The organism is Synechococcus sp. ROS8604 (assembly GCF_014279655.1).
Taxonomy (GTDB): domain Bacteria; phylum Cyanobacteriota; class Cyanobacteriia; order PCC-6307; family Cyanobiaceae; genus Synechococcus_C.
Map to the genome: position 1 here is coordinate 1,106,856 of NZ_CP047946.1, position 56,727 is coordinate 1,163,582.

At 52.9% G+C, this 56,727-nt stretch carries 56 protein-coding genes and 1 pseudogene (1 of these 57 cut by a window edge); 22 read left to right on the forward strand and 35 right to left on the reverse strand.

Annotated features, from left to right (window positions below; translation table 11 throughout):
- The first annotated feature begins 143 nt into the window (after positions 1-143).
- Both SynROS8604_RS05845 and SynROS8604_RS05850 read left to right on the forward strand, forming a co-directional pair.
- On the forward strand, positions 144-1,568 hold the full coding sequence (locus tag SynROS8604_RS05845; protein ID WP_186545841.1) for an aminotransferase class I/II-fold pyridoxal phosphate-dependent enzyme: 1,425 nt from the start codon (positions 144-146) through the stop codon (positions 1,566-1,568).
- Positions 1,565-2,485, forward strand: a complete 921-nt coding sequence (locus tag SynROS8604_RS05850) for a phosphatidate cytidylyltransferase (RefSeq protein ID WP_186545484.1) — start codon at positions 1,565-1,567, stop codon at positions 2,483-2,485. The genes SynROS8604_RS05845 and SynROS8604_RS05850 overlap by 4 nt, the downstream gene beginning before the upstream one ends.
- A gap of 38 nt (positions 2,486-2,523) precedes the next feature.
- On the opposite strand, the gene SynROS8604_RS05855 is transcribed toward SynROS8604_RS05850, so the two are convergent.
- The 5 genes from SynROS8604_RS05855 to SynROS8604_RS05875 all read right to left on the reverse strand — a co-directional run bounded on the left by SynROS8604_RS05855 (position 2,524) and on the right by SynROS8604_RS05875 (position 8,358).
- Complete coding sequence (locus SynROS8604_RS05855) at positions 2,524-3,162, reverse strand: DUF2993 domain-containing protein (RefSeq protein ID WP_186545485.1); 639 nt, start codon at positions 3,160-3,162, stop codon at positions 2,524-2,526.
- Positions 3,159-4,025, reverse strand: a complete 867-nt coding sequence (locus SynROS8604_RS05860; RefSeq protein WP_186545486.1) for an alpha/beta fold hydrolase — start codon at positions 4,023-4,025, stop codon at positions 3,159-3,161. Before SynROS8604_RS05860 ends, SynROS8604_RS05855 begins: the two co-directional genes overlap by 4 nt.
- Positions 4,022-5,155 (reverse strand): iron-containing alcohol dehydrogenase family protein, encoded by a 1,134-nt coding sequence (locus SynROS8604_RS05865; protein WP_186545487.1) that lies wholly within the window; start codon positions 5,153-5,155, stop codon positions 4,022-4,024. The genes SynROS8604_RS05860 and SynROS8604_RS05865 overlap by 4 nt, the downstream gene beginning before the upstream one ends.
- Before the next feature lie 7 nt (positions 5,156-5,162).
- Positions 5,163-7,745 (reverse strand): ATP-dependent Clp protease ATP-binding subunit, encoded by a 2,583-nt coding sequence (locus SynROS8604_RS05870; protein WP_186545842.1) that lies wholly within the window; start codon positions 7,743-7,745, stop codon positions 5,163-5,165.
- Positions 7,746-7,956: 211 nt separating this feature from the next.
- The gene (locus tag SynROS8604_RS05875) at positions 7,957-8,358 is read right to left on the reverse strand and encodes a GNAT family N-acetyltransferase (protein ID WP_186545488.1); all 402 of its coding nucleotides are present in this window, start codon (positions 8,356-8,358) and stop codon (positions 7,957-7,959) included.
- A 93-nt stretch (positions 8,359-8,451) separates the two neighbouring features.
- On the opposite strand from SynROS8604_RS05875, the gene lysA reads away from it, so the two are divergent.
- The 7 genes from lysA to SynROS8604_RS05910 are packed head-to-tail and all read left to right on the forward strand — an operon-like array spanning position 8,452 to position 14,935.
- A complete protein-coding gene (gene lysA, locus SynROS8604_RS05880; RefSeq protein WP_186545489.1) occupies positions 8,452-9,813 on the forward strand; it encodes a diaminopimelate decarboxylase in 1,362 nt (453 codons plus the stop codon).
- A gap of 29 nt (positions 9,814-9,842) precedes the next feature.
- Positions 9,843-10,676, forward strand: a complete 834-nt coding sequence (cdaA, locus tag SynROS8604_RS05885) for a diadenylate cyclase CdaA (RefSeq protein ID WP_186545490.1) — start codon at positions 9,843-9,845, stop codon at positions 10,674-10,676.
- Positions 10,673-11,446 carry an isoprenyl transferase gene (locus SynROS8604_RS05890; RefSeq protein WP_186545491.1) on the forward strand — a complete coding sequence of 258 codons (774 nt, stop codon included), beginning with the start codon at positions 10,673-10,675 and terminating at the stop codon, positions 11,444-11,446. The genes cdaA and SynROS8604_RS05890 overlap by 4 nt, the downstream gene beginning before the upstream one ends.
- Positions 11,447-11,494: 48 nt before the next feature.
- Positions 11,495-12,472 carry a biotin synthase BioB gene (bioB, locus tag SynROS8604_RS05895; RefSeq protein WP_186545492.1) on the forward strand — a complete coding sequence of 326 codons (978 nt, stop codon included), beginning with the start codon at positions 11,495-11,497 and terminating at the stop codon, positions 12,470-12,472.
- Positions 12,472-13,419: a rhodanese-related sulfurtransferase gene (locus tag SynROS8604_RS05900; protein ID WP_186545493.1), complete on the forward strand. Its 948-nt coding sequence runs from the start codon at positions 12,472-12,474 to the stop codon at positions 13,417-13,419. The genes bioB and SynROS8604_RS05900 overlap by 1 nt, the downstream gene beginning before the upstream one ends.
- A gap of 35 nt (positions 13,420-13,454) precedes the next feature.
- Positions 13,455-14,432: a DUF952 domain-containing protein gene (locus tag SynROS8604_RS05905; RefSeq protein WP_186545843.1), complete on the forward strand. Its 978-nt coding sequence runs from the start codon at positions 13,455-13,457 to the stop codon at positions 14,430-14,432.
- A complete protein-coding gene (locus tag SynROS8604_RS05910) occupies positions 14,432-14,935 on the forward strand; it encodes a hypothetical protein (protein ID WP_186545845.1) in 504 nt (167 codons plus the stop codon). The genes SynROS8604_RS05905 and SynROS8604_RS05910 overlap by 1 nt, the downstream gene beginning before the upstream one ends.
- Here SynROS8604_RS05910 and lipA read toward each other — a convergent pair.
- Together lipA and recR are read right to left on the reverse strand one after the other, a co-directional pair.
- Positions 14,917-15,819, reverse strand: a complete 903-nt coding sequence (gene lipA / locus SynROS8604_RS05915) for a lipoyl synthase (protein ID WP_186545844.1) — start codon at positions 15,817-15,819, stop codon at positions 14,917-14,919. The two genes, SynROS8604_RS05910 and lipA, sit on opposite strands and share 19 nt — an antisense overlap.
- 31 nt (positions 15,820-15,850) lie before the next feature.
- On the reverse strand, positions 15,851-16,420 hold the full coding sequence (recR, locus tag SynROS8604_RS05920; protein ID WP_370586562.1) for a recombination mediator RecR: 570 nt from the start codon (positions 16,418-16,420) through the stop codon (positions 15,851-15,853).
- A gap of 104 nt (positions 16,421-16,524) precedes the next feature.
- Here recR and psbP point away from each other — a divergent pair, with 104 nt between their 5' ends.
- From psbP to SynROS8604_RS05930, 3 genes are all read left to right on the forward strand, one after another.
- On the forward strand, positions 16,525-17,079 hold the full coding sequence (gene psbP, locus SynROS8604_RS05925) for a photosystem II reaction center PsbP (RefSeq protein ID WP_186525482.1): 555 nt from the start codon (positions 16,525-16,527) through the stop codon (positions 17,077-17,079).
- A 193-nt stretch (positions 17,080-17,272) separates the two neighbouring features.
- Positions 17,273-17,446: a hypothetical protein gene (locus SynROS8604_RS16210; protein ID WP_370586563.1), complete on the forward strand. Its 174-nt coding sequence runs from the start codon at positions 17,273-17,275 to the stop codon at positions 17,444-17,446.
- Between the two features lie 9 nt (positions 17,447-17,455).
- Positions 17,456-18,469 carry an HlyD family efflux transporter periplasmic adaptor subunit gene (locus SynROS8604_RS05930; protein WP_370586564.1) on the forward strand — a complete coding sequence of 338 codons (1,014 nt, stop codon included), beginning with the start codon at positions 17,456-17,458 and terminating at the stop codon, positions 18,467-18,469.
- Between the two features lie 245 nt (positions 18,470-18,714).
- On the opposite strand, the gene SynROS8604_RS15715 is transcribed toward SynROS8604_RS05930, so the two are convergent.
- The 5 genes from SynROS8604_RS15715 to SynROS8604_RS15735 all read right to left on the reverse strand — a co-directional run bounded on the left by SynROS8604_RS15715 (position 18,715) and on the right by SynROS8604_RS15735 (position 21,717).
- Complete coding sequence (locus SynROS8604_RS15715) at positions 18,715-19,023, reverse strand: TolC family protein (RefSeq protein WP_255445285.1); 309 nt, start codon at positions 19,021-19,023, stop codon at positions 18,715-18,717.
- Positions 18,989-19,630 carry a TolC family protein gene (locus SynROS8604_RS15720; RefSeq protein WP_255445231.1) on the reverse strand — a complete coding sequence of 214 codons (642 nt, stop codon included), beginning with the start codon at positions 19,628-19,630 and terminating at the stop codon, positions 18,989-18,991. Before SynROS8604_RS15720 ends, SynROS8604_RS15715 begins: the two co-directional genes overlap by 35 nt.
- Entirely contained in the window at positions 19,572-20,312 is a 741-nt protein-coding gene (locus SynROS8604_RS15725; RefSeq protein ID WP_255445232.1) for a TolC family protein, read from the reverse strand. Before SynROS8604_RS15725 ends, SynROS8604_RS15720 begins: the two co-directional genes overlap by 59 nt.
- Positions 20,313-20,631: 319 nt before the next feature.
- Complete coding sequence (locus SynROS8604_RS15730) at positions 20,632-21,105, reverse strand: hypothetical protein (RefSeq protein WP_255445233.1); 474 nt, start codon at positions 21,103-21,105, stop codon at positions 20,632-20,634.
- 204 nt (positions 21,106-21,309) lie between these two features.
- A complete protein-coding gene (locus SynROS8604_RS15735) occupies positions 21,310-21,717 on the reverse strand; it encodes an FUSC family protein (RefSeq protein ID WP_255445234.1) in 408 nt (135 codons plus the stop codon).
- 6 nt (positions 21,718-21,723) lie between these two features.
- Between SynROS8604_RS15735 and SynROS8604_RS15740 the strand changes: the two genes are divergently transcribed.
- Positions 21,724-21,912 (forward strand): hypothetical protein, encoded by a 189-nt coding sequence (locus tag SynROS8604_RS15740; RefSeq protein WP_255445235.1) that lies wholly within the window; start codon positions 21,724-21,726, stop codon positions 21,910-21,912.
- 85 nt (positions 21,913-21,997) lie between these two features.
- Here the strand turns inward: SynROS8604_RS15740 and SynROS8604_RS15745 are convergent, their stop codons facing one another.
- The 4 genes from SynROS8604_RS15745 to SynROS8604_RS05960 all read right to left on the reverse strand — a co-directional run bounded on the left by SynROS8604_RS15745 (position 21,998) and on the right by SynROS8604_RS05960 (position 27,661).
- Positions 21,998-22,633 carry an aromatic acid exporter family protein gene (locus SynROS8604_RS15745; protein ID WP_370586565.1) on the reverse strand — a complete coding sequence of 212 codons (636 nt, stop codon included), beginning with the start codon at positions 22,631-22,633 and terminating at the stop codon, positions 21,998-22,000.
- Between the two features lie 122 nt (positions 22,634-22,755).
- Positions 22,756-23,664: an LCP family protein gene (locus SynROS8604_RS05950; RefSeq protein ID WP_186545494.1), complete on the reverse strand. Its 909-nt coding sequence runs from the start codon at positions 23,662-23,664 to the stop codon at positions 22,756-22,758.
- Between the two features lie 67 nt (positions 23,665-23,731).
- Positions 23,732-25,822 carry a cation:proton antiporter gene (locus tag SynROS8604_RS05955; RefSeq protein ID WP_186545495.1) on the reverse strand — a complete coding sequence of 697 codons (2,091 nt, stop codon included), beginning with the start codon at positions 25,820-25,822 and terminating at the stop codon, positions 23,732-23,734.
- Positions 25,823-25,852: 30 nt separating this feature from the next.
- Positions 25,853-27,661, reverse strand: a complete 1,809-nt coding sequence (locus SynROS8604_RS05960) for an ABC transporter ATP-binding protein (protein WP_186545496.1) — start codon at positions 27,659-27,661, stop codon at positions 25,853-25,855.
- Positions 27,662-27,758: 97 nt separating this feature from the next.
- On the opposite strand from SynROS8604_RS05960, the gene SynROS8604_RS05965 reads away from it, so the two are divergent.
- Positions 27,759-27,944, forward strand: coding sequence for a hypothetical protein (locus SynROS8604_RS05965; protein WP_186545497.1), 186 nt, complete (start codon positions 27,759-27,761; stop codon positions 27,942-27,944).
- Positions 27,945-27,963: 19 nt separating this feature from the next.
- Here the strand turns inward: SynROS8604_RS05965 and SynROS8604_RS05970 are convergent, their stop codons facing one another.
- From SynROS8604_RS05970 to SynROS8604_RS06005, 8 genes are all read right to left on the reverse strand, one after another.
- Entirely contained in the window at positions 27,964-28,308 is a 345-nt protein-coding gene (locus SynROS8604_RS05970) for an RNA-binding protein (protein WP_186545498.1), read from the reverse strand.
- A 261-nt stretch (positions 28,309-28,569) separates the two neighbouring features.
- Positions 28,570-28,818, reverse strand: coding sequence for a hypothetical protein (locus SynROS8604_RS05975; RefSeq protein WP_186545499.1), 249 nt, complete (start codon positions 28,816-28,818; stop codon positions 28,570-28,572).
- 48 nt (positions 28,819-28,866) lie between these two features.
- Complete coding sequence (locus SynROS8604_RS05980) at positions 28,867-30,675, reverse strand: DEAD/DEAH box helicase (protein ID WP_186545500.1); 1,809 nt, start codon at positions 30,673-30,675, stop codon at positions 28,867-28,869.
- Positions 30,676-30,778: 103 nt separating this feature from the next.
- Positions 30,779-31,132, reverse strand: a complete 354-nt coding sequence (locus SynROS8604_RS05985) for a phosphomannose isomerase type II C-terminal cupin domain (protein WP_186545501.1) — start codon at positions 31,130-31,132, stop codon at positions 30,779-30,781.
- Positions 31,133-32,824, reverse strand: a complete 1,692-nt coding sequence (locus tag SynROS8604_RS05990; protein WP_186545502.1) for an ATP-dependent RecD-like DNA helicase — start codon at positions 32,822-32,824, stop codon at positions 31,133-31,135.
- Positions 32,821-36,474 (reverse strand): UvrD-helicase domain-containing protein, encoded by a 3,654-nt coding sequence (locus tag SynROS8604_RS05995; RefSeq protein WP_186545503.1) that lies wholly within the window; start codon positions 36,472-36,474, stop codon positions 32,821-32,823. Before SynROS8604_RS05995 ends, SynROS8604_RS05990 begins: the two co-directional genes overlap by 4 nt.
- Positions 36,471-39,767: an exodeoxyribonuclease V subunit gamma gene (locus tag SynROS8604_RS06000; protein ID WP_186545504.1), complete on the reverse strand. Its 3,297-nt coding sequence runs from the start codon at positions 39,765-39,767 to the stop codon at positions 36,471-36,473. The genes SynROS8604_RS05995 and SynROS8604_RS06000 overlap by 4 nt, the downstream gene beginning before the upstream one ends.
- On the reverse strand, positions 39,761-40,369 hold the full coding sequence (locus SynROS8604_RS06005; RefSeq protein ID WP_186545505.1) for a metallophosphoesterase: 609 nt from the start codon (positions 40,367-40,369) through the stop codon (positions 39,761-39,763). Before SynROS8604_RS06005 ends, SynROS8604_RS06000 begins: the two co-directional genes overlap by 7 nt.
- Between SynROS8604_RS06005 and SynROS8604_RS06010 the strand changes: the two genes are divergently transcribed.
- Positions 40,363-40,710, forward strand: a complete 348-nt coding sequence (locus SynROS8604_RS06010) for a hypothetical protein (protein ID WP_255445237.1) — start codon at positions 40,363-40,365, stop codon at positions 40,708-40,710. The genes SynROS8604_RS06005 and SynROS8604_RS06010 overlap by 7 nt on opposite strands.
- Before the next feature lie 554 nt (positions 40,711-41,264).
- Here SynROS8604_RS06010 and SynROS8604_RS06015 read toward each other — a convergent pair.
- Complete coding sequence (locus SynROS8604_RS06015) at positions 41,265-41,465, reverse strand: hypothetical protein (RefSeq protein WP_186545506.1); 201 nt, start codon at positions 41,463-41,465, stop codon at positions 41,265-41,267.
- A gap of 1,284 nt (positions 41,466-42,749) precedes the next feature.
- Here SynROS8604_RS06015 and SynROS8604_RS06020 point away from each other — a divergent pair.
- Positions 42,750-43,280: a hypothetical protein gene (locus SynROS8604_RS06020; protein WP_186545507.1), complete on the forward strand. Its 531-nt coding sequence runs from the start codon at positions 42,750-42,752 to the stop codon at positions 43,278-43,280.
- Positions 43,281-43,640: 360 nt separating this feature from the next.
- Here the strand turns inward: SynROS8604_RS06020 and SynROS8604_RS06025 are convergent, their stop codons facing one another.
- The 4 genes from SynROS8604_RS06025 to SynROS8604_RS06040 all read right to left on the reverse strand — a co-directional run bounded on the left by SynROS8604_RS06025 (position 43,641) and on the right by SynROS8604_RS06040 (position 46,467).
- A complete protein-coding gene (locus tag SynROS8604_RS06025; RefSeq protein ID WP_186545508.1) occupies positions 43,641-43,736 on the reverse strand; it encodes a sigma factor-like helix-turn-helix DNA-binding protein in 96 nt (31 codons plus the stop codon).
- A 167-nt stretch (positions 43,737-43,903) separates the two neighbouring features.
- Positions 43,904-44,272, reverse strand: a complete 369-nt coding sequence (locus tag SynROS8604_RS16155) for a sigma-70 family RNA polymerase sigma factor (RefSeq protein WP_186545509.1) — start codon at positions 44,270-44,272, stop codon at positions 43,904-43,906.
- Positions 44,269-44,439: a sigma-70 factor domain-containing protein gene (locus SynROS8604_RS16215; RefSeq protein ID WP_186545510.1), complete on the reverse strand. Its 171-nt coding sequence runs from the start codon at positions 44,437-44,439 to the stop codon at positions 44,269-44,271. Before SynROS8604_RS16215 ends, SynROS8604_RS16155 begins: the two co-directional genes overlap by 4 nt.
- Before the next feature lie 1,635 nt (positions 44,440-46,074).
- On the reverse strand, positions 46,075-46,467 hold the full coding sequence (locus SynROS8604_RS06040) for a hypothetical protein (protein ID WP_186545511.1): 393 nt from the start codon (positions 46,465-46,467) through the stop codon (positions 46,075-46,077).
- 111 nt (positions 46,468-46,578) lie between these two features.
- On the opposite strand from SynROS8604_RS06040, the gene SynROS8604_RS06045 reads away from it, so the two are divergent.
- The 5 genes and pseudogenes from SynROS8604_RS06045 to SynROS8604_RS06065 form a co-directional block, all read left to right on the forward strand.
- A complete protein-coding gene (locus tag SynROS8604_RS06045; RefSeq protein ID WP_186545512.1) occupies positions 46,579-46,803 on the forward strand; it encodes a hypothetical protein in 225 nt (74 codons plus the stop codon).
- A 413-nt stretch (positions 46,804-47,216) separates the two neighbouring features.
- Positions 47,217-48,263 (forward strand): site-specific integrase, encoded by a 1,047-nt coding sequence (locus SynROS8604_RS06050; RefSeq protein ID WP_255445238.1) that lies wholly within the window; start codon positions 47,217-47,219, stop codon positions 48,261-48,263.
- A 110-nt stretch (positions 48,264-48,373) separates the two neighbouring features.
- On the forward strand, positions 48,374-48,850 hold the full coding sequence (locus SynROS8604_RS15755) for a DUF1651 domain-containing protein (protein WP_255445239.1): 477 nt from the start codon (positions 48,374-48,376) through the stop codon (positions 48,848-48,850).
- A 124-nt stretch (positions 48,851-48,974) separates the two neighbouring features.
- Positions 48,975-49,868 carry an EamA family transporter gene (locus SynROS8604_RS06060; RefSeq protein ID WP_186545514.1) on the forward strand — a complete coding sequence of 298 codons (894 nt, stop codon included), beginning with the start codon at positions 48,975-48,977 and terminating at the stop codon, positions 49,866-49,868.
- 193 nt (positions 49,869-50,061) lie between these two features.
- Positions 50,062-50,364, forward strand: a pseudogene (locus SynROS8604_RS06065) (carbamoyl-phosphate synthase); the annotation flags it as partial.
- Between the two features lie 277 nt (positions 50,365-50,641).
- On the opposite strand, the gene SynROS8604_RS06070 reads toward SynROS8604_RS06065, so the two are convergent.
- Positions 50,642-51,424, reverse strand: coding sequence for a transposase (locus SynROS8604_RS06070; RefSeq protein WP_186545515.1), 783 nt, complete (start codon positions 51,422-51,424; stop codon positions 50,642-50,644).
- A gap of 61 nt (positions 51,425-51,485) precedes the next feature.
- Between SynROS8604_RS06070 and SynROS8604_RS06075 the strand changes: the two genes are divergently transcribed.
- A complete protein-coding gene (locus tag SynROS8604_RS06075) occupies positions 51,486-51,767 on the forward strand; it encodes a PqqD family protein (RefSeq protein WP_255445240.1) in 282 nt (93 codons plus the stop codon).
- Here SynROS8604_RS06075 and SynROS8604_RS06080 read toward each other — a convergent pair.
- From SynROS8604_RS06080 to SynROS8604_RS06100, 5 genes are all read right to left on the reverse strand, one after another.
- Positions 51,764-52,309 (reverse strand): hypothetical protein, encoded by a 546-nt coding sequence (locus SynROS8604_RS06080; RefSeq protein ID WP_255445241.1) that lies wholly within the window; start codon positions 52,307-52,309, stop codon positions 51,764-51,766. The genes SynROS8604_RS06075 and SynROS8604_RS06080 overlap by 4 nt on opposite strands.
- Complete coding sequence (locus SynROS8604_RS06085; RefSeq protein WP_255445242.1) at positions 52,302-53,099, reverse strand: sulfotransferase domain-containing protein; 798 nt, start codon at positions 53,097-53,099, stop codon at positions 52,302-52,304. The genes SynROS8604_RS06080 and SynROS8604_RS06085 overlap by 8 nt, the downstream gene beginning before the upstream one ends.
- 76 nt (positions 53,100-53,175) lie before the next feature.
- Entirely contained in the window at positions 53,176-54,186 is a 1,011-nt protein-coding gene (locus SynROS8604_RS06090) for a hypothetical protein (RefSeq protein ID WP_186545517.1), read from the reverse strand.
- Positions 54,187-55,213: 1,027 nt separating this feature from the next.
- Entirely contained in the window at positions 55,214-55,549 is a 336-nt protein-coding gene (locus SynROS8604_RS06095; RefSeq protein ID WP_186545518.1) for a hypothetical protein, read from the reverse strand.
- 56 nt (positions 55,550-55,605) lie between these two features.
- A protein-coding gene (locus SynROS8604_RS06100) for a DUF3854 domain-containing protein (protein WP_186545519.1) crosses the window boundary here: on the reverse strand, positions 55,606-56,727 show its end. 1,155 nt of this gene lie beyond the right edge of the window; 1,122 of the gene's 2,277 nt are visible here — the last part of the coding sequence; its start codon lies off the right edge, out of view; its stop codon occupies positions 55,606-55,608.

A 56,727-nucleotide genomic window follows, 5' to 3' on the forward strand; every position in this document is an offset into this window, starting at 1 on the left:
AGCGTGAATCTTAGGCAGATCGTTCCTTCAACTCGTTTCATGGGCGATTGAATGGCCGTCGTTGTCGTGTTGTTGTCTTTTCGTTCCATCGCTTTCTGGGCGACCCTGCCCCTTTTTGCTGGACTGAAGAAGCGCAGGCCCTTATGCACTCCTTAATTCCCTTATTGCGGCCTGATCGTCGGCAGCCTCTGCACTTGCCAGTGCATGGTCGGGGCAGAGCCTTGCCACCCGCTTTGAAGCGTTTGCTGCGGCAGGCACCCGGTAGTTGGGACCTCCCAGAACTTCCAGAGATTGGTGGCCCCCTTGAGAGCGAAGGGGCTGTGGCTGAATCGCAAGCACAACTGGCTTCCCTATTGGGTGTTGAGGGTTGTTGGTTTGGTGTGCACGGAGCCACCGGTTTACTTCAAGCAGCGCTTTCGGCTCTGGTTGGACCTGGGCAGGCGGTGTTGTTGCCGCGCAATGCGCATCGCAGCTTGATTGCTGCCTGTGTGATGGGAGGGATCCGGCCTGTGTTTTTACCCGTTCCTTTTCTGTCTGATCGTGGACATCCCGGTGCGATGTCTGAGCCATGCCTGGAGCAAGCGCTCATGGCTCTGCCTTCTATCCCCGAGGCGATCGTGGCTGCCGTGTTGGTGCATCCCACATATCACGGGTATGCGTCCGACCCCACGCCGTTGATCGCAGCCCTGCATCGGCGCGGCTTGCCGGTTCTGGTGGATGAGGCGCATGGCACCCACTTCGCTTTCTCTGGCAGGGAGGACCTCCCGAGCTCCTCCCTGCATGCGGGCGCTGACCTCGTCGTGCATTCCCTGCATAAATCAGCGCCTGGTCTCGGGCAGACAGCCGTGCTTTGGCTGCAAGGGATGCGAGTCAGCTCTGAAGCGGTGCAAGCGTCGTTGCTCAGGTTTCAGACCAGCAGCCCCAGTGCCTTGTTGTTGGCTTCCTGTGAGGCAACGTTGCATTGGATGCTGACCTCATCATGGGAGCGTTTGCTGCAGCGAAGGTTGCAGGAAGCGCATCAAATCGCCGCTCGCCTTCGTGCTGCAGGACTGCCCTTGGGCAGCAGTGATGACCCCTTGCGTTTGATTTTGGTGACGGCAGAGCAGGGAATCAGCGGTTTGGATGCCGATGCCTGGTTCATGCAGCGGGGATTGATCGCCGAGCTCCCAGAACCTTTGTGTTTGACCTTTTGCCTTGGCTTGGCGTCTCAGCGTGGGTTGGCTCAACGCATGCAACAGCTTTGGCGGAGGCTCCAGCTGTCCCAACCCCGGTCTGGGCCCTTGGAGCCGTTGCTTGTGCCGCCTCTGGAGACCAGTTCAACGCCTGAACTGCTTCCAGCGCTTGCCGTTCGGGCCCAAGCCTGTGAGCTGTCTCTTCAGGACAGTGGTGGGCGCATTGCCGCCGACATGATTTGTCCCTATCCGCCAGGGATTCCATTGCTGATCCCTGGAGAAAGAATTGAATCGGATCGGTTGGAGTGGTTATTGAGTCAGCACCGGAGATGGCCGGAACTGGTGCCCGGTAAGGTGAAAGTTCTGGCTGAAGAGCCGCAGGTGCAACTGGGGTGATTTCAGAAGGAGCAAGCAGCAGCAAAGGCAAAACCAAGACGGGTTTTGATCGCAAGCGCTTGCTCAGTGGACTGCTGGCTGGCGCTTTTGGGTTGCTGGTGGTGGGACTCGGCGGCTGGTGGTTCACGCTCGCGTTGGGGGTGATCGTGCATCTGGGCTTGTTGGAATTTTTCCGAATGGCCCAGTTCAAAGGTATGAGGCCTGCCACGAAAACCACGCTTGTGGCGTGTCAGCTCTTGCTTTTGAGCACGCAGTGGGCCAATTCAGGAGGTCTTCCGGCTCTTTTGCCTGATGCCGTGCTGCCCTTATCCGGTGCAGCCATTTGTGGTTGGTTGCTCTTGCAGCCGGTCACAGGATCGATTGCGGACATCGCCGCTTCCATTTTTGGTTTGTTTTATCTCGGCTTTCTTCCAAGCCATTGGTTGAGACTTCGCAACCTGACTGATTTTGAAGTTGCCCCCATTTTGCAACGGCTAAGCATTGATAATTCCTGGCTTTCATCGGGCTTATTAATCACTTTGGCTGCCTGTTTGATGGTGGTTGCGAGTGATATTGGCTCCTACATGATTGGTCGTCGACTCGGTCGCCATCCCCTGTCTCCAATCTCTCCGTCAAAGACGATTGAGGGGGCGATCGGAGGAGCCTTGTGCTCTGTTGTGGTGGGGGCTTTGATGGCAAGCCTGATGGGCTGGCGCCTGGGGTGGCTGAGTGGTGGTTTGCTTGGAGCGTTGGTGGCGTTATTTGCTCTTGTCGGTGATCTGACCGAGTCGATGATGAAACGCGATGCAGGAGTGAAAGACTCTGGAGATGCTCTTCCAGGCCATGGGGGGATTCTGGATCGGATTGATAGTTATTTGTTCACCCCAGCGGTGGTGTACTACGCCTTGATTTTGATCATGCCTTTGCTCGCCAACTAGCGTTTCGAGTTGCAGGTCACGGAATGATCAAGGACTGATTAGGGGCTGACAGTGGCCTTCCCTTGAAGGATTAATTGACCTGCTTTGAGGTTTGCCTTGTCAATGTGAATGCCGGAATCCATGGGCAATAAAAACGATTTTCCTGACTCGAGCTGAGTGATTTGAATGGTGCCCTCCGCGGCCTGAAGACCAAACCGAGCGCGAACAGGATCTTGGGTTGCAATCACGGCTGCCTGCAATTCCAGTAAGTCGTCGTCAATGCTCAAGGTTTGCAGAGGTGTGAGCCCCATCAATTGCTCACTGATGAGATCTCCTAACCACCTCCAACGATCACTGGCGAGGGCTCGGTTGAGATCGGCTCCGCTGAGGACCACTTCTCCATCAATGGTGAAGGGGTGGGAAAGCTGAATCGGCTGGCCAGGATTGGAGGGATTGATGTGGGCTTGAAGGGCACCGGATTTGAGCTCAGCCCGCAGAAGGGGGAGTTTCTGAAAACTCACTTTGCGGGCGGTTAAGGACACACCTTCCAGCTTGCCGCGCAGAAGTTGCAAAGCTGATCCTTGGAGTTTCAGCTTCAACTCACCGACGTCATCGCATTGACCTCGGATCCAAATTTGCAGACCATTGGACAGCAGCTGTAGCAGCGGGCCAGAGCTATTTGCGTTCATGGGAGTCATTCTGATGCTTGCCAGCGTTTCGCCACCAACTCCGGTTGATCGAGATGGGGAAGATGCCCGCAATTGGCAACCGATTCAAGCTTGTCTCCCAATAATTCCTGCGCGGAACGTTTTTGAGGGGCGCGCAGGATTCGATCCTGTTCACCCCAGAGCACATGCAGGGGTTGAGGGGGAAGGGGGTCACCACACCCGGCAAATCCTCCGCTGCGGGCGAAAGCCGCTAACGAACGGGCCCACCCAGGCACCTTGAGATGCAGGGATGCAATCTCAATTTCTGGTTCTCCAACGTTGCTGTCGGGATCGGCGAAGGCTTGTCTGCATAAACCCCGTCTCACGCCAGGTCTGCCTAGAAACCAAACCCCTAGTTGGTCCAGCACCGGAGGCAGGGGCATCGGTTTGCCATCCAGTCCTGCTGGAGCAAGAAGCAGCAAGCGATCGATGCGTTCGGGGTGGCGCCGCGCCAGTTCCATCGCGACAGAGCCACCCATTGATGCTCCGATCACACCGATGGTTTCGTCTGTTGGCAGGGTGTCGAGCAGGGCATCGAGATGGTTGAGCACCAGCTCAGGTCCGTAGCTGATTTGTTCTGGCCTTGGACAGAACCCGAAACCGAACAGATCGGGAATGATCAGCGTGTTGTTGGTTTTGAGCAGGGGCACCAGACGTCGGAATTCCAGATTGGAACTATCAAATCCGTGCAGTAGCAATACCGGTGGCCCACTGCCCATAGTCACCACTGGGTAGTGGTCTGCCCCGCTATCGGTGCAGGCAAGTTCCAACCACTCCAAGCCCTGGAGCTGTTCACGGGCCAGAGGATCGAGAAGGGTGGATGCAGCGTTCTCGAGAATGCGCTTGTTGGTCAAGCTTCGGTCTCCAGCGAGGTGCTGACGGAGCGATTGTCTGCGTCGGTGCTCAAGAGAGCTTCCAGCAGATCGGTCTCAGTGACGTCGAAGGGGAGATGGTGCAGGTCGGAGCCTGGCCGGCAGGCGAAGCTGCAAATGGCGCGCAATTCATGCAACCCAGCTTCTCCCAGTCCAAGATCTTGCAGCGTGACCGGGACACCCAGCTCTTGAAGCAGAGGCAAAAGTTGACGACGGGATTGGGCTGCTAGTTGATTGCCGCCAAGGCGCTCTTCTAGCCGGAGCTGGACAAGAATGCCGAAGCCCACTTTTTCTCCGTGCAACTTGCTGTGACAGGCATGCAATTGCGTTAAGCCGTTATGGACCGCATGGGCCGCAACCGTTCTGCATTGCGCACCTCCAAGGCCACCAATCACCCCGGCGGTGAGACCACAGGCCTCAGCCACCCGAACCCAGGCTTCACTCTCCGGTTGAGCCATCGACTCGCGGGCATCGATCAGAAGTTGATCGCGAAGCACACGGGCCATCTGTACGGCCTGTTGGATGATTCCGTCCGTGCTGGATCCGCTCCCCACAGATGCCTCGTACCACTTGGCGAGGGCGTCGGCGATGCCACTGGCCAACGTTTGATTCGGGGCTTGGCGAACCAGGCCATGATCAAAAATTAAAAGATCTGGGCAAGAAGCGAGTGCCTCGTCGGCAATAAAGGCTCCATCGGGGGAATAAATGTTGGCAAGCGCTGTCCACCCGGCGCAGGTCGCGGCACTGAGCGGCACCGTGACGCATGGAAGTTTGAGTCGATAGGCCAGGAGTTTTCCTGCATCTAAAACCTTTCCTCCACCGGCTGCAATCACGGCATCACAGCCTGTTGCCTGCAGTTGGGCCTGCAGGCGTGTGAGGTCGTCTTCGCAGCAGTCGAAATGGAGTTGGCTCTCCACAACAGCCAAATCACAGCCGATGAGATCGGCCTTTAAACGCGCACGAATGGATTGGGTTGCGGGACTGCGTCCGAGTAGGGCAGGTCGCTGACAGAGATCAGCAATAGCAGGAAGACCTTGTTGCCAGGCTTGCTCTCCCCGGATCACCCGGGAAGGAGCAATGGCATGGGTATGGCAAACCAACGACGTGGTCATGCTTGCTTCAAACCCCAGCGTTGGCCAGTTGAGGTGTCACTGGGGCGGTGGTGTTGAGGTGTCGAACAACCACTTTTTTGTCGTGGTCGATGTCCACTTCAGCGGAATCCCCCTCCTTGATGCGCCCGGTGAGGACTTCCTCCGCCAGGCTGTCTTCGAGAAGACGCATCACGGCACGACGCAAAGGTCTTGCGCCGTAAGCAGGGTTGTAACCCTCCTCCACAAGGCGCTCTTTGAAAGCATTGGACACCGTCAAAGTGATTCCCTTGTCGCCGATACGAGCGAAGACTTCTTTAAGCATGATTTCTGCAATGTCTTTCACCTCCTCACGGTTGAGTTGACGGAAGACAATGATTTCGTCAAGACGGTTAAGGAATTCAGGGCGGAAATACTGCTTCAGTTCCTCATTTACAAGAGATTTGATTCTGTTGTATTGATTCTCTTCGGCATTTTCACCAGAGAATTCGAAACCTAAACCACCACCACCTTTTTCAATCACTTTCGAACCGATGTTCGAAGTCATGATGATCAAGGTGTTTTTGAAATCAACGGTTCTTCCTTTGGAATCGGTCAGGCGACCATCTTCGAGAAGTTGCAGAAGCAAGTTGAAGACATCGGGATGGGCCTTCTCAATCTCGTCAAAAAGAACAACGGTGTAGGGACGACGGCGAACCGCTTCAGTGAGCTGACCTCCTTCGTTGAATCCCACATATCCGGGAGGTGAACCGATCAATTTGCTGACCGTGTGCCTCTCCATGAATTCCGACATGTCGAGACGGATCATCGCTTCTTCGCTACCGAAGAAATAGGCGGCGAGAGCCTTGGTGAGCTCGGTTTTACCGACGCCGGTGGGGCCAGAGAAAATGAAGCTGGCAATCGGACGATTGGGGTTTTTAAGGCCAACGCGTGCCCGCCGAATCGCCTTGGAAACCGCTTTCACCGCCTCATCTTGTCCAATCAAACGTTTATGGAGGGTTTCCTCCATGTTCAACAATTTCACGGACTCGCTCTCGGTGAGCTTCTGAACGGGGACTCCAGTCCAGGAGGCCACGATGTGAGCGATATCTTCCTCGTCAACAATCGGAGTGGTGAGGAGTTGAGGTTGGGCTGTGGATCCCTCCGCTGAATCGGAGGGCACAGCCTCTCTCACCGCACCTTCGCTGGTTTGGCCGGCATCCCCGCTGTTAACAGGGGACTCTTCTCGGCTGCTTTGCAGCAACGTGCGGATCTTTTCACGCAACTCAACTTCTTTGTCGCGGAGTTCTCCTGCGCGACCGAAGTCTTGATCGCGAACAGCATCCTCTTTTTCCTTCTGGACAGCGCGGAGTTCTTTGTCCACTTCCTTGGCGGCAGGGGGAAGCTTGGAATTCAGCAAACGAACTCTGCTGCCAGCTTCATCAATGAGATCGATGGCCTTATCTGGAAGGAAGCGATCGGAGATATAACGATCCCCCAAGGTTGCTGCTGCATCTAGAGCTGCGTCGGTGATTTTGAGGCGATGGTGCTGCTCGTAGCGCTCGCGCAGTCCCCTCAGAATTTCAATGGTGTCTGGAATGGAAGGTTCGCCCACGGTGACGGGCTGGAAGCGACGCTCCAGGGCCGCATCGCGCTCAATGTGTTTGCGGTATTCGTCAAGGGTAGTTGCTCCGATGCATTGGAGTTCGCCACGAGCCAGTGCTGGTTTGAGGATGTTGGCGGCATCGATAGCACCTTCAGCCGCTCCAGCACCGATCAAGGTGTGAACTTCGTCGATCACCAAGATCACATTGCCGGCTGATTTGATCTCTTCCATGATCTTCTTGAGCCGCTCCTCAAATTCCCCTCGATATTTCGTGCCTGCAACGAGCAAGCCGATATCGAGTGTGAGAACACGCTTCTCTTCCAAAATGTCTGGGATATCCCCCTGCTGAATTCTCTGAGCAAGACCCTCAGCGATGGCCGTCTTGCCAACACCTGGTTCCCCTATCAGAACAGGGTTGTTTTTTGTGCGTCGGCCGAGGATCTGGATCACCCGATCGATTTCTTTGTGACGTCCAACGACCGGATCTAGTTTGGATTCAGTTGCCAGTTGGGTGAGGTTGGTGCCGAATTCATCCAACGTTGGAGTTTTGGTGGACCCTTTGGCTCCGCCACCACCTCCGGCTCCCACTTCAGCTGTTTCGCCAAGCATGCGAATCACCTGAGTGCGTACCTTCGCCAGGTCGACTCCGAGGTTTTCGAGCACGCGTGCCGCAACCCCTTCGCCTTCGCGGATCAGGCCTAAGAGGAGGTGCTCGGTTCCGATGTAGTTGTGACCCAACTGCCTCGCCTCTTCCAAGGAGAGTTCAAGCACGCGCTTGGCACGGGGAGTGAAAGGAATCTCAACGGCAACGAAGCCTGATCCCCTTCCAATGATTTTTTCAACTTCAACCCGAGCGTCCTTGAGATTGACGCCCATCGACTTGAGCACTTTGGCGGCGACGCCAGTGCCCTCACCGATCAAACCCAACAAAATCTGCTCTGTTCCAACAAAGTTGTGGCCGAGGCGACGGGCCTCTTCCTGGGCCAGCATGATCACCTTGATGGCCTTCTCGGTAAACCGCTCGAACATCTTGAGGGCCGTTAATGGTGAAACCAAGCTATCAGGGATGAAGAGTTGTTGTGATCACTCTCGATACCAGCTCAGATCCCAGTAGTGATTTGGGGTGAGCATCTCAAAAAGTGTTAATCAATGCAGAAATGTAGTGCGGGTTTCTGTTTGATCAGTGCGGTTATCCCTACCCATTGCGTGCTGAATTGATTCAATTCAGTTTGATGTCTGTTTACAGCTCAAGGGATTGAATCAAGGCGTCCTTGCCGTTGCGGTAATAGCCGGACCTGCGACCAATGGTGTGAAAGCCCAAAGCCCCGTAAAGAGCGAGGGCTCCATGGTTGTCTTCGGCCACATCAAGAAAGGCCTGCCTTGCTCCGGCGCTGCTGGCGTCCACGAGCAGCTGTTTCAAAACAGTTCGGCCCAGTCCCAAGCGCCGTTGCTCAGGATCAACGGCAACCACGGTGATTTGGAGCTCATCGAGGACAACCCAGCCGCAGGCCACTGCAGACAAATTGTCTGAGCCCTCTGCAATTCCGACACAAATGCGCTTGGGATCGGAGAGTTCACGCTCCCAATGGTCGGCATTCCAAAGGCCATTGAGCGCTCGGGCATCGAGTTTCAGGCAGGCCAAACCATGCGTTGGATTGAGCCTGATTGTTTTTGCAGTCAGGGTTGAGAAGCGTCGCTTCTTACATTGCCCTGATTGCCTGCCCCTGACGAAGCCATGGCCACCCCTTACGAATCCGGCTGTGATCCTGTCAGCCCCAATCGAAATCTCGCTCCCGTCTCGGCTGAGCTTGATGATCAGGGCCGTCTGATGGTGGGCGGCTGCCGTCTGAGTGAACTCGCAGAGCGATACGGAACCCCGCTTTACGTCCTTGATGAGCTGAGCATTCGCGCTTCGGCTCAGGAGTACCGCGAAGCTCTAAAGCGTCATTACCCCGGCGATTCCCTTGCCGTGTATGCATCAAAAGCCCATAGCTCCTTGGCCTTAACCGGACTCGTGGCCTCAGAAGGGCTGGGTCTTGACGCCGTTTCAGCTGGAGAGTTGCTAACAGCACTCGATGGAGGGATGCCGCCAGAACGCATGGTGCTGCATGGCAATAACAAGTCGGTGGAGGAGCTCGCCCTTGCCTACAGCCATGGCGTGATGGTGGTGGCTGATAACCAGCACGATCTGGATTGCCTCGCTGAGCTCGTTCCTAAGGGTGGAGCACCGGTTCGCTTGATGTTGCGTTTCACGCCGGGCATCGAGTGCCACACCCATGAGTACATCCGTACGGGACATTTGGACAGCAAATTTGGGTTTGATCCCGATCAGTTGCAGCCCGTGCTGACAGCGTTGGCCGGGTGTGCTTGGGCCCGTGTTGAAGGCCTACACGCGCACATCGGCTCGCAGATTTTTGAACTGGATCCGCATCGGGATTTGGCGGCTGTGATGGCAGATGCCCTCAAGTTGGCCCGTGAGCTCGGACATCCAGTGCGTGATCTCAATGTCGGTGGGGGGCTGGGAATTCGCTACGTCGAATCCGACGATCCACCATCGATTGATGCTTGGGTCAAGGTGGTGGCAGAAGCCGTGACCTTGGCCTGCAGGGAGCGTGGTCTTGAGCTACCGCGCTTGATGTGCGAGCCGGGTCGTTCTCTGGTGGCATCCAGTGGGGTGACGGTTTACACCGTGGGCGCACGCAAGGTGGTTCCTGGCATTCGCACCTATGTCTCTGTTGACGGTGGGATGAGCGACAACCCGCGTCCGATCACCTACCAGTCGCTCTATACGGCCTGTCTTGCTGACCGTCCCCTGGCAACGGCAGACGAAACGATCACCTTGGCCGGAAAGCACTGTGAATCCGGTGACGTGTTGCTCAAGGATCTGCCGTTTCCGACTTGCCGCAGTGGGGAGGTGCTCGTGGTTCTGGCGACGGGTGCCTACAACCTCTCGATGAGCTCGAACTACAACCGGATTCCAAGACCCGCTGCCGTGCTGGTGCATCAAGGCGAGGCGGAGCTGATTCAGCGGCGAGAACAGCCAGAGGATCTGCTTCGTTATGACCTGATGCCAGATCGCCTGCGCTCGTTAAAGTGAGCTGAACGTATGAGGGGTGCATAAACGGAATGGCGGTGTTGCAACTTCGCCTGCTGATCGACGTTTTCTGCGCCTCTGCTCTTGGTTTTCTTCTCTTTACGAGGGTCAACGAGCAGCGAACCCTTTGGCTGTTAAGGGGTTACCTGTTTCTTGTTGCTCTCGCTTGGTTCGTTAAACGGTTTTTCAATCTTCCACTCACATCGACGTTGGTCGATGCCTTGGTTCTTGCCTGTTCGCTTTCTTTGGCCATCCTTTGGCAAGGGGAATTGCGCCGGCTGATGGAGCTTCTCGGCACCGGAAGGCTTGCCGTTTTGTTTGGGAATCCTCAAAGCAAGCTCAGAGCGACCGCCAGCACCGTTGCGCAACTCACGGATGCGGCTGGTCGGCTGTCCAAATCGCGCCGTGGTGCCTTGATCGTGGTGGATTTGGGTAGTGATTTGCGCCCCGAGGATTTCCTGAATCCAGGGGTGAGCGTCGATGCTCAATTGAGCAGTGAACTCCTTCTCAACCTGTTTGCTTCTGACACCCCTCTTCATGACGGTGCTGTGGTGCTGAAGGGAAATCGCATTATTTCCGCTGGCGTGATTTTGCCGCTGTCGCGGCAAGGGATTAGTCGCTACGGCACCCGACACCTCGCGGCCTTGGGCATCACGGAACGCTTTGACCGCTGCATCTGTGTTGTGGTTTCGGAAGAAACAGGCACGCTGTCGCTCGCGAATCAGGGCAAGCTCGAACGTCCGATCACCAGTTCGCGTCTTCAGGATCTCTTGACCGAATTGATGGCGGCTCCCGTGACTTCAACGCCAGCGAAAACCGGGTCTTCACGTAGCGTGAAAAGTGCTTCCCAGGACTCATCGCCTTGAGTCAACGCTTGGTCACTAGTTCAGATGACGCTCGGATTGAGGTTTGTCCTGCCGAGATCAATCCTCAGCGTTTGCCGGCCCACGTAGCAGTGATCATGGATGGCAATGGACGCTGGGCCCAATCAAGGGGTTTACCGCGGGTGATGGGGCATCGGGCAGGTGTTGAGGCTCTGAAAGCGACTTTGCGTCGCTGTAGCGATTGGGGTGTGAAGGCTCTCACCGCCTACGCCTTCTCCACGGAGAACTGGTCTCGCCCTGGCGACGAGGTGAATTTTTTAATGACGCTGTTTGAGCGGGTGCTCGAACGGGAGCTTCAGGCCTTAGAGGCGGAGAGGGTGCGGATCCGTTTTCTTGGTGATCTTGAGCCCCTGCCGTCCCGTCTTCAGTCCTTGATTGAGGAGGCGACAAAGCGCACGGCGTCCAACGATGGAATTCATTTCAACGTTTGCACCAATTACGGCGGACGGCATGAGCTGGTGATTGCTGCCAGACGGCTGGCTCAACGGGCAGCCAGTGGGGAGCTTGACCCCGCTGAGATCGACGAGCAGACCCTCTCAGGCGAATTGTTCACCGCCGGTGAAATCGATCCTGATCTCTTGATTCGCACCAGTGGGGAACATCGAATCAGCAATTTTTTGTTGTGGCAGCTTGCCTATGCCGAAATCCACGTCACCGATGTTCTTTGGCCCGATTTCGATCGTGATGCCTTAATCGGTGCTTTCGTGGATTACCAAAGCCGAACCCGTCGCTTTGGGGGGTTAGTGGTCTAATCGCCGATGCTCTGGGATCCTGAGGGTTCGAGGTTTTCTCTCAGGGTGATGACGGAAGCGGTTGAAGTGCGCCACGACTGGACGCGAAGCGAAATCGAAGCGCTTCTGGATCTTCCACTGATGGATTTGCTTTGGCGTGCTCAGGGGGTGCATCGTGCGTCTAACCCTGGATATCACGTTCAGTTGGCCTCGCTTTTGAGCGTCAAAACCGGAGGCTGTGAAGAAGACTGCGCCTACTGCCCTCAATCGATGCATCACAGCAGTGATGTCACGGGGCAGCCCGAATTGCAGGTTGCTTCTGTTTTAGAGCGTGCCAAAGCAGCCAAGCAGGCAGGTGCGGATCGATTTTGCATGGGCTGGGCTTGGCGTGAAATCCGCGATGGTGCCCCCTTCGACTCCATGTTGAAAATGGTGAGCGGCGTGCGTGCCCTGGGGATGGAAGCCTGCGTGACCGCCGGAATGCTCACCGATGACCAGGCCCAACGCCTCGCTGAAGCGGGTTTAACGGCGTACAACCACAACCTTGATACCAGTCCTGAGCACTACGACAAAATCATCACCACCCGCACCTTTCAAGAACGTCTGGAGACGCTTGAGCGGGTGCGTAAAGCGGGTGTGACCCTTTGCTGCGGCGGCATTATTGGCATGGGGGAAACCGTGAAGGATCGAGCTTCCATGCTGGAGGTGCTGGCGTCGATCAACCCCCATCCAGAAAGCGTTCCGATCAACGCCTTGGTCGCCGTGGAGGGCACTCCGCTCGAGGAACTCCCCCCCATCGATCCCATCGAGCTCGTGCGCATGATTGCTGTCACGAGGATCCTGATGCCAAGCAGTCGGGTTCGTCTGAGCGCGGGTCGGGAACAGCTCAGCCAGGAGGCTCAGATTTTGTGTTTGCAGGCTGGTGCGGATTCGATTTTTTATGGTGAAATGCTGCTCACGACGGGAAATCCCGCTGTGGAGGCTGACCGTGCCCTGCTCCGCACGGCCGGAGTGCAGCCCAACTGGCACTCCCCTGCGGCTGCCTGATGGAACCGGCAATGGGAGCTGATGGAGTCCAGAGCGATCTGTTGGTGGCGGCGTTTTATGCCTTTACCCCGTTGGCTGAGGCGGATCAACAGGAGCTCCTCAGCACCCTTCCCCCCCTGGCTCAGGCCGAAGCCGTTCTCGGGTCAGTGCTGATTGCTGCTGAAGGCGTGAACGGCACGGTGTGCGGTCCTTCGCTGGGAGTGGAGCGATTGCTCGCTCTTCTACGCAGCCAACTTCGGCTGGGTGATGCCCATTACGAGTGTTTGGAGGTGAAGCGCAGCTGGAATCCTGATCAAGTGTTTCGACGCTTTAAGGCCAGGAGCAAGCGAGAGATCGTGACGCTTGGACAACCGCAAGTGGATCCTCGTGACAGTGTTGGCACCTATGTGGATCCTCAGGATTGGAATGCCTTGATTGATGATCCCGACACGCTGGTGATCGATGCGCGCAACACCTACGAGGTGGCGATCGGCAGTTTTGCAGGGGCCTTGAATCCGCAAACGGAAAGCTTCCGGGACTTTCCCGACTGGGTGGATCAGACGCTTCGTCCTCGCGTTGCGCAAGAGGGCCCGAAGCGCATTGCCATGTTTTGCACCGGTGGCATTCGCTGTGAAAAGGCCAGCAGTTTTTTGCAACAGCAGGGCTTTGGTGAAGTCCATCATTTGCGTGGAGGCATTCTTCGCTATCTCGAAGAGGTTCCAGAGCAGAACAGCCGATGGCGAGGGGAGTGTTTCGTGTTTGATCAGCGCGTTGCGCTGAATCATCAGTTGGAACGAGGTGACTACTGCCTATGTCATGCCTGCGGTTTGCCGGTTTCCTCTGAGCAGCAAACCCTGCCGAGCTACATCAAGGGCGTGCAGTGTTTGCATTGCATCGATCAATTCACAGAGGCCGATCGCCGCAGATTTGCCATGCGCCAACAACAGATCGACCAGCTTCAGGCCTAGTGCTTCAGTGGCCATGTCTTGCTTTCAGACTTCGCTTGCTGCCCATCCTCTACAGCTTTCGCCGTTGTCCCTATGCGATGCGTGCTCGCTGGGCCCTGCTCCAGGCCGGTCTCATGGTGCAGTGGAGAGAAATTGAACTCAAAGCCAAGCCTGCAGCGATGTTGGAGGCCTCTCCTAAAGGCACGGTTCCGGTTCTGGTCTTAGCTGACGGCAGCGTGATCGATGAGAGTTTGGCGATCATGCGCTGGGCTTTGCAGAAGGCTGATCCCTGTGGCGTGTTGGAGGCTGAAGACTCAGCTCTTTTGATTGAAGAAAATGATCGGTCGTTGAAGCATCATCTCGATCGTTTCAAGTACACCGACCGTTATCCCGGAGCTTTAAAAGAGGACCATCGCCAGGCTGGTCTTGTGATTTTGCGCAGCTGGAGCGAACGCATCCGTCGGAACGGCTGGTTGCTGGCTGATCGGATGGCTTTGGCGGATGCGGCCCTATGGCCGTTTGTAAGGCAGTGGCGTCTGGCGGATGCGGCTGGATTTGATGCTGATCCTCACTTGGCGCCATTGCGGGAGTGGCTCATGCGCTTTCTCGATGACCCGATGATGGAACGGTTGATGCAACGGGCAGATCCTTGGTTGCCTGGAGCCATGCAACCGATTTTTCCGGCGGATGCCATTGCGATTCCCATCGATCAGCCGTTGTTTCATCTCGCCTTGGAAGCCGATTGGCAGGCTGCGCTGCAGCACGGCGACTATCGCGTTTCAACCCGTGGCCTTTCTCTTGAGCAGGTGGGATTCATTCATTTGTCTTGGCAAGAGCAGCTGCAAGCCACGTTTGATCGGTTTTATGCCGACGCTGGTGCCGTCCTAACGCTCAGAATCAATCCGAAGCTGGTGTCTGCCCCCCTGCGAGCAGATGCCATCCATACAGGCGTGCTTTTCCCGCATCTGTATGGCCCACTTCCCATTGCCTCGGTGGTCGAGGTGAGTCCTTTCTCTTCTCTGCCCACGTGCTGATGCTCAATGATTTAGAAGCTCAGGCGCGCGAGCGTGGCTTGCTGCTGCGCCTCAAGGTGGGACGCCCCCTAGGGCTGTGGAGTTTGCGTCTGGTGGTGGCTGAACAGTTGGCAGCTGATCGCTTGCAACTCCAGGGCGAGATGAAAGCCTGGGCCTATGGCGCCAGCGCTGGATTGCAGCTCGATACGATGCGCGTTTGTCCCCAAGCTCCGGCCGGAACAGGCGATTTGATCTGGGCCGCCACCATGGCTTGGGCGCTTGAGTCCACCCCTTGCCTAAGGGCCAGGTTGTTGGCGATACGGGATGCAGAGGGCCAGCATCGGCGCTTGGTGCGTTACTTCCAGCAACGTGGATTCAGCACGGTGCATGAGGTGGAAGCCGCTGTTTGGGACTTGCCTCTGCGGATGGTTTGGGGTGGTGCTGGCGCTCTGATGACGGCGGATTGTGCCGAGGTGCAGCAGCGAGCTGCGCAGCGCTGGACGGCTCAGTCTCCCGCTGCGTGATAGCTGCTGCGAACCAATGGCCCACTACGCACTTGAGTAAAACCAAGGTCTGTGGCGATGGCCCCAAGCTCTGCAAATTCCGTGGGGTGCCAGTAACGCGCTACGGGGATATGGGCCAAAGATGGTCGGAGGTACTGGCCGAGTGTGATGCGCTGACAATCCACATGGCGTAGGTCTTTCAAGGTGTCGATGACTTCCTCTTTGCTCTCGCCCAAGCCGAGCATCAGGCCACTTTTGGTGGGTATCGATGGGGCAAGTTCTCTGGCCGCGGCAAGCAGCCCGAGCGAGCGTGTGTAAGTCGCCCCACGGCGAACTTCGGCTTGCAGTCGCTTCACCGTTTCAAGATTGTGGTTGAAACAAACGGGCTGTGCCTTCAGAACGCTGGCGAGACGTTGCTGTTGAGCTTGGAGGGCTTTGGCTTGATCGGCTACACCGCCCCAGAAGTCTGGGGTGAGCACCTCGATAGCGATCAAGGGATTGCGGGCACGGATCGCCGCCATTGCGCTTGTGAACAAGCTGGCTCCATGGTCTTCAAGGTCATCGCGGGCTACGGCCGTGAGGACCACGTAGCGCAGACCCATGCGAAGCACGGCTTCTGCCACCCTTTCCCCCTCCTCAGGGTTCAAGGCTTCGGGCGCACGGCCTTTATCGACTTGGCAGAACGCACAACTACGGGTGCAGATGGAGCCGCCTAGCAAGAAGGTTGCGGTGCCGGCTGCGTAACACTCCCCCCGATTAGGGCAGCGTCCCTCCTCGCAGATCGTATTGAGCCCGTTTTGTTTGACCAGGTTTTGCACCTCTTCAATCGCCGAGGCATTACCGATGGGACGTCTCAACCATTCGGGTAAGCGCTCACTGGGGCGGATTTCGCTGTAACGGCTCATGCTCTTTTTCATGACCGCGGCTCTTGGAGTTTCATTCAACTGCTCGACGCCCTTCCAAAGCCCGACTCAAGGTGACATCGTCGGCATATTCCAGTTCGCTTCCAACGGGAAGGCCGTAGGCGATTCGACTCACTTCCGTAAACGGTTTGAGTAGGCGTGCCAAATAAAGACTCGTGGTATCCCCCTCCACGCTTGGGGTGAGAGCAAGGATCACCTCTTTGATTTCATCTGCTGCGACCCTTTTGACGAGGCTGCTGATCTGCAGCATTTCTGGTCCGATGCCGTCCATTGGAGAGATCAGGCCACCCAAAACGTGGTAAGTGCCTACATATTCTCTGGTGCGTTCGAGGGCGAGCAGATCCCTTGAATCGGCAACGACGCAAAGCAAGCCGATGGAGCGCTCTGGATTCCTGCAGATCTCACAGGTGGGTTCCGCACTGAGATGGAAACAGGTTTGACATTCCCCCACCTGACTCCTTGCTGCCAAGAGAGCATCAGCAAAACTATGGATCTGCTCTTCTGGTTGGCGCAGCAAATGAAGGGCCAGCCGTTGTGCGGTCCGTGGACCAATGCCGGGGAGACGTTCGAACTGGTCGATCAACCGTGCTAACGGTCGGGTGAAGCCGCTCAGAACTCTTCTGCAAGTCTTTGAAATCTAGGCAGGGAGATCTCCGGGCAGAATGGGATGGATTCATGAACGATTCGATGCGCTTTCCGTTGCAAGTTCCGCTCCGATCGCTCCTCAGCATTGTCTGTGTTGTGTTGCTTACCGCTTGCAGCGGTGCTGGAGCCGGCCTTAACTCGTTCCAAAGTCCTGATGGCAGATATGCCTTCCTCTATCCCACGGGTTGGACCCGGGTAGCGGTTACGGGGGGCCCCACGGTTGTTTTTCACGATCTGATCAACAGCGATGAAACGGTGAGCCTTGTGGTCTCGGAAGTGAATGCTGATAACGACCTGCAGGCACTAGGCAGTGCTGTTGCCGTTGGGGAACGTTTGCGCCGTGACGTGATCGCTCCAGATGGCAGCGGCCGCAATGCTGAGTTGATCGAGGCACGAGAGCGGGAGGCCTCAGGTCACACGTTCTATGACTTGGAGTACGCCGTGCATCTTCAGGATCGCGATCGCCATGAGCTGGCCACCGTCGTTGTGGATCGAGGCCGCTTGTACACCCTTGCCACAAGCACTAATGAAAGCCGCTGGCCTCGCGTTAAAGACTTATTTGAATCTGTGATTACATCGTTTACGTTGTTGATCTGATAGATGTCCTAGCCATGGAGGAGGGGCTGATCCTTGAACATTGTTGACATAAGATTAATGTTCTTAGACTTGCCCTCATCCATGGTTTTCAGGATGGACCTGCAGAAGAGATATTCCTTGTGGCTTTAATATCCCTTAGAAAGTTGAAAACGCGTTGGCATGGTCTTGATGACCATCGGCAGGTCGGGCTCTGTTGGCAGGGATGGGGGGATTGTTCACAGCTTGGCTTTTGTTTTGGCCAGTCCCTACTCAAGTTGAAGGGAAAGGCGTTCTGATCTATCCAGATAATGCTGGCGTTTTGAATGCCAGGTCTGCTGGTCAAGTGCTTGATCTTGATGTGCGTTTCGGTGATCGCGTTGAGAAGTAGCAGGTCCTCATGACGCTGTATTTGCCGGAGCTTGAACGTGAACTGGAGCAAGAAAAAGGAAATTTAAATCAGCTTCAAAAACAAAATATTGAGTTAAATCAGCGCGATGCATTGAGGATTGAGACTGCACGACAGGCTCTCGATACCACGCTCGCCAAACTCAAAGATGACGAGCGACGGCTGGGTGACCTCCAGAGCACGTTTGCGGGAAAGCTTCGCAACCTTGAATGGTTATCGCGTCGTGCGGTGGTCGCTCCCCTGTCCAATGAAGTGGTGTCAGCAGAGCAAGGACTGACCAGCACCAGTGTTGCCTTGGACGACCTCAAGATTCAAAGCAAACAATCGCTGACGATGTTTCAGCAAATCAAACTAGATCTTGAGTCTGAGCAGCTCGATCGGACCTTTGTTATTGATGATCTGAAGCGCAAGACTCGCGTCAGTGAGGCGAAATTAGCCTTTGATGGCACGATGACAGCCCAGCGCGATGGCCGTGTGCTGGATCTGCAGGTGATTCCCGGTCAGACCATCAAAATGGGGGATCGTCTTGGCACGATTGGACGGGGTGATGAGGCCCGAGGTAACGGCCGCGATCTGATCGCTGTCGCCAAAACGCCCCCTGCTGATGCGCGTCGCTTACCCCTAGGGCTCCCCGTTGCAGTGGTCCCGCGCTGGAACCAAAGGGGGCGTTTTGGCGGCATTGAAGGGAAGGTAACGAGTGTGCTCACCTTGCCTGCAACTCAAGAAGATATCGCCACAACAACTGGTAATGCACAGCTGGCGAAAGGCTTGGCTGGGGATGGCCCAGTGATGCGAGCTGAGATCAGTCTGCAGCGTCAATCCAACTCTGATGATGGATTCCTTTGGACGCTTTCTGATGGAAGTGGCGTCTTCTCGATTCGCGATGGTTTGACTGTGGACACCTTCGCTTATGTCGAACGCTTATGTCGAATGGCGTTCACCGGTCACCTATGTCTTGCCGGGGCTTCGTTCGCTCACCGGCGGTTATCGCTCCTTGAGGATTGACCGCTTCTTTGACATACCTTTTCTGCGCCAACCTGACACTCTTCCTTGATTCTGTTTCCACGATGTCATTGCGTCCACTCCTCAAACAAGAGATTCCTTGGTTAATCTCTGAATTGGTTTTATTGATCGTGCTTTTGAATGCTAATCCACCAGAAGTATGGTTTTGGTTTGTCGTTTTTTTGGTGATTTTTGGATATCGAATTGAGCGCTGGTGGTCTTCAAAGTCTCATTAGCTCGGGCTGCTTTCAAGGAAAATGAAGCGTTAATTGGGTTAAGACGGGGTCGTTAGGATTCTTAGGCATGGGTAAGAGTTCACGCAGCATGCGTGCATAGGTGACATTCACATCTACAGTGGCGAATAATCGTCTCACTAAGGCATTCACGAGCTGTTCTTGGGTCATGGACAGATCCACTTCATTGCTCAGTCCGGCCTGGTAGCGTAGTCGTGTGTAGCGGAAGGCCTCTTTGCTGGCACCAACCGCTCGTCTGGCTGACACTAATTTCGCCAAACTTGCTTCATTATTTAAAAACGCTCGCTCGAGTCGTAAGCGAATCGCGCTTCGGGTCTTCGCGTATTGCTAGGCGGCTGCTTGCTCTTGAAGTTGCAGTGCTTTCACTTTGACGACGCATCAGTGCCTGTTGTGTGGCAAAAATCGTTGTGAGCTCTGGATTGTCGTCATAAGCCGCCAACACCGTTTTTTCTAGGTTTAAGGGCCATCGTGGTTGGAGCGTGATCGGGTCGCTGGCACTGGGGGTGATCTCACTCGACAGGTTGAGAACGGTCCAAAGTTCACGGCGGGCGACCGCACGATCAGCCATCGCTTGGATCAAGCTTTCTTCGTCCAAAGCGAGAAGGCTGCTCCGTCTGAGCAGATCCACTCTTGGAACAAGACCAGCTTGTTTGAGATTAAGAGTGTCTTCTAAAACGACAAGATCGGTGCGAACGATCGCATCGCGAATGCGCACAAGTTGCTCAGCACGTTGAAGGTTGTAATAGGCCTCACTCACTTCAAGCTGAATCGCTCTTAACTGATTGGCATAGAGATTTTCTTGTTGCCTAAGACGGGCTTGTGCGGCTTGAACTCTGGGAGTTCGCGCAAAATTAATGATGTCGTAATCGACTTGAAGCCCCGCATCGGCGGAGACCCCATTGGAGACCAACCCGATGCCCCCCCCCGGGTGGCTGGTAAAAGGGTCCAGCACTCACTCCACTGATGTCTTTCCCATTCTTGGTCAGCGCAAAATTGGGAGTCTGATCTTCTTGATTAAAGAGCGATCCCAGTCCGTAGGTGTTGTTGCCGTAGGGGGTGTAGATGGTTGTTCCGCTTTGAAATCCATCCAGATTGGCAAACACACTGATCGTTGGCCAATAGCGACTTGATTCGGATGCAATGGTGGCGGCCTGCGCCTCGATTAAATCTCGCTGAGCGCCTAGGGAAGGGTTGTTGCGGAAGGCCGTCGTGACAGCCTTTTCAAGAGTGAGAGAAAGGACGCGTGTTTGGCTGTCAGTGGATGAAGGAAGGCGAAGAAGTGGATCAGGCTGCGCGTCTTGTTCTGTCAGCACACCGGAGGGGGGAGCATTGACATCGATCAGTCGTTCGGGGATTTCCAGGGTTCGGAGATCGTCACTGCTCTCGATCGCTGGTGCTGGACCGGTCAACGTGTCATTAGCGTTGACCTGGGTGTTCAGTCGTTCCCAGTTTTTCTCAAGTTGTTCTGTTGTGTCGTCTCGATCAAGCGGAGCCGCAATGGTCTGAGCGGCGACGGGCGCGAAGGTGCTGCAAATCAATCCGAGCGCGGACAGGTAACGGCTGAGGACCAGATCACATCGGGAGGAATTCAACACGTGCTTCGGATGACTGCTCCTAAAGCCACTTTTGGGTATGTTCACGCACTTTGGTCAGCAGTCACAGGTGTCCATGGCACAAGTTGGTTGAGTTTGACCGTTCGCGATCCATCGTCATCATGACCATGAGACTGTTTGCAAGCTGAACGACGCTGCAGCAATGGATCGCCAATTCCTTCCATAGACTTTTACCCTTGAAGGGGCAATGCATGGGAGGAAGCTTCGCCTTTTTGGATCAATTTTTTGGGTGAGACTCTCGGCCAGTTTGGATGGATCTTTGGGATGCTTATTAATTGGGATTGATTGAATCTTCTATCTATGACTTGTTTGAGATGGCTGTCATGGATGGAATCGATACCGCTTCGATGATGGCCGATCGAATGTAGTCAATCAAGGTAACTCTTAGAATGATTTGTCTGAATCGTTGCTTGCTGATCTGGCTGAGTTCAGTGGCTAGGTGGTCGTAAGTGGTTTGTTCGAGCCATTGGCTATAATCACAAGAAAGATTCTTAATCTTAAGCATCGCCTGAGGATTTAATTTTTGATAGCTAATTGTTTCTGGGCTTCTGAGCTCGCTGCTAATCATTAGGATCTGCTTGCAGAGTATGTCTAATGATTCTGCTTCCTTTTGGTGAAGTTGCTTGATTTTCTCAGACTTCTGAATGGGCGCACTCAGGCTTCTTATCGCCCATAGGGAGGTGAGTGGTTGTGAAGCTAGAAGGTCGATGCTGCTCCATAGTTCATGCAGGGGATGCTGTTCAGGATTCACTCCTAGCTCCATTTGTGCCATGGCCTGCTGTTGTCTCGCTGCATTGAGTTGTATTTGGAGGGAGATGCGATTCGCCTGTTGTTGTTTTGGTGATCTGGCGCTTATGGAATTATCCTTCAGCCGATGACTCTCCGTTGATAATTCTTGTTCGATAGCTGCGAGTAGTGATGCAAATTGTTGATGGAGTGTGGGAATGCTTCGACTGGGCCATATCGATTGTGATGCCTATAGTGATATAACAATCCCAAGTCCAGTCCAGAAGAGGCGAATCGGGCCCCAGACGGTTTCTACCTGTTCATGGACAAGCCATTCCATCACAATGATATTCCCAGCCACTTTGCAGCCCACTTGTAGACCTAAAATTCCTCCAAAAAGCCGCGTTGTGGCTAGAGCCAGTCCGAGCCCTAAAGGAAGAGGCAGCTCCATTCCTCGGGTGAAAATGATCAGAACAATGACACCCATGAGGGAGCCCAGCAGTCTCTGAATGCCAAGCCTCAATGAATTTCCGTAGGTGCTTGCTAAGACAGCTGTTGTTGTGAGTGGTGAGTAATAGCCATAGGGAATAGGGCTTAGGAGACCAAGTCCGGCACTGAGTCCGGTGACGACGGCGAGGCGTAGATCTTGTCGAGTCAACCAGGGATGCTGCTCGTGATGATGTTTGCTCTGTTGGGCGGGATGGTTATGATCAAGCATTTATTTTCTTCCCTGAATCAAAATTTGATTCAGGCATCTTTGACTGCTGACCAGTCGCAGAAAGCATGTGAACTCTTCCTCCAAGAGGATCCGTTGGGTGAGGCCAAGTGGATGATCTTGATCGTGGAGTTGTAATCGCTTCCAGCCAATCACGTAGTTTGGATCTTACTGTTCAGCCAATTCAGGTAATCGTAGAGACTGGTTCCTGTGCGATAGATCATCAAGAAGCCTCTCGCTTAAAATCCAGTGCGATCGAAGGCTGCGCCAAAGGCTGATGCATTGTTTCCAGCGCAGCCGAATGAGCTGGTGGCGATGCCGTGGACCGTGTTGTTGTTCGATATTGATCAGACGCTGAATTTATAAAAATACCTCGCGTGATTGAGCCAGGATTTAATGGGGGTGGTGGAGTCGTGATCCCCTGCAGTGCTTGCGTGTGATGCTGCATCCGCCGATTCAGTGCGGTCATCAGTTTTTGATGAATCTCTTCCATGCGCTTCAAGCGATCTTTTGGCCAAAGCAAATGGCCCATCACTAAGGCGACGCAGATTCCAACGAGGGTGTCGATGCTCCTATTGAGGACATAACTCCAATTTAAGAGTGCGTAATCATGGGTCCCTAGAAGCATCACAGTAATCACAACAGCCGTAGATAAACCACTGGTCCCGCCCAGGCGCCGAAGCAGGGGGATGGTGATCAGAAGACTCACCAATATCCAGATCCAGCCTGATAAAAGTGTATGGACTAGAAAGACAACCAAGCCCCCACTGATCGTGCCGAGAATTCTGCTTCGAGCTGCTCGTAGAGTATTTTCATCTTGATCATCAACCAAAAAATTACAGCTAAGACCGGATACCAAACGAAGTCGATTCGATCAAAGTGCTGAGCGATTGCGCAGGTAATTAAGACACTAATCCCGAGTCGCAGGCTTTGTTTGACAATGTTATCGTTCATGCCAGACATGCTTACTTGCAGACGCCCTCAGAACAGCAACTGGAAGCGTCTGCTGCTGGATTCACTCGAATCGATGCCTCGTTCTGGAACATTTGCGGGCCATTGTGTGTCGAGATAACTCACTCCGTTTTGATAGAAGGGACGGGCCTTGAGTCGACTGGTTTGGAGTTCTGTTGTTCCCATCGTGGTGATTAGTTTGCCTAACTCCATAGGGCCAAGATCTGTTTCAAGATTGCGTCCAGCTGCCGTGATGAGGGCTGGCAAACGGATGAGATGTTGTGGTTTGATGAGTTTATTGAAGAGGCTTTTCAAGACGAGTTGTTGTCGGTCAAGTCGGCCAAAGTCACCCTCTCCATCGTGGCGCCAGCGTAGAAAACCTTCAAGTTCACGGCCTTTGAGCAGCTGAGGGCCTGGCTGAAGATCAATCAGTAATCCTTGGCTTTTATCTTGGTAGTAGAGGCGTTTAGGTACATCAACTTCTAGGCCTCCAAGTAAATCACTAATGGTGCGAATTCCTTCGAGATTGACTAAAATATGATGATTGATTGGGCGGCCCATTAAGCGAGTTAATTCTGTCTTGACGGCATCTGGTCCTCCTCTCGCATGAAGTGCGTTGGCCTTCATGGAACCAAAGCTGCGAGAATCAATGTAGCTATCTCTTGGGATTTGAATGATCGAGGTTTCACCATTTTCAATGCCAAGGATGAAAATGGTGTCTGTATTGCCGCCTCCAGCATCCATCCCAAGAACAACGATATTCTCATTGTCAAAGCTGGACCAGCCTTCAAATGGGTTGCTGACGGAGACCAGATTAGGAACTTCTGTTGATGGAATCAGGGATCGACTGAGAGGGATCGATAGCAACAAGCCACTAAAGAGTCCTAGCACTGCTGCTGTGAACAGGGTTTTTTTATTCGGACTTCTTTGAACGTTCATCTGCAAATTCTAGGTCTGTTCCTCCAACCGTTGAATTGTGTTGAAGTTTGTGTCGTGACAACCATGATTAGTGGAGTGGATCGCTAATCATTAGGGCCGGACAGCCCAACTGATGCACCAAGTTGCTCGTGCGATCACTGGCCGGAATGGGGAGGCCAGCAACGCGACGTCGTTGTGAACGCAGAATCACGAGATCTTGGTTTTGGCTGAACCAGTGGATTTTTGAATCGATGCCAGGTCCTTGCAGCAGTTTGATTTGAATCTGTTGGCTGGGGATGTTACGCGGACACCAGCTCAGTAGTTGCTCTTCCATCCAGGATCGTTCGTGGCGATTAAAGCGCGGATCATGGATGTGAAGAAGGCTGATGGTGGTGGATGTCGGGTCAGGCGCGGTGGATAGGAGCCGTAGGGCGAGCTCAAATTGTTCGCGCGCACTGGCCGAAAGATCTTTGATTGGAACCAAAATTTGGTTGAGTTCCTTGAGGTCTCGCCGCCCCAGATTGGCTACCACCACAGGACAATGAGCCGTTCGGCAGACCCCATCGACCAGATCGCCCAGGAGCCATTTGCGTAGTGGGTCAGGGCGTCCTGCTCCGATTAAAAGCAGATCGGCTCCCTCCTCTAAAGCGCTTCTGCTCATGCCCGCAGCGATGTCGTCATCCACGCGTAGGAGGCAACGCGTGGTTGCCTTGAGGCCCTCTCCGTTGCTGGCTGCCTGACTCAGCCTGCTCCTTGCGGCGGATAGGGCCCGATTTAAGCCACCGCGAGCCTCCTCAAGGCTTGGGCTCACCAGTGCGAGCGGAAGGAGCTGCCCGTTGTGATCGCCCTCTCCCTGGGAGAGTCGAGCCGCCAACTTCAGCAGAATCAACTCTGTTTCTGGGTTGGCCACTGGCACCAACACTTTCAGCGGGCGTCGCACCACCTCTCCAGGTACATCCAGATCTTGATCGAGTCCTGGTGTTCCAAAGCCGGAGTGTTCATTCGGTTCCATCAGGGCCACGACGGATCGAGTGGTGAGGGTTGGACCGAGCGTCGCCGTGACCACCATGACGGCCAGAACGCTGTTGAGAACTGTGTTGTCGAGCAATCCGGCTTGATAACCAATGAATGCCGTTGCAAGCGTGGCGGCCACCTTCGGCATGGCGAGCGACCACATCAGCAGCATTTGATTGCGGCTGTAGCGGAACCAGCGCCCGGCAATCACGGACGCCAGGGCTTTGCACCCCAAAGCGCCAGTGAGCATGAGGGCTGTGAATTCAATGTTGCTGATGCTGTCGGCGAGGCTGCCGAGATCGAGCAGCAGTCCTAGATGAATGAAGAAGATGGGGATGAATAAGGCTCCCCCCACAAAGATCACCTGCTCTTTGACCTTGCCTTCTGGAAGGACGGAATTCACGGCGAGCCCAGCCAGAAAGGCGCCCACAATTTTTTCAACCCCTGCGAGTTCAGCGCCAAGGGAAGCCACAAACAAGGTGAGTAACACCGCCAGAAACACCCGGTTTTCATCGATGACGCTGCGCATCCATAGATGGCGCCCAAGCATGCGAATGCCCCAGACGACGACGAAAGCAAACACACCGATGCTGATCAGCAGCGCTGTAAAGCTGCTCGGTGTGAGGTTTCCCTTGCCCAGCCCTAGGGCTACAGCGAGCAGTAACAGCGCTGCAATGTCGGTGAAGATCGTGCTTCCAACGCTCACAATCACGGATTCGTCACGCTGGGCTCCGTAACTCCTCACGATTGGATATCCCAGCGGAGTGTGTGTGGCCATCAGGGCCCCCAAGAGCAGGCTGGGCACGAAGGGGAATCCAAAGATCTGGCCGATGCCGAACCCCGTTCCAACCCCCAGAACAAAAATCAGAGCTCCGAAGGTCACGGAGCGACGTTTCACCCTGTTGAACTCTTCCAGGTCGATTTCCAGTCCAACCGTGAACAGCAAATAGATCGCTCCGATATCAGAAAGAAGCGTGATCGTTTCGCTTTTGGCATCGATCCAATGCAAGACGTGGGGACCAACCAGGACGCCAGCGACTAACAGTCCGACCAGATCCGGAAGCCTTAGCCGCCTGGTTAAGGGCGGAATCAAGACGCTGATCCCAACAAGCTGAGCAAAAATGCCCAGTGGGTGATGCATTAGGTGGGACAGCGAAGCAGCCATCGGCGAAGTCTTGGATGAAAAGTTTTGGCGTTAAAGCGTCAGCGCTTCGTCACTGCGTAAGCCAGCTTGAACCCGCCAAAGGTCGGCGTAAGCGCCTGGTTTGTGCAGAAGTTGATCATGGGTGCCCTGTTCAACAATGCGACCAGCGTCCATCACAATGATCTGATCGGCATGTCGCACGGTGCTAAGTCGATGCGCAATCACCAGTGTGGTCCGATTCGCGGTAATGCGCATGAGCGAACGCTGAATTGCCGCCTCTGTTTCATTGTCAACAGCGGCTGTTGCTTCATCGAGGATCAACACGGGTACATTTTTTAAGATGGCTCTAGCCAGGGCAATTCTCTGGCGCTGACCACCGGACAAACGCTGACCTCTTTCGCCTACAAGCGTGTCCAATCCTTGCGGGAGGCTTTCGATAAAAGCTAGGGCTTCGGCTTGTTCCGCTGCCCAAACGATGAACGACCTAGACGCTTCAGGAGATCCGTAGGCAATATTTTCTGCGACGCTTCCGTGAAACAAATAAACATCTTGACTCACGAGTGCAATGCATCGGCGAAGATCTTGCAGATGCAGCGATGCAATCGGATGGTTGTCAAGAACAATCCTGCCGCTCGTGAGCGGATAAAGCCTCAGGAGTAATTTAACCAGTGAACTTTTCCCTGAGCCTGTGGCACCCACAATGCCAATGGTTTCTCCTGCACGAATCGCTAGGTTGAAGTTGTTGAGTAGTGGTTCGCGATCTCTATAGGAGAAGCAAACATGTTCATAGCGTATGTCTCCTTTGATAGTCCTTGGGTTGAGGCGAGTGCTTCCACTGGCGATTTGAATTGGAGTGTCAATGAGATCGAGAACTCGCTGTGTGGAGGCCATTGAACGTTGGTAATCGTCCAAGGTTTGTCCCAATGTGGTGAGGGGCCAGAGCAGTCGCTGGGTAATAAAGACCAAGAAGCTGTAGGTCCCCACAGCGATAAGTCCTTGCCAAGCTTGGATGCCTCCGATCAGAAGGATCGCTAAAAAGGCAAATAAGATTGCAAAGCGAATCAGGGGGATAAAGGCAGCAGAGATTCGAATCGCCTGACGATTGCACTGTCGGTAGGAATCACTGGCTGAACGTAGTTGTTCGAGTTCCCATGCTTCCGTTGCAAAGCTTTTGATCGTGAGCATCCCGCCAAGATTGTTAGAAAGTCGAGAGGCGAGATCTCCAGCTCGTTGGCGTACGTCGCGATATCGCGGCGCTAGGCGACGTTGAAAATTGAGTGATCCCACAAGGATGATCGGGATCGGTAGAAAGGCGAAGAGTGCTACTCCCGGTGCCATCAATGTCATGGCGCCACCGACCAGCAGAACGGTGGTGACTAATTGAAGAATTTCGTTTGCGCCCCGTTCAAGAAAGCGTTCTAGCTGATGGATATCATCACCAAGAACGGTGAGAAGGCGCCCAGTGCTATCTCTTTCGAAGAAATCCATCTCTAGTTTTTGGAGATGGTCGTAGGCCTCCAACCTCAGACTGTGTTGGGTGGTTTGTGCAAGATTGCGCCACAAAACACCGTAGAGATATTCAAAGAGTGATTCTGCGGTCCAGACCAGGAAGGACAGCAGCGCCAGAACAATCAGTTGGCTGGGCACTGTTGCCGCACCCAAGGCCGCCAGCCATGAAGAATCTTGCTGAACAACAACATCAACGGCGAGGCCAATGAGGACTGGAGGCAGCAGATCAAAGACTTTGTTGATGATGGAGCAGCTCACTGCCATCCAGACCCGTCTTCTGTAGGGCTGTAGATGGCTTAAAAGCCTTGGCAGGGCAGGCTGAGTGCGACCAGGCAGAATTTGATCGGCCATCACTAATGGCAAGACGTTCTATTCAAGCGTTGTGTTGCCCAACAGCGTCAAACCTCCTGAAACGGTGTAGACCGGAATCAGAGATCGAGGAGACTGGATGACTCGTACAAGAGCTTTCAATCGTTTTCATCGCTTCTTAGCGCGGAAGCATCGTGATGAAGTACGCAATGCAGCCCCCGTTTTGCCTGTTGAAGAGACAAGGCCTGGGGATCGCTTTCAAAAGCTGATCGATCGTCGTTTTGAGCTGGATTGCAAGCTTGAAATGGAGGAGACGGCTCGATGAGCTGTCTCCTCCCGATGGATCACCAGCGGTTGCCGCCGCCGTAGCCGCCGCCGCCATTGCCACCACCGTTGCCGCCGCCGCCGTAACCGCCGCGGCCACCGCCACCGCCACCGCCAGTGCGCTCACGTGGGGTTGCTTTGTTAACGCGGATCATGCGACCCATCCACTCCACGTTCTGGAGGTCGTCGATGGCTTTTTGCTCATCTTCGTCTGTGGCCATTTCAACGAAGCCAAATCCGCGCTTGCGGCCTGTTTCGCGATCGAGAGGAAGACTTGCGCTCTTAACCTCTCCGTATTGACCGAATAGATCGAGAAGATCTTCTTGTTCTGCCTGGAAAGACAGATTACCGATGTAGATGGTCATTTCCTGAGGGGACCGTTGGACATTTGATCAGAGAAGTTTTGGTCCGAAAAGGAAAGTCCTTGATGCTGAAGCTGGAGAGCTGAAGCCTGGGGGAGCGAGCCGATCAGAGCCGAACATGAAGCTGATGCTTCACCACGCTACAGGTTTGCATGGAGCGACATCACAACATTTGATGAGACAATCGAAAGGTTTCATTTTTTTCGATGTTCTGTCGCATGGTGAGGATCTCCTGACCATGCGACAGGGATGTGTCAGGGGATATCACTGGGTTTTCATGAGGGGGCCGTACTTCTCGGCGGCCAATTCTTTGCAGATTGTTTGGGCTTGCATGATAAAAGCAATGCCCTTCATTTCTCTTGCAAAGCATGAACAGGTGAAATCACCCATGCCTTCTGGTGGCGTTTGTCCAGCTTGAGACATGGCGGCATTAAAACCAGCCATGCAAAGCTTCTTGATTTCTTCCGAATCATCGGCGGCCTGCGCGATTGATCCGGTGGTTGTGATCAGCATGGGCGATAGGCAGAGGCTGATCACAAGGCGGAGAAGATGATTCAAGAGTTAGGAATCCTGGCGGATTTGAAGCTCTCGATTCATCACTTTCAGTCGGCGTAGTGAATTGAAAACGTTCTCAGGCATCCCTTTGGGAAGGTCCACCAGGCTGTGCGTTTCAAAGATTTGAATTCGCCCAATCATCCGCCCTTCGAGTCCTGACTCATTGGCGATGGCTCCAACAAGGTTGCCGGGTTTGACGCGATCGCGATGGCCGACCTCAACCCTGAACCGCTCCATATCATCTTCGGGTGGGCGTGATGCCCGCTCGGGTCGCCTGCCGCGCTCGTGACCACCGCGATCTCCGCGTCGGTCATCTCTCCTGTCGTTGCGCATTGGAGCTTTCAACCAGCTTTCATCGCCCTGCACCAACAGAGGTCCTTCGCCAACGGCCAACCTCATGGCGGCCAGGGTGAGTTGACCGGGTTCCACCTCAAGCTCTTGGGCTACGCGTTGGATGAGTTCTTGAAGCAGAGCGGTTTCTTCATCTGGTTTGTCTTCGCTGGTGGCTTCAGCGCTCAAGCGGGTGCGAAGACGGTCGAGTCGACTCTGGTTGATTTCGGCATTGCTAGGGATGTCCATCGGTTCAATGGCCTGTCCCACGGCGCGTTCGAGATTGCCAACGAATCTCCGCTCCCTGGGCGTGATGAACAGGATGGCTTCCCCACTGCGGCCCGCTCGGCCTGTGCGACCGATGCGGTGCACGTAAGCCTCACTATCAAAAGGCATGTCGTAGTTGATCACGAGACCGATGCGATCAACGTCGAGTCCGCGCGCTGCCACATCGGTGGCAACCAGGATGTTGACGGTTCCTTTGCGCAGGCGTTCCACAGTGCGCTCCCGTTGGTTTTGGGGCACATCTCCGTTGAGCACAGCCACGTCGTGACCAGCGGCTTCGAGGGATTCCGCGACGGTGAGGGTGATGGCTTTGGTGCGGGCAAAAATAATCACTCCTTCACCCGTCACCGCCTCGAGCACACGGTTGAGTGCTTCGAGCTTGTGAGAGTTCTGCATCGTGATGCAGCGATGACGGATGCGGCGCGCCTCCTTCTCCTTCGTTTTGATCGTGATTTCTGCCGGTTCACGCAAATAGCGCTTGGAGAGCCTGCGGATTTCATTCGGCATCGTCGCTGAAAACAGCACGACCTGACGCTCTTCAGGCAATTGTTCAAGGATCCATTCGACGTCGTCGATGAAACCCATGCGCAGCATTTCATCGGCCTCATCGAGGACGAGGCTGCGCAATCCGCTCGTATTCAGCGTTCCTTGGCGCATGTGATCCATGACCCGTCCTGGGGTGCCCACAACGACGTCAACACCACGCCTTAACGCGTTGATTTGGGAGCGGAAATCGGATCCCCCGTAGATCGCCAGCACATTGAGGTGAGGGTGCCCAGCGGAATAGGCCTTGAATGCTTCTGCGACCTGCATCGCGAGCTCACGGGTCGGTGCCAGCACAAGCACGCTCGGGAGCGGGCTGTCTCCTTGCAATCGCTCCAGCAAAGGCAGAGCGAAGGCGGCGGTTTTCCCTGTGCCGGTTTGCGCTTGGCCCACGAGATCACGTCCGAGCATGAGCTCAGGGATGGCCTCCTTTTGAATCGGCGAGGGCTCTTTATATCCCTTATCAGCAAGTGTTTTGAGCAGGGCTTCACTGAAGCCGAATTCTGAGAATCCAGACGGTGCCTCTGGCTCTTCGACTTTTTCAATCACCGTTGTAAACACGTCATCGATGGGTTCCGATGACGTGGTCTCGGAAATCTCAGACATGCTGAGATCCACTGAACAGGACCCTTCGCCCTGAGCTGGTGTATTGGTCATTCTTGAAAGGCAATTGCCTGATTAATCCTTTAAATCAGGCTTGCAACGTCCAATCGGCGTGAGCCGCGCTGTATTGCTTGCCTTTCGATCAAAGATTGAAAATTTATCTTAACACTCTGCCGAAATCGTCCTCTAGGCGTTCGATATCGCTTTCTTCGAGGATCGAGCCATGCTGGACCTCAATGATCAGCAGGTCGCCATCTCCGCCCAGCGCTCTGTGGATGGCTCCTTTGGGAATATGCAGGGTGTCTCCTGCTGAGACATTCGACCATTGCCCCTGGCAGAACAGCTCGCCGCTTCCTTGCGCCACTGTCCAGTTTTCGCTGCGATGCTGATGGCGTTGCAGGCTCAAGCGTTGCCCGTTCTTTATCAGCAAACGCTTCAGCTTGTAGCCCGGGCCACTGCCGAGATCTTCGTACCAGCCCCAAGGGCGGATCACTCTCTCGATCCCGCTCATCTACGCATCCCCGATCCTGCTTTGATCTTCAGGATGCCGAGATCCTGCTGAGCGGCCTAGGGCCAATGCTGATGGATCTGCAAATAAAAGCAGTTGCTGTTTGGCGCGGGTGATGGCTGTGTAAAGCAGCGAACTGCTTTGGCGATCGTCGAGTGCAGGCCAGAGCAGCAGCACCTTGTCCATCTCGCAGCCCTGAGCTTTGTGGATGCTGAGTGCCAGGGCTGGCTCTAGGTGTCGAAGACGGGCTGGATGCAACAGCGCATGCCGGCTCTCGCCCGAGGGGTCGCTGCTGAGAAACAGGGCCCGTTGATGCGCCCCCTCTCCGATCATCACCCCGAGATCTCCATTGGCGAGGCCCAGTTCTGGCTGATTTTCGCTGCACAACACTGGCAAGCCCGACGGCCAGCGCTGAGGTTCAGAGCTAGCAATCATCCGTTGATGGACGGCATCCACACCCCATGGCCCGCGACGTCGCGGGCAGAGCACCATGAGGGTGTCAAGGATGCCGAGAAGGTCTTGCGCTTGTTGTTGATGGGGTTGCCCATCAGCGTCGAGCTCTAAAGCTCTTGCTCTTGCTTGGAGATGGTCAAGATGCCGCGTCAGTACGGCATGCACAGCCTCGGGGATCTGCTTTGTTTTGGGCTGAAACAGGCTGATGTTGGAGGTTTTCGGCAACGTGCTCAGTTGCGACCAGAACGGGTTCAAGCCTTGGTCACGGAGCAACGCACTCATCTGCGCGAGGGCACCTCGGTTGCGGTACACCTTCGTGAGGGTGATCGCCCCTTCCTCAAAACGCTCGTTTTGATCAGGGGCCTGAAGATGCTGCCAGACCGCTCCAGCACCAATCGGTGGCAACTGAGCGCTGTCTCCCACCAAGACCAGTTGGCAATGGCTTGGCAGTGCACTCAACAGGGCGCGGCCTAGCTCCAAGTCCACCATCGACATTTCGTCGACGATGAGTAGGTCCAAATGCAGGGGGTTGCGTCGGTGACGGCCAAAGCCTCCGGGACGGGCCTCCAGCAGGCGATGAAGAGTGGTGCAGGGCAAGGACGCGGTGGTTGGGTGGCTGCGAATGGCGTCCTGGAGGCGACGTGCGGCCTTGCCAGTGGGAGCGGCAAGTCGGGCCCGAAGATTTGGTTGATTCTCAAAGGCGCGGAGCAGCATGTGCAACACCGTGCTGGTTTTACCGGTTCCGGGACCTCCGCTGAGTAAAACCACGCCGTAGCGATCGATGGCGTGAATCGCCGATTGCTGTTCGGGACTGAGATCGGAGGTCTTCGATCGCTGGCTGGTACGGCTGCCGTGGGGTGTGGCATGGCTTGGGGCATGGATTGGGGCCTGGAGGTAGCGGCGTTGAAGTTCGCGTTCGAGCTCTTGCATGGCTCCATGCCAGCGACGCCAGGAGAGGGTGTTGTGGTGCAAGACCAAGACGGATTGGTCACCGTCCAGCCATCCACTCGCCAGCAAGGCTTCCCGGTGAACCCTGGGCCAGCCATCACTCTCGATCCCCTCTGGAACCTCGGATCCATCGTGGAGTGCAAGGGAAATGTCCCCTCGGCCAAGCGCAAGGGTGAGGGCACGCAAGAGCTCCACAAGTGGTTCACTGTTTTGCTCCGGCGGCAAGCGCCGTTGAAGCGTGGCGAGCAATCCGCGCTGAAGGGAAAGGAGAGCCTCCGACGCTGCAGATTTCATGACGACAGCCCCTCAAGCCACTGATCCAGCCGGCGAATTCGCGTTAAGGGGGCCGGCTCGATCACGAGCCCTGAGCCCCCTTTCGGGCTGATGCCTCTGAGGAAGACATAGGCGTAGCCGCCGAGGTGGCGTTCGGGGTCGTAGCCATCGAGCCTCCAGCGCAGGTAGCGATCCAGGGCCAAAAGGTAGAGATGGGCCTGGAGCGGGTAGTGATGGGAGAGCATCTGCTCCTCCATCGCGGCTTGGCTGTAATGCCGGGGTCCGCAGGCGATGCCACGGCCAGCCTCGTTTCGTTCTCCAATCCAATTGCTTTTCCAATCCGCGACCCACCATCGGGCTGTCGCTGGATCATCCCCATCGGTGAACACCAGATCGATCGATCCCGTGAGAAACCCCCGACTGCGAATGTCCAACTGCCGCAGGCATTGCGCGTAGTGAGCCCCAAAACGATGGTCGCTGTCTGCCTCGAACGCATGGGCTAAGCCTGCAGAGCGCACTGGATCGCCTTGCTGGGCAACAGGTAGATCAAAGCTGAGCTCGTGAAGACGTCTACCCGCACCCAAATCGGTCAGCTTTAAGTGTTTGAGGGGGCCGCCTAGGGGTGCCATCAGCACGTTGTTGAGCGCTGAGATCACGGCATCACTGTGCTCGAGGTTGATTCCCGCTCGGCCAAGCTCCTCAGCTACCAACAGCTGATTGGGCGCTTGGTCTGCAGGACCTTGAAAGTTCACCTGTTCAAGAATTCTGTGCAGACAATCTCCCGCTCCTGGGCCTTTGGGAAAGGCGGCAAGCGGGCCATTTAGATCGGCTGAATCGTCCGGGTTAATGGGGGCTTCGCTGTCGGCTACAGCATCGATGTCACGCCCCTCTTCCAGCGTGCGTGGATCCGCGGGAGCTGGGGCGTGATGGGTGTTTTGAGAGGAGATCCAGGCGGAATAGCTGCTCCGACCCCAGCTGCGGTCGAGGCTGCGTTGAGGAACCTCCGACAACTGCAAGGTCTCAAGCCTCGGAGTTGGACGCCAGAACGGCTGGGTTGTGTGCTCGAACGGTGAATGGCGACTCATGCCTGGTGCATCGCCTAAGGAGAGCGCCTTCATCCAGCTGGCCAGAGGGTTGGCGTCCTGTCCAGCAGCGACGCACCAAAACACCACGAGATGGCGCTCCGCCCGTGTGAGTGCCACGTAGGCCAGCCGCTCTGCTTCGGCAGCACTGTCGTATTGATCACGTTCGGCGGCTTTGTGTCCCCGGTCCCAATGGGGGTTGAGCGCCACCTGCCAAGTGCCTTCTGGATCGTTGGCTGGGTTTCGCCAAAGGGGGCCTTTGCTCTCCGCTGGTGCTTGCCATAAATAGGGGCAGATCACCACGGGGTACTGCAGACCTTTGCTTCGGTGCACGGTGACGACGGCCACCGCGCTTTCTGCCAAGTCGCTGTGGGGCTGTCTGATGTCGGGGGTGGGTTCGATCGGTTGTAAGCGTTGTCGCCTCAGCCAATCTGCGGCGCTGCCCAGGTCGAGACCTTGTCGATGCATGGCGTCTTGCACCAGTCGGGCACATTGCTGAATGTCGCCTAATAAGCGCCCGCGGCTGGAGAGATCAGCGAGCATTCGCCCCTCGAGGAGTTGGGACAGGCAACCGAGCAACCCGCGGTATGGGAGGTCGTCTTGCAGGCTGCGAAGTTGCCCTGCCAGACGGTCGAGATCACCGTTGCTCTCCGCGTTCTGCAACTGACGGCTTGTCCATTGCATCAAGGCAGAACAGGCGAGTCGCCGCAAGCGTCCGCCATCGGCGGGCGTGGCGAGGGCATCGAGGAGATGTTGCAGCTCTGTGGCACCGGTGGTGCTGAGGACATCTCCAGGACTGACCAGGCGGCTGGGAAGTCCTCTTAGGGCGAGCTGTTCTCGCACCGCCTCGGCCTGGCGATGACGGCTCACAAGAACGCAAAGATCCGATGGGGTGAGAGAGGGATCGCTGTCCAGCAGGTGGAGGGCTTGGCCAGCGACCAAGGGCGGAATGGTCGATTCGAGGGATGTGCGGGAGGGGAGGTCGTCAGGGTTATCTGCTGGAAGCTCGATCAGTTGGAGAGGCTGCTCGCCGTCATGGAGGTCTAAGGGAAGGGCACTGGCGCAGGGGGTGACGGGGGGCACCTCGAGGTCCGACAAGATGAGGCCTGGAGCCATCCACTGGTTCATCGCCTCCATCAGGGAAGGCGTTGTACGCCGGTTGTCGAGCAGGTTGTCGATTCGATCGGCGCTTTGTCGGGCTTGTTTGTAGGTGTTGAGATCTCCTCCTCGAAAGCGGTAGATCGCTTGTTTGGGATCACCCACCATCAGCAAGAGATGGTCTGGCGTTGCGAAGCAGGTCTGGAGCAGGCGCCACTGCAGAGGATCCGTGTCTTGAAATTCGTCGATCAGAGCAACGCGGTAGCGCTGCTGAATCGGGGCTAGCCAGCGTTGTGGTTCCGCGTCTGATGGTTTGGGATCAAGGGCGTCGAGCAAGCCAGAAAAGCTGATCACGCCCTGTTGAGCGCGGCGGCTAGCCAGGGTGTGGAGTCCGTGGTTAAGCGCATGGCGCCAGACCTGCTCGGCTGGGCCATCCCATAGCGCCGCAATGGCTTGTTGCAGGGTTGGTTGTGGAAGGCTGGGATTGATTTCGCTGCAGCGGCGAGCTGTTTTGCTGAAACAACCCGGATGGAAGTAGTCAGCGAGCAGATGCTGTTTTCGCACGTTGCCGTAATTAATGCGTAACGATTGCGTGTTGTTTTCCTGTTTAATCCAAGCGTCGATTGCGCTGGCGCGATCTTTTTTCGGTTTCGGTGCGTAGGGCTTGGTGTCGGTTTGGCCTTGGCTTCGCCAATCCGTGGCGCAGTCGCGAAAGGCTGTTTCTAAGGCGTGTCCGCTGGTTTCCCACTGCGCTTCAAATTCAGTCCAGCTCGATCGGAGCCAGTGGTCAAAGCACTCGATCAGCGGACGCGGTTGCTCGTGGGCCCCTTCCGTGTTGGCGATCCGAACAGCGCAATCGCTATCCAAACGACGGAGGGCTTGGCTCAGTTGATCGGCTGAGAGGCCGGCGTGCAGGAGCCCGGAAACGTCGTCCGCTGGCAGGGCTAGCACCTGCTGTTCCCAGTAGTCGTAAGCCACCTCTTGGCAGAGATGGTGGCTGTCATCGTCAAGACACACCTCCATCGCTGTGCCGTTCTGGAGAGCTTGCCGGCGAAGGCTGCGCCGGCAGAAGCCATGGATGGTCGTGATATCGGCTCGCTCCAGTCCTTCCAGCGCTTCCAGCAGCTGGCTGGCAATGATCCGCCGGCTGTGGGGATCTTGCCCATGGATGGACAGCCACTCCTCCAACACGGCATCGCTGGGTGGGGAGTCGGCTTGGGAGCCGGATTTGGAGCCGGAGTCTTGCGCATGGGGTTGGAGCAGGGCTTGTAGGGCGTCGTTCAGACGCCGGCCAATGCGATCCCGTAATTCGGCAGCAGCGGCTTCTGTGAAGGTGACCACCAAAAGCTCTTTGAGGTTGAGCTTCCGCTCAGTCACCAGCCGCAAGACCAGGTGGGCTAATGCAAAGGTTTTGCCCGTGCCAGCACTGGCTTCTATGAGACGCACTCCGGCATCGAGGGGGTACTGATTGGGTTCAAAACGGCTCCTCATGGCCGCTGCGCCTCCAGCATCGGTGCATACAAAGCTTGAAAGGCCTCTTCAAAGCAGGCGTCCGTTAAAAAATTGTCGGCATCGAAGTGGTCGCCAAAACAAAGCTGCATCTCTGGACGCTCCCGCTCTCCCATGCCTGCAAATCCCCCATCCCAGCGGCTTTCAAACGCTCGGTTTGCTTTTTCAAGACCTTTGTTCAACGTGAGGGCTCTGGCCAACCCACTGGCAGGTGGGACCGGCCAGCACGTTTCAGCTCCTGCATGTGCCAAGGCCTTCAGAAACAAGAGAAGCTCCTGAGCTCGCTCTCGATCCAGAGGTTGCCAGTGAAGCGCGATTTGAAACTGATCGGCTTTGGTGCTGCTGTCACAACGACAGATCACAGCCGTTGGGGTGGATCCTCCCGCCGCTTGCTGGATGAGGTGTGTGAACCAGCCGCCCAAGGCCGTGCGTGATTGGAGCCGTCCGGCGCTGACCCAAACCGTGGTTGATCCAGCTCTGATCACGGTGCGTGACTCGCTCTCTGCGCGGATCGATTCACACTGCAAAGGCCCAAGTTGCAACAGGGTTTGTTGCAGGTTTTGCCAGCGCTGTTCGAGGCGATTCGCCGCCAGTAGGCCTGCTGCGCCAGGTGGAAGCATCCCTTGGCCGCGAAGCTGCTTCGCCCATTCCCCTGGAAGCGCGTGCTCCCACTTCAATCTCGAATCGGAAGCAAGCCAGTCGATCTGATCGAGGAATGACTGGTTCAGAAGAGATTGACGCTGCCGCTCCTCGAGTTCGAGCGCTGAGAGATCCTCTACGGGGGTGGACCACTCCCGTGTTTCCAACCCTCTCGCTTTGAGCCAATAGCGCTGGGGAGCCTCCAGCCAACGGCTGACGGCATCCGTATCCAAACCATCAGCGTCGCCCACTGGAGTCCAGTGCAGGGGATGGGCTAAGCCCAAGGAGTTCTTGCTCACGCCCATGGGATCGCGGCGATCCAGATTGAGCCTGGCGTCGAGGTGGTGACGATCAGAACTGAAGGCTGAGCCGGAGCGATTGGCAAGAAAATTGCGAGGATCCAAGGGGTTGGCTGGCTGCTCTAACACCACGCGCTCAAACTGTTCGGGGGTGAGTTGGTCCTTCAGCAAGGTGAGCCATTGTTGGACCGGAGGTGCTGGGGGAAGCGCTTCGCCCTTGCGTTCATCGCGTGCATTCCAGCTGATGAGGAGATGTTGTCGCGCGGACATCAAGGCTTCCAGCAGGACGTAGCGGTCCTGATCTGTGCTCGATGGATCGCCGAGTCGGCGTTGCTGTTCCAAGAGGTGAAAGCCGGCGCGTTCCTGTTGACGTGGAAAGTCTTGTGAATCCAGCCCCATCAGCACGATCAGCCGATGGGGAATCGCCCGCATGGGCTCTAGGGCGCTGATCGTTAGGGCACCACTGCGGTGGCCAAAACGACCGCTATCGGCGGAGAGGGCTTCATCAAGAATGGAGACCACGACGGAGAGGTCAAGGTCAAGAGTGCACTCAGATGCCTGTTGCTGCATCGTGTCGAGTGCTTGGACGATCGCTTGTTGTTCCCAGGCCCAGTCCCCTCCATCGCCATAAAGATGCTGGAGAAGCTGATTCAACTGGGAGGTCCAAGCGCTGGGGGGATGGGGTTGACGTAGACGCGTGATCCATTGCGCTAGTCCATCTAGAAGCGGCCACCATTGTTCGAGTTGCTGAATGGTGAGCCCCCCCTGGTAAGGAGCACAGCCTCCAGGAGCAAGACCTGGTTCGGCAGGCAGCACCAGGCCAAGCAGCCAGCGATCAAGACACCAACGGAGGCTATGGGTGTCATCGCCACCCCGCTCTTCGCCATTCACCCCCCAACGGAAGCCGGTCTGTTGGAGGCACTGGGTGATTCGCACGGCATCCGTGGCCGTGATGCCTTGGAGGACTTGCAGGGCGGGGTTGGAGAGAAGAGCCTCAAGCCCGGAGGCTGTTAAGCGCTCACTTGCCAGCCTTAACAGGGCCATAAATCCCTGGCTCAGGCCTGGAGTTGATTGTTGGCTGCGATCGGTGAGTCTCCAGGGAATGCTCACTCCCGTGGCGTCTTGATCACCGAAGACGGAGGTGAGGAGCGGGGCATAGCGCTCCACATCAGGCGTCATCACCAAGACATCTCGCGGCTCCAGGCTTGGATCAGAGGCCAGCCATTGCAGGATCTGATCGCGGACCAGTTGCACTTCTCGCCATGGTCCTGCGCAGGCCAAAAAGCGCAACGACCGGTCTTGATCAGCAGGTGTGAGGGGTGGTGCGCTTCCATCCACCAGCTGTTGTTGCACTTGCTCCAGGAGCGTGGCTGGCCGACCTTCGGATGCAGCGATTTGTATCGGCGCGGCGAAGAGATCCCCCTGATCCCATTGGCCGAGAAAGCAATCACCGTTGCCTTCTAAGAGCAACTGAAACTCAGCTCCCATTCGTCCCAAGATCGCCTCCAGACGGGGCGATTCCAAGAGCCAGGGCCCATCGGGTGGGGTGTTCCATGCTTGTCCGAGCGTTTGTCTCCTCTGTTCGGAGCGTTGCCATAGCTCTGGACAGGGTGTGAGCAGGTAAAGCTCGATCGCCATCAGGCCCGATAAGCCCTGCAGGAGTTCCACCTGCACCGGGGCGAGATTGCTGATGCCAAACAGGCGCAATCGAGGCGGAAGGGCTGCTGCTGGAACATCACCTGCCCTCAAACGTTCAACGGCCTTTTGCACTTGGAGACCAAAGGGATCACAGGGGAGGCTTGCGGCCAGGGCCCGAACGAGTTGTGGTTGCCAGCGCAAATGAGCCGGCAGGTCAGCGTCTCCGTGGCCCTCAATCCATTGGCTCAGTTCCTGCGGTCGGTAGAGGGCGTAGTCATCCACCGCATCGGCGAGGCAGCGGGCAAGCTGCCAATGATCACGATTAAGCTGTCCAGGAAAGCTTGCATGTTGCTCCCACCACAGTTTCAGGCTTTCAGCAGTGGGGTGTTCGAGAAGATCGGGGAGCACCTTTAAAACCGACCAAACCAGTCGTTCTGCCCGCCAAGGATCTTCGCTGCTTGGATCGAGATCCAAGATGCAGCGCACCAGCTGACGTAAGCGCGATCCAGGAAAGGGAAAACGCACAAGAGCATTGATGCCGTTGGCTTTGGCCAGTTGCTCTCCGAGCCATCGGCTTGTCGGCCAGGTGTTGACGACAATCTCCAGCTCTTCAAACGGACCTGGGGGGTCAAGCGTCAGCGTTTGAGCCAGAAGCGTTGCAAGAAACTCTGTGCGATTGCTGCGGTAAACCGTTAGCAAGGCTCTACCTGGATCGATGGGGCCGTCCGGTTGCGTGGAGCAGCCGTATCCACCTGTACTCCCTCTACCTGCACAACGGCCTCTGTTTCTGGGCAGTAAGCCGAGAGTTTTCCTCCATACACCGCACCCGTGTCAATCATCACGATCTGACCATGTCGCTCCACATCAGCTCGAGGGGTATGACCAATCACGACCAGTCCAAGGCTGCCGTCGTAATGCTCCCAGAAGGTCTCACGGATGGTCAGGTTGAGAGAACCATTGGCGTCGAACCCTGCGTGGGTTGCCAGCCATCCGTCTCCCTGAAAAACATCGGGGAGCTGATCCAGCCTCTTGAGCCATGGGCTGGGGCTGGTCAGGGACGCTTCGCTGACGGTCTGTAGGAGCGCCTGCTCATGATTTCCGCGCAGCCAGGTCGCCCGTCCAGCCGTGACTAAAGACCAAACCAAGTGCATCGTGGAGGGGGTATCGGGCCCACGGTTGATCACATCTCCGCAAAACACGACGTGGTCACTCTTTGGTAGAGCGCTGAGTAGGCGCTGTAGCGGTTGATAGCAGCCATGCACGTCTCCGATCACCCAGTGGTTGCACGGGAGTGATGACATGCCAAACAGGCTATGGAGTCATCACATTAATTCCCTTTACTGGTACGAATGCGATGCGTGGAAATGCTTACCCTAATGGCCGTTGTGAACACGATGTGGACCCACGATCATTGCCAGTGGCTCGTCGCGTGAGCTTGCTCGTGAACGCTCTCGACGGTGCACAACGCACCAATGAGGCTCTCGCTGCTTGTACCAATGGCGAAGAGATGCTCGACGTGCTCCTGGACGCGTCGATGAAATTAAGGCTTGGCCTAACGCGAGAGCAGCTTCGTAATACACCACCGATTCGAGATTGGGTTTGGTGGAAAAATAAGAATGCTCTGGTCACCATTGGAGATTAAATTTTCGCTTTTTTGCGAATCAGGTTGTCTCTATTTAGTCAGGCTTTTGACCAGTAATTTTTGAATCGATTTAAGGTAGTGCTTACTGTAGCTTTTGTGTTCTTGATAGTGATTCAGACAGCGAGATTTATTTTCTGTGTAGGCGAGTATGCGGCATCAATACTTCATGCAAAGGCTGCTTAGTGGCAAGGGACTTTTGGCGATGCCTGTTACTGCTCTAGGCATGAATTAAGGGCAAATGTAAATTAATTTGATGTCGTGTAATCTCAGTAATTTTCGGACTCTTTAAGGCAATGGTCAACATTGTCTAATGTTTATAATTCTCGACTGGCTGAACAGCGGTTTCCCCATTGCCTAGCCGAGTTCTTCAACTATCTTCTCAATAATGTGGTCTGGATAGAACTTGGCGTTGTTCAACTTTGCGGACGGATCGTGATCATTGGTGGCCTTATCTGAAATCTCATTTTTGGTCTCAGCGTCTACAAGCCACTGTCTCAGTCATAGCCTGCAGCTCGAACATTGAATAAGCCAGATTTGTTTCTCCGTCGCAGCCGCTAGCTCACAAGATCTGCTTCTGAGGCTGCTTTAACTACTTTAAGGTCGACAAACGACGCAGGCTTTAAATGGTCGATGAAGTGAATGCGTGCAGCATCCGACTTAATCCATTCGTTGAGCTGTTCCTTGGTTTGATGCTCTGGGACGTTTAAATTAACCGTGATAGTGGCAAGCAGAGTGATCTTTTGCGAGTAATTCATTGTTTAAAATTTGAGAGATGATAGCGATTGCTCGAGCGATTAATCAACGAGCATTGAGATTTCGTGTGTATTTATTCCAATTGTAGGGGATGCAGCAATTCTTGAGATTAATCATGGGTACTATCCGCATTTTTTGAACCATAAGCTTTAAGTTTCTATGCTGTGTCGATAGTGGTTATGAAAATTAACATGAAGTCTCAATTGTGTTGATGGTAAGTTTTTTGGATTTTATTTGATTCTGAGGAGATCGCAATCATCGCCGATGCCGGTGATAGCAGTGCCGTCATTGCTGCTGAGACGAATAGGCCTTTCATGAAATGATGAAACATGGTCCAGCGATGCTTAAGCAATGATGTGGCAACTGCGATTAATAGAAAACTGAGTTAAGAATCACAGGTCCACGCGATTGTGTTCGTTATCCTTATCAGGGTCCATCACTTTTTTGAAGTGAGTCATCCAGTCTCATTACTCGGCTGATTCAAGAAACTCAGTGAATAAAATAATCTGGATGAACTTATGAGGAGATGTTCAGTTGATATCTTTGATTAAGAGCCTCCAGCACAATAACGGACACTACCCATTATTCTTGAGGAGTCGATCACTTCACCTTGTTTCGATGAATTTTTAACATGATGAGCAATACAAGTGTTTTGGGATGATGCCTGTTTGGCAATTGGGATGAGCAAAATAAATCCTCCTATTATTGCTAGTACTACCAAGCATTTTTCGGGAATTCTAGAAAGCGACATTTCAAAGGAAATTGATTGATATAGCCAATGATACAACAATTTTTGACGTGATTTGAGAAATAAAAGGCTCCCTACTGGTTGTGTTTTGACTTATGTCTTGTTTGATGGCAGCTAAAATCGTCAAAACACTACTTGATGTTTTTGATTGGCTTAGATTAGTCTTGCGTCGAATTTAATACAGCTTCATAGCGCTTAAAGTATTATAATGCTTAATATTTGCTTTATTTAGACACTAAGTTTATGATAAGTGTCATACATTTTTGGCCCTAAATGTATTTGCCAAACCATGCTGTTTCATTCGGCCATGAGGCTGTATTAAATTCGATTCAATCCCCTTCGCCGATTAGGCTAGCCGCTTTCTGATGTTATTAAAAAGATTCGAAGGTCTGATGAATGCAGATGATTTTGATTGATATGTATGATTTTTGTATCGATTTGTTTGCTATGTAATGGTCGATTCTACCTGCTCAAGGTTGTTATTGTGGTTAAAGTCTTGGTGTCTAGCTTGTAAGCATCCTGATAGAGGTATGATTTGATGGTAATGGTCAGAAAGCTGATGACAGTCAAGAATTTCAAGCCAGCTAGTTTGAAGCAGCGTATTTCCTTTCTTGCCAAGCAAATCAAAACCAAGAAAACCCTTATTCAAAAACTTATTGATCAAAAGCATGAGCTAAGACAATCTTATATCGTATCAATGGAAAAAATGCGCCAGAATATAGTGCAAAAACACTCAGGAAATCATAGTATTCAAGACGATTATAATTTTGAAATCGTTCGCCTCGACAAGGAGGAGCAAGTCTTAACTCTTGAGGTCGATGAGCTTTTAAATCAAAGAGATCGACTTAATAAAAGTCTTTTAGACCAGAACACCGGCCTATTCATTTCCAAAAAGTTTATTTTAGCTTTTTTAACGTTTTCTTTTTTTGTTGTTTGCTTGGGATTATTAGTTACGCAAAAGCATGTCCTTTTTAGCATGTTCTACAACAGCAAGGAGTTCAGGATTAACAACCCCTTGATCTCAATGAACCAATTTGTAAGGCAAATTTCCCGTTTACCTCTCAGATAAAATAACTTTATTCATCAGTAGCGTTGCAATTTTCTCACAGGGCTTGTGATTTATCTCAGCGCAGGTTTACCCCATATCCCTCGAATAGAACTAAATCTTGATCCAAACTGCTGAGTGATCTGATTGTCTCTCGCTTCTTCAACGAATAAAGGCACCATCTATGCAGATACCTGCTCTGCTGCTAATTGTCTTCCATGCTTCTCGATACCGATAATCAGCCCAAACCCTTGCAGTATTCGGCATCATTTACGATGCGACTCATGAGGGTAGGAATCACTATTGAATCTACTCAGTATGCCTTCACTCCTAGGGGCCTCTGCATTCACGCCACTAGCTGCCTGTGTTCGATCAGCTTTGCTGCTAGTTATTTTTTGCGCGCTCAACTTTCTGACGAACCCGCTCCCGGCTTATTCCAATTTCGTTAGCGATCGATTGAAGACTCTCTTCATCAATCACATGGCATCATAGCAATTCTTGGTCATTATTTTGAGCTAATTTTGTTTGTAGTTCGAGGCTGTCTCGGACTGCTTCCCATTGGAATTTGTCGATGTAAAGTGTTGACTGTTCGACGCAGAGCATTTCACTTAGGGTTGAGCCATCACCATCACCCCCCAGTCTCATGTCTAGGGATGTGGTACAAGTGCATGGCGCAAGTTTTTAAGTTGTTCGTCGCTGATGTGAAGCTGATCACAAATCTCTGGATCGGTTAATCCTCTTGGTAAGTGATTGAGCTTGGTGATCAACTGATTCAGGGAGTACGGAACTCGGATTGTGGATCCTGTCTGATTGATAGCCCTGCTGATCGATTGGCGTATCCACCAGTAGGCGTAGGAGCTGAATTTGTAGCCCAGTTCTGGGTCGAATTTTTCGACTGCGCGGTTTAGCCCAATGCAGGCTTCCTGAATTCCATCTACCAACACTAGTTGGCCAAGTTGGCGATGCATGTATTTTTTTGAAACATTGACCACAATCCTGAGGTTAGCCTTGATCATTCGATCTTTAGCTCTTTTCCAGCTCTTTTTTGGCTGCGGGTTGCCTTGGGTGACTGGCTTAACTTCACAGCCGTTCCGAGAGTGATCTCCTCTGCCGCTGTGAGCGATGGGATTCTCCCCATCTCGTTCTTGAATTGGTCGATATTGCCGTTATCCAAGAATGGCATTCAGATCAGAGCGAGGTTCCATCAAAGGAACTTTCGCGTGCGTTGCCCTTCCTTGATGTGAGATCCATCACCATTGGCATGATCCTGCTTTAGTACTTATGCAATTGCTCATAACTTTGTGGGGGGAAAGTCGGGTGAGTGGCAATTGTCAAAAGGAAGCGCATGACGAGCCCTCGGATCTGATGCTTCGGTGGCCCTTGACGGAGTACTGAAAAATGCTTGAACTTCAGCTTCAGGCAACCGAAATCATTGCAAGCAGCCTTCCCTATGTGTGCGACAGCTGCGTCAATACGCGCCGCAAGCGTTTGTTAATGGAAAAGAGTAAATTCAAATGGTCAATGAGACCCATCCTTTCGAGTGAATTGATCTTATCTCAATGGGTAACCTCGCCAAACCGCTTAGTGGATTGACAGTTCTGAGGAATCTCTCAATATAAACCAGTCCAACTCATCAAGGGGTTGAATTCCTCACCCTTACTGAATACGGTTTAGCCGCCTTTTTATATTTGACATGAAAAGACTATTTCTATTCATTGCTTTGCTTACCGCTGTTCCTGCACATGCTGCAAGAAATGATTTGGTCAGGGCGTAGTCGCAATGGCGTGTGCAATGTTGGATTCAGGTTGTTCTCAGCGAAGAGTAGAAGGAGTATTAGATGTACTTGAACAACAAATTATTAGAAGCGGGATTAGTGAGCGAGTGTAGGCGCAAATGGCGAGAGGTTTTAATTATCAGGCTTCGAGAAACAACTGTCCATTGAGATATTGATATTTTATTGAGTGGTTTGGATGTTTAGACCTTCCTCCTGAGAATTGTCTTCACTCCTGTCGCCTGTCACGGAGTCTGGTGGCTTCTCGAAACCCCTCGTCGAAACAATTGGGGGACGACTATTGCTTGGGCAAAGAGACAGGGTTACGCCCCCCCCCCCCCCCCCCCCACGTCGATACTGGTTGGTGTTTGATTTTTTTAATGCCTTACACCACCAAATCTCGTGATTCTCCGGTCATGCTCCGTATGTGAACTGGCAAGAGATACTCCGCTGAGATTCATTTCTTGAAGAGGTCACTAGTGGTAGAGAGAAGCATCTGCGCTAAAAACGGTTGAATTTTATATGGTCATCCTTATGCATGCGAGGTTTTTATCAACCACTGACTCTGTGAACAGCATTACTGCATTGCTGGATGATGGTCTTCACCTCAGCCCTTCATTCGGGAGATGCTCTGTTCCTTGGGGTTCAATACCTCCATCATACTTATAAACCAATGAAAAATTCCGAACTCACACTTGATCAATTCACCACTATTTCTGGCGGTGTAATTGAGGCTCTTGATGGGAGCACATGCATAAATTGACATCTCACTAAACCTCTGAAAATGGTTCTTGGTGGAAGTACAGGATCCTTCAATCCTTCAATCCTTTTGATAGAAATTCAGATAACAACTTCTTCAGCAGTGCGGATTTGGTCCTAGACGACATTTGAGCAAACGGCAACAAACAATGGAGTTCAAAGCTTCGCCATGAGCGGGGTTTTTTATGACCAACGCAGTTGTTTGATGGAAACCGCTCTATAGGTCTTTTCTTTAGCCGTGTTTTGTCTAGCGGTCTTCAGCAGGGGTTAGTCCACTTTCAACCCTTATCAGTCGTCACCTCCATCAAGATCCATTGATTTGAGCGCGAGGTTTATGCGGTCTTCTGCTTCAAGTGCTTTATTCGGTCCTCTTGTCGCCCCATCAACAGCAATCTTGCCTCCGCTCTTGAATACCAGCTCTTTGCACATGTCATCAAACACATCTGCTGCATTTGGATGCCGCCTGAAATAGTCGGCAAGCCATCGGTTGACCTCCTCCGGTAACTCGACATCACCTATCAGCTTCTTGTCAAGCACTGCTCTCGCAAACGAGACGGATGGCTCCTCTTCCGGTGTTTCAGCCTCAGCGATCACCCTGACCTTCACTTCAAAGGTCTGTGCAACCTTCCAGAAGTCAACACCTGGGTAAGCGTCTTCCAAAAATGAGGCTTCGAGTTTCATTGCTCTACTTTCGGCGCTTAGTCGGTTTTTTAGTGGTTGATTGATAGACAAAGGTCTTACCAAACAAGACCGACCTCTTCACTCCATTGTTACCAAATTTGGCTTCTGTTGGTGTCTCAGCGCTCCGGTTCAACCATTGCCCTATGCCACTCGATGTTCAGCGATCGATCCACTGCCTTTTACTTAGTGACGCTGGACCACTACGGTTCCATCTCTTGGCTCGTTGCTTCTGCTCCGCCCAAACCGGGTTCATTGAGCAAGCAACGTGATCGTTTCAATGGCGTTGATTTTTCTGCCTTGCTTGCCAGCCTGTCCGTGCGGTCGATGTCAACATGATTAGCCTTAGCGATCAATGCTTTGTACACCACTTGCGCCAATCACTCTGCAGGCAATAAAAAAGCCGCCTTGGGTGGGCGGCTCATATGCCAGTGCTGGACTGACTGGTTTTGCAGTCGGGGTGACAGGATTCGAACCTGCGACATCCTGCTCCCAAAGCGGTTGCTCACCCTAGTAGGCATGGGCTTTCGAAATTAAGATCCCAGTCATAGAAAGCATTCTGTGTTGCCTAATGTTATCTGGTGTTATCTGCTGCTTGACGTTTTGCACACATCTTGCACACAATGGGAGAGCAGGATGTCGCTATGTAGTTGCCACGCATCAGTCAAATTGAGCCTTGGGTGAAGCCCTTTAGGGACCAGATAAAGGTGTCTTGTGGACCTGGTTGGAAGGTGCTGAATAGTCGTGGAACGATGCGACTTCAGGTCGTTGATGTGGGGTCAGTGATGCTCCCTTACGAGTGGACGCTGAAAGGATCAACGCAAGCCTTGCCTCGTATTCAGCAGATCTTTAAGCGTTGGGATGGTGGACGCGTCACCCTTACTGCTGCATCGCAAATCGCCAACACAAGCAGTTCACATCAGAAACTCGATTTCACTCAGTTAGTTGATGCTTTTCACAAGTTCGTTCCTTATGCAGGCGAGAAAACGTGGAAAGAGAATTACGTGCCTGTTCTCCGCAACTGCCGCGAGCAATTCAAAGACCGCCCCCCAGTGGACGGTGAAGCTCTTTGTATGGCAGCACTGGCGCAATGGGAACAGGGCACAAGGATGCGACAAATCAGCCGCAGAGTCCTTTCCAAGTTCTTGGATTGGGCGGTGCAAAGGGGTCACCTAAAACCCATCTACAGCCCACCTGCTCGTTTGCCTGAAACGTTGAAGCCAAAGCGGATTGGATACCCCCTGAGCGATGCACAAATCCTTTCCTTGATTGAATCAATCCCTGACCCCCGATGGCAGTTCGCCGTTCAACTGCTCGCCGTATACGGGTTACGTCCTGAAGAGTTGCGTTGGTTGCGAATCAAGGATGGTGCTCTTTGGTGCATCTATGAAAAATCAATGGGTGGCATCAAAGGTCAGAAGACAGAACCCCGTCGCTTGCATCCGTTGTTTGTCCGTGATGTAGATGGCACCGCTATTGATTGGAAGCTTCAGGCACGACTTCAAATCGGTGAGGAATTGCCGCCATTGAGAACTGAAGGGAAAGGTGCTCAAGCTGTCACTTCATATCTGCGAAGACGTAAAACCTGGATGGCAATGATTGAGGAGGCAGACCATGCAGGTGAACAGCTCACGACTTACTCATTCAGGCATCGCTATGCCAAAGAAAGCCATACCAACAACCTTCCTGTCGCCAATATCGCTGAGGCAATGGGACACACGATGGAAGTTCATCTGAAGAACTACGGCAGGTTCAAACCATCAGGAACAGGCAATCTCTATGCCGAGGTGAATGTTTAACGAGGATCAGGAATGAATAATTTCCAGAAAACCCTTCTCACTGCAGCTCTTGCATGGGTATGCATCGTCATCCCAAATATCGCTTGGCAAGCACTCGGCAGGAGTCTCTTATGGGATCTGTCCTATGTGCTGCCGCCAGCTTTTGTTGGACCAACTGTCCTGCTAGTTGCCGCTTTCTGGGTGGCTCTGTTTGCTTGGGCGATATGGCGGCTTTGGAAGACGAACGGCTGAAGGAACAGGGCTTACCCGAACGGGCAATGAGACTCATCCTTTCGAGTGAATGGGTCTCAACCCAATGGGTAATCTCGCCAAACTGCTTGATGTGGCAGCAGCAGCCTGATTACGCCAGATACAAAGAGAAGTCCAACGGTGAAGGCTGGCTGGTCAACAGACAGGAAGGGATGCTCCTGCAGATCAAGCCAGATGCGCCAACCCAACATGCTCAGTTCGTTCTGGTGAGCTACTACCGCTTGTCAGCTCGCATTGGGAAACCCATCAGGCAGCAAAGGATGCTGAGACACCTAGGCATCGAGATGTGGATCAACCTGCAGAAGATCGGTTGGCAACGCTGCTCATCGCCCAACTGACTACCTGTTTGGGGGATACGTCAGCGACGAAACACTCCGATGGGGTTTCTTTAAATAGCATTATAGTGAGACTGAAAATAGTATTAGCCTGCTCTAAGTTACCCTATTAATTGCTTGCAATAAATTGAAAGATAACGCTGATGCGCAAAATATGGGGATTGGGCTTTGGTCAGCATTGGTTTCAAGTGCTTACTTGATTCTGGCAGACTATCTACTGAATCATTTTTCTGCGTTCTGGCTATTGTTCACATCATTGATGATTCTGCCTTTTTTTGTGCCAGTGGCATGGAGAAATAAAAGCAAATACTTGTCATGGACAAAAACAGCCTGGTTTGCATTTGCATTGGTAGGAATCCTCAGCGGTGCATATAATTTAGCCTTTCTATTGAGTGCTGATAAGTTGCCAATCTCCGTCGCTTCAATGTTTCTTTCCATAGCCTCAGTAATGGTTTTACCTTTGACATGCTTGATGTCAAACAGGTTTCCGCAACTGCTAGAGCTGGCTTCGATTGTAATGGTTCTAATAGGAGTCATCCTAGTCTTGCAGCTCCATGAAGCAAAATATTCATTACTTGGAATAATACTAGGATTATTGACAACATTTTTAACCGCTAATGCAACGATTTACTCAAGCAAATCTAGACACCTTCTTGTCGCAAGTGAAGCAATGATTTCCAAGCAGCTAGGGAAACTTGTATTCGCAGTTATTGGATTGACGTTTTTTATAAAAGAAGATTTAGAGCCTAATGATTCAGCGGCATACCTGTGGTTAATTCTTGGATTATACGGGTTGATTAAAATATATGATACCTTTGTAGCTTCTCGTGCGCAGTTTCTGCTACCTCCACTCATATTTCAAAATCTCAGCCTTTTGAGTCTTCCTGTGGTTTGCATAGCAGAACTAATTCTTTTTAATGGAACTTTTTCTATTTGGCAGTGGATGGGGGTAATTGCAATAATTCTTGCTGGGTTTTTGGCTTCGCGCTCAAAACAAATTAAAATAAATCCTATCCAGTAAAATTTTCAGGCAACATATCTAATACAACATCAAAAAAGCAGGGGGCGTTATGTGTCGCTATTATTCTCCCGACTGAATATTCACTAGCCCTGCCAGGAGCGGGGTTTTTTACTGCAGCGGGGAACGCTTCAGGCAGTTGCCCCAAACCAATGACCCTCGACACTCAGATTACTCTCGCTCTACTTCAAGAGCTGCTGATGGCTCTGGCGTACTCGGACGCTTAGCCTATGAAATGACCAGTGGCGTCACAGCAGGAGTAAATGTCTCCTATGACGAAGCATTCGATACAAGAGTTTCAGCTGATCTTAAAGTGCGCTTTGGTGGCCCAAGTACAACAGCAGCTAAGAAGAAAAAGTGGGAGAATCCAACTATCAATGCGTTAACAGCATCACCCAAGAATAGGGATGTGAGGGTGCATGATAAAACAGGAGATGGTAGAAAGTGTATTTCGGATCAATATGTTACTGTTAATTGTGGTCCTCAACCAGGTTTTTGAAAGTCGTGGATGGTGAACTGTTGTCTAACATTATTTGTGCTTAACCCCCAAAGCTCACGCCACCAAAGAGGCTTTTTGTTTGTTTACTGCCTAATCACGCATAAAAGACAACCAATGCCTGGCATGATCTGAGCATAGAGTTGGCTTGGTTTGATCGGTTTATTTAAAATCTAAGTTGAATTAAAGCCTAGGCACAGTAAATACTGCTTCCGATTTTGTTCTGCTAGTAATATAGGCATCGGTTCTATTATTGTACTGTTAATAGTGAAATAATTGATTAAAGCATCATTCTTGTATCGCCATCGCGGATGCCATTTGCTCTTCTAAATCTCACCGCAACTTGATGCCACTCCTCTGGAATTTGATTAAGGCGAATGTCAAATGCAAAGGGTAATTTCTGCTGTCCTGGTGAGACCCGGTTCTTCCTGCTTTGGCTGCTTCTGCCTTTTTCTACCAGTCGTTTCAGCATTTTTGAGCCCCAATGGCACCTAGAACCGCCTTTTCCTTTGTGTCGGTAGTACTGGCAGAACCGTGCATATCGCCTGGAACAGCCTTTTAGGCTTGATGCCAATTGCAGAAAGCTGGGGTGCCACTCACTGATGCCATCACACTCCAATCTTCCGTAATGCCCGTAATTGGAACAGGGGTCATAAAACCCTTTCCTGATTCCTGCTGCCTTTGGATTAGCGTGGATGTAGCGCAATGTATTCAGCACTCGTCTGTGATCTTTTGGTGCAATCGCAGTGGCGTAATACCTGGCTTCCCAGAAATGCCCGCAACGACCCGACAAACGATTGAGTGCCATGGCTGAGTACCAGCCAATCCAATGCATCAGCTTTGGCAGCTTTGATGCATCATCAGGACGCAGAAGCAGATGCAGGTGATTAGCCATCAGACACACCGCATACAAGCAATGAGGCACCTTCTGCTTGGCCTTAGGGAGCACAGCTAACAGAACATCACGTCTCAATCCTTTGGCGATCAAAAACTGACGGCTATTACACCTGAGTGTGATGTGAAAGGAATGACCTGCTGGTAGAAAGCGCGGTTGACGTGCCATATCCTGACCAAGGTTCTATACCATTATTGACAAGATGCTAATGATGCGTTTTAAAAGTTAAATGGTAAGTAGCACCAAACGCTTTAAGCAGCATCACCAAGCTGTCTGTACTGAACTCGATGGCGATGTAGCTTTATTTCAAAGCAATACCTGCGACTATCTTGTTCTTAACGAGACAGGCTCAGCCATTTGGAATGCACTCAAGACTCAGCCAACACTGCCTGAACTTTGCAAGTATTTGGAGGAGGAATATGAAGTCACTCCAGATGAATGCAAGTCCGCTATCGAAACTTGGCTGGAAGCGGCATTAGATAAAAAAGTGATTGCCGTGGTTGATGATTAAAACGAGAAATGCGTTTTTAGCTTTCTTACCCAAATTTCACCACCAAGTTGATTTCCTCCAAGCATTTGGAACCCAAGTCGTGCAAAATAACGGCGCATGGATGCTTTCTGCAAGCCAGGATTAATGTTTTCAGATAGTAATACTTTTGCTCGATGATCACGCTTTTCTACTTCACGATAAAACCCTTTAAGGAATGCTCTAAAGAGCTGATTTGTCAGACGTGGATTCCTGGATTCTGGAATTACATACATCCGTTGAAAGTAGGCATGGCTTCCAAGCTCTAGTGCAGTTTCTAGCTCTCGTAATACGACAAATACAATGCCGTTAATTTTGCCTGACTGATCACGTGAGATTGCGGCTGGCTGTCTCGATATAGGCTTTTTAAGTAGACCCATGCGCTTCTGGTTATTGCTTAGTGTTGCTCGAAACGACTTCAATTCTTCTTGATGTGGCTTGCCATACTGTATCCAGAAAGCTTTCAACTCATGTTTTAGCTGATTATTCACCTCTCCAAACACGAATTCAATGTGAGGATCAGTCAACTTCTGGACCCTCATATTCAAAGCGATTCATCACGTCAGACAATCCCTTAGCGAGTCGCTTTCGCTGCTCAATTGAAAGCTGTTGTGCTCCTTCTCCTGTGCGCCCTGAGCGAAAGAAGCGTTCACAACCGGCAGGCTTTTCTGCAAAGCCATTAACATCTTCCTCCAGCTTCTTGAGTCGATCGATGGAGGTATTTTCCAGTGCTTGATCAATTAGATGAGCGTCATTCGGGAGGCCCAAAAAGGTTGCTAATTTAGTGAATGTTTCTGATCCTTTTGCCAACATATCCTCATAGCGCATGATCAAGACTGGAAGCTGAGTTTGATCAGCCCATGAGCGCACATGTTGATCCCAGCGGCCCATGTGTTGTCGTACTTGATGGCCGCCAAAGCGTTCCCCTGGCACCAGCGCTGCATTGGGATCCAGTAGGGAATCAACGCATCGATCCAGCGGCCATGAGAAGAAGTGACTAAGTGATACAGCCACATCTTCCGGGTGGCGCAGGATATAAACAACACCAGAGCAACCTGTTGTACTCACCACCGGGCGCCCACGCGAATCAGGAGATTTAAATGCATCATGCACTTTATGAAATCGCTCTCCTTCTGCGAATAGCCATGCACTCGCACCAGCACGTCCGCGCATGGGATCGAGTTCGCTAAAACTGAGATCACAACTATTAATTCCTAATTGATCGTCCAGCCAAAGTCTTGATGAGGCAATCGCTCCAGTTTCAATATCTTGATTAAGATTTAATTCTTCTTCAGGATTGTCTCCTGCCAGCCTCATTAATTCAGTAATAAAAACCCTGCATCAGGTGTTGCCTGATTTTGGATACGAGGCTAAATACCAGTAGCTGTTATCTTCAGTCATTGCTTGCGTCCTCTTCTGTAGCTTCTCTGCGCTGTTGCATCGATTCGGGTTGCATGAGGTCCACCTCCTTGAGGCTTTCGGCCATTGCTTTGATTCCATCTGGAACGATCAAGGCATGCAATGGCACCGTTCGAGCTAGTGCAGCTGCCTGCATAAACAATTGAGCTTCTGCGTCCATGCCTCGATACATCCTGGCGTGAAAGGCTTGGTTGCGCAGGCGCATTAAGGCATTTGTTTGTGAGAAATTTCGTGAAGCCTTAAGAGATACTTTTTCCATTTCATCTCCTGCCTCATCGGCATCCTCCTCTTTACCTGAATCTTCTTTGGCGCGATTTAAGGCATAGATCAGCCGTAATGGTGTTGGCTGTGGCATGCAAGTTAACTCTTCAGCTAGCAATGCATATCGCTTAAGTCCCTTTCTTACAGGTTGTAGCTGTGCATAATCCAATTCCAAGGTCATAGCAGCGTCGTACCAGAGCTTGAGTTGATGCATCCCTGGCTGAACTATCCCATCACTGCCAACGGCAACTAGCTCACTACTGAGTAAGTGCCAACCTTCTTGGATTAAACACCAGGCCAGGGTGGACTTTCCTGCAGCTGGATGGCCCAATAAGAGAATCGCCTCTCCGTCACGCTCCAGAGCTGTTCCATGCAAAACCAACGCGCCACGCTGGATCGCTAGGGCTCCAAGCCCACTGGTTACAGCAAACGTGCGGATGTCGCGGTCGCTAACGCTGTCGTCCCAGCGCTGCCATTCCAAACGCTCACCACCAGTGGCACGAAACCAGCCAATGCCTTCCAGTTCTAGGCGCCAATCCTGGGGTGCTAACTGCAGTGTTGGCGTGCTGTGAGGGCTCGGCTCAAGGCTGGGCCATTGCTCATGATCTCCCTGTTGGATTTGCACCAGCGCATTAATGGTCGATTCGGAGACGGTCAGTTCAGGTAAAACCAAATCACTGCTGATCTCTGCCCCAAGGGCGCAATAGCGATGAGGTTTAATCAACGAAATAGTGAGGTTTCATGGAGTCTCTCGTGATTAGGCCTGAGCTGGCAAGAACTCACTGAGATGCCTCTTGATCCAGGAGAAGAGTCTTCTCTTGCAGCGCTTACCAAAATGGCTGAGGAACTAAGCAAGACACCGGCAGAAGCGTTATCCCGGTTGATGGCAAAACAGTTTCTCCGCAGAAAAGGTGGCGGAGAGTTCTTCTGTGAGGGGATTCGGTAGTTGCACAAAGACAGCGTTGATTGACTCACCCTGCGCTTCGCTGTGCCAGTTTCCGTTGGTTCTTGTCCAGAATCACCTCTCAGGAATGAGGAATCTCATCAGTACTGGGTCGTTCATCTCTTGATCATCTGTGGTTGTGACAGGTACGCGGACATTCCGCCTGCGTAGGGCTTGGTGATTGCGTTAACTGGGTTACGAACAGGGGTCAGCAGCAGATGCAGCAACAGCAGTAGACAGCCAAGGTTTATAACTGCCAAAATTGGCTAGTGAAACGACTCCTTCATAAATCTGAGAAGATTTGGGGGCACTTAGATCGTCAATCTTATTTATTTACACAATCAATGCATTCTTTGATTCAAAATACATAAAATCACTCGCTTTAATACCATTAGAATTACTATTCCTCTCCTCTTTGTGGACAATTCAACCCGCCCTTTCTGAATCACTCGTCGGCGAATATCGATGCATCGGCAAGAATAGTAACGGTGGACAATATACAGGAAAAATAACTATTTCAAAGGAAGGCCAGGGATATTTCCTGACCTGGGTAATTGGTGGATCTACTCATCACGGGGTAGCGATTAAACGTGGAAACGTACTAGCCTCAAGCTGGTCACCAAGCCCTAATCAGCACGGGCTAGTTATTTATGAGATTGAGAGTCACGGACAATTAAAGGATCTATGGTCGCAATACCCAGACGCGAGAACAATTAATTCGGAAGATTGCGAGCTAATAACGCTTAATTCATCTTTGCATTTGCATCAAAGATTCGCAGCTCGATTGTCTTGAGATCGTCTTCTTTCCTCATCGCTTGTGCTCCACTCCAAAGCCGGTTAATTCCGCCAGCAACCTGATTGCCCCAATGGCATTATTCTCCCTGCCTGATGCAACACTATCCCGTGCGATCTGTTCAAGCATCTGAACCTTGCTAGCGAGCATGTCAGTGCGGTCTATATCAACGAGATCGTCCTTCACTACATCCCTAGCTTCGCGGATATAGAGATTGGCTGAATCTTCACTGAGCCCCCATCGTTGCTGAACATGGCGCTTTAGCTCACGTTGTGAATAACCCTTGACGATCAGGTCAGCCAGTTCTTCTATGCGAGCTTTCTTTTCGACTTTGGTACATTTTTTTCCCATGAGATCAGGCTAAATAGGTCAAAAGGAAGAGATGAAGGTGAACTGGTGACGAGCGATCAGATTTCTTCGTCATCGTCGAACTCGTAGACGGGTGGACCTTCGGCAATTAATGCCTTGGCTTGTGCGCCGGAGATGGTGCGCTTGGTGACGTGTTGAAACTTGTTGGCGATCTGAACAGGCAACAAACCAGGGCTGTCTTTGACGATTTTCCAGAAGGCATCGGTGTGATCGTTCAAGGAGTGGGGAGAGAGAGACACCCCGGAAAGGTCTGGGGTGTTTTGTTGGAAGTCATTGCCTTCAGCTGTTGAAGGTTGGATGCACATTGGAAGTGTTGTTAGAAGTTCAGGAAGTAGTGGTGAACTACCTTCTTCACCTACTTCCAACATTTCTTCCTCTTTTATTAGGGGGTGTCTCTCTCTTGTTTGAACCCCTTTCTCTTTTTGTGGCTTTTGTTGGAAGCTATTTCTGAACTCATGCGGCATGAAGTACAGACCAGCAACCCCTTGGCGTGGCTTTTGAACTAACCATCGACGGCAAGCAGTGTCACGACCGACAGAGCTTCTGAGGGTGTTTCCTTCATCAGAAGAAAGCCCCATCAACTGTTCTGCATCACGAAGCCCGATGGGCTTCTCTTGCAGCTTCAAAAGGTTTTGAAACTTGGTCCGCCAGCTTTGGTCTGGAGCCATGTGACTCAGATCGGAATCAAGAGTCCAAGCCCAACCGTTTGGCAGCCCATCAATCAGCTCAGTCCTTTGAACTCGTAATTGCCAAAGGATGCCTGTTTCACGCTTCTTGTCGGTCTGAAGAGTCCGTAGCTCCTCCTCTCCCTCTACCTGCTTGAGATTGAACAGACCCCACACACCTGCAGGGGTGTCTTTTGTTCCGCTTGCTTTACCTCCACCATTGTTGTGGTGAATGATGATTCCAGACTTGCCGCAATCATTGATGAACTTGGCAATCTTGCGAATCACCAGCTTTCCGAAATCAGCGTGATTTTCATCAACGCTCAGGCTGCGTGCGACAGCGCGAGCAGAGTCAACAATCACCAGATCAACGTTGTTGCGGATGAGGAGCTTCAGCTGTTCAACGTGACGCCCCTTTGCAAGATCAAAGGTCTTGCTAAAAAACCAATCCTTTCCAACCTCTAGCCCAGGATGGAATTCACTTTTTGCCATGCC

Excerpts from the sequence above, each read along its gene's own strand:
- SynROS8604_RS05985 (WP_186545501.1), bottom strand. The coding sequence starts at position 31,132 with ATGAGCGGGATCGAGAGAGTGATCCGCCCTTGGGGCTGGTACGAAGAT.
- SynROS8604_RS06010 (WP_255445237.1), top strand. The coding sequence starts at position 40,363 with ATGACATGCCAAACAGGCTATGGAGTCATCACATTAATTCCCTTTACT.
- SynROS8604_RS06075 (WP_255445240.1), top strand. The coding sequence starts at position 51,486 with ATGGTAAGTAGCACCAAACGCTTTAAGCAGCATCACCAAGCTGTCTGT.
- SynROS8604_RS05990 (WP_186545502.1), bottom strand. The coding sequence starts at position 32,824 with ATGAAATCTGCAGCGTCGGAGGCTCTCCTTTCCCTTCAGCGCGGATTG.
- SynROS8604_RS05930 (WP_370586564.1), top strand. The coding sequence starts at position 17,456 with ATGACGCTGTATTTGCCGGAGCTTGAACGTGAACTGGAGCAAGAAAAA.
- SynROS8604_RS05845 (WP_186545841.1), top strand. The coding sequence starts at position 144 with ATGCACTCCTTAATTCCCTTATTGCGGCCTGATCGTCGGCAGCCTCTG.
- SynROS8604_RS06015 (WP_186545506.1), bottom strand. The coding sequence starts at position 41,465 with ATGAATTACTCGCAAAAGATCACTCTGCTTGCCACTATCACGGTTAAT.
- SynROS8604_RS05865 (WP_186545487.1), bottom strand. The coding sequence starts at position 5,155 with ATGACCACGTCGTTGGTTTGCCATACCCATGCCATTGCTCCTTCCCGG.
- SynROS8604_RS05955 (WP_186545495.1), bottom strand. The coding sequence starts at position 25,822 with ATGGCTGCTTCGCTGTCCCACCTAATGCATCACCCACTGGGCATTTTT.
- SynROS8604_RS16215 (WP_186545510.1), bottom strand. The coding sequence starts at position 44,439 with ATGCCATTCTTGGATAACGGCAATATCGACCAATTCAAGAACGAGATG.
- SynROS8604_RS06085 (WP_255445242.1), bottom strand. The coding sequence starts at position 53,099 with ATGAGGCTGGCAGGAGACAATCCTGAAGAAGAATTAAATCTTAATCAA.
- SynROS8604_RS06095 (WP_186545518.1), bottom strand. The coding sequence starts at position 55,549 with ATGGGAAAAAAATGTACCAAAGTCGAAAAGAAAGCTCGCATAGAAGAA.
- SynROS8604_RS05910 (WP_186545845.1), top strand. The coding sequence starts at position 14,432 with ATGCTCAATGATTTAGAAGCTCAGGCGCGCGAGCGTGGCTTGCTGCTG.
- SynROS8604_RS06020 (WP_186545507.1), top strand. The coding sequence starts at position 42,750 with ATGGTAATGGTCAGAAAGCTGATGACAGTCAAGAATTTCAAGCCAGCT.
- lysA (WP_186545489.1), top strand. The coding sequence starts at position 8,452 with ATGGCCACCCCTTACGAATCCGGCTGTGATCCTGTCAGCCCCAATCGA.
- lipA (WP_186545844.1), bottom strand. The coding sequence starts at position 15,819 with ATGAGCCGTTACAGCGAAATCCGCCCCAGTGAGCGCTTACCCGAATGG.
- bioB (WP_186545492.1), top strand. The coding sequence starts at position 11,495 with ATGACGGAAGCGGTTGAAGTGCGCCACGACTGGACGCGAAGCGAAATC.
- SynROS8604_RS05960 (WP_186545496.1), bottom strand. The coding sequence starts at position 27,661 with ATGGCCGATCAAATTCTGCCTGGTCGCACTCAGCCTGCCCTGCCAAGG.
- SynROS8604_RS05970 (WP_186545498.1), bottom strand. The coding sequence starts at position 28,308 with ATGACCATCTACATCGGTAATCTGTCTTTCCAGGCAGAACAAGAAGAT.
- SynROS8604_RS05975 (WP_186545499.1), bottom strand. The coding sequence starts at position 28,818 with ATGCTGATCACAACCACCGGATCAATCGCGCAGGCCGCCGATGATTCG.
- SynROS8604_RS15755 (WP_255445239.1), top strand. The coding sequence starts at position 48,374 with ATGGGATCTGTCCTATGTGCTGCCGCCAGCTTTTGTTGGACCAACTGT.
- SynROS8604_RS05980 (WP_186545500.1), bottom strand. The coding sequence starts at position 30,675 with ATGACCAATACACCAGCTCAGGGCGAAGGGTCCTGTTCAGTGGATCTC.
- SynROS8604_RS06005 (WP_186545505.1), bottom strand. The coding sequence starts at position 40,369 with ATGTCATCACTCCCGTGCAACCACTGGGTGATCGGAGACGTGCATGGC.
- SynROS8604_RS05870 (WP_186545842.1), bottom strand. The coding sequence starts at position 7,745 with ATGTTCGAGCGGTTTACCGAGAAGGCCATCAAGGTGATCATGCTGGCC.
- SynROS8604_RS16155 (WP_186545509.1), bottom strand. The coding sequence starts at position 44,272 with ATGATCAAGGCTAACCTCAGGATTGTGGTCAATGTTTCAAAAAAATAC.
- SynROS8604_RS05995 (WP_186545503.1), bottom strand. The coding sequence starts at position 36,474 with ATGAGGAGCCGTTTTGAACCCAATCAGTACCCCCTCGATGCCGGAGTG.
- SynROS8604_RS06070 (WP_186545515.1), bottom strand. The coding sequence starts at position 51,424 with ATGGCACGTCAACCGCGCTTTCTACCAGCAGGTCATTCCTTTCACATC.
- SynROS8604_RS05855 (WP_186545485.1), bottom strand. The coding sequence starts at position 3,162 with ATGACTCCCATGAACGCAAATAGCTCTGGCCCGCTGCTACAGCTGCTG.
- SynROS8604_RS05900 (WP_186545493.1), top strand. The coding sequence starts at position 12,472 with ATGGAACCGGCAATGGGAGCTGATGGAGTCCAGAGCGATCTGTTGGTG.
- SynROS8604_RS05950 (WP_186545494.1), bottom strand. The coding sequence starts at position 23,664 with ATGAACGTTCAAAGAAGTCCGAATAAAAAAACCCTGTTCACAGCAGCA.
- psbP (WP_186525482.1), top strand. The coding sequence starts at position 16,525 with ATGCGCTTTCCGTTGCAAGTTCCGCTCCGATCGCTCCTCAGCATTGTC.
- cdaA (WP_186545490.1), top strand. The coding sequence starts at position 9,843 with ATGGCGGTGTTGCAACTTCGCCTGCTGATCGACGTTTTCTGCGCCTCT.
- SynROS8604_RS05965 (WP_186545497.1), top strand. The coding sequence starts at position 27,759 with ATGACTCGTACAAGAGCTTTCAATCGTTTTCATCGCTTCTTAGCGCGG.
- SynROS8604_RS15740 (WP_255445235.1), top strand. The coding sequence starts at position 21,724 with ATGCTGCTCGTGATGATGTTTGCTCTGTTGGGCGGGATGGTTATGATC.
- SynROS8604_RS15730 (WP_255445233.1), bottom strand. The coding sequence starts at position 21,105 with ATGGCACAAATGGAGCTAGGAGTGAATCCTGAACAGCATCCCCTGCAT.
- SynROS8604_RS06040 (WP_186545511.1), bottom strand. The coding sequence starts at position 46,467 with ATGAAACTCGAAGCCTCATTTTTGGAAGACGCTTACCCAGGTGTTGAC.
- SynROS8604_RS06050 (WP_255445238.1), top strand. The coding sequence starts at position 47,217 with ATGCGACTTCAGGTCGTTGATGTGGGGTCAGTGATGCTCCCTTACGAG.